We start from the raw sequence: 57671 nt of genomic DNA, 5'->3' as shown, positions 1-57671 counted from the left end.
AGAAATTTGTTCTGGGGTCACATCTTTAAAAATATCCTCCAATGTTCTAATGGCAACTCTAGCATCTCTTGAAACATCCCGTTTGCTATCTTTGATTCTATCAAGCTCTTCTAAAACAGTCATAGGTATGATTACATCATGTTCTTTAAAAGAAAAAATTGAATGTGGTTCATGCAATAATATATTGGTATCTAAAATAAAAACTTTATTTTTTACATCACCCATATATACTCACCTCTTTTGTTATCTAATAGAAAACTTATACTTTTATTATATACTCATATTTATTAAACTTTTATTGTGATACATGTTGTATTGTCTTGTAAAAGATAAAAAAATTACACAAGGGCTATTAAAATAATGGAAATAGGTCAACGTTGGGTTAGTGATCATGAACCAGAGCTTGGTTTAGGTATAATTGATAAAATAACAATGAAAATAGTTCGAGTCTACTTTCCTGCAACAGATTCATCTCGTCAATATTCAAAAGTTAATTCGACTATCTCCAGATTCGCTTTTAGTATTGGGGATACTATTAAAAGTACCAGCAATAAAAAAATAAAAATTGAAAAAATTCATGGTAACGAGTCTTCAGTTTTAACCTATTTAGGTTCAAATAGCCATGGAATTGTTGAGAAGATTGTTGAAACGGAAATTAATCCTATTATTTTTTTCAACAATTTGCAGAGCAAAAAAAAATTATCAATTATTGAACAAAAAAATAATTTATATCTCAAATTAATAATTTTAAATGAAGTCCGCAAACAAAGATGCAACCCTTTGATGGGCCTTACAGGTTCCAGAACAGCATTAATTCCACATCAACTATTTATTACAAATGAGGTCTGCTCCAGAGAATCAGTAAATATTTTATTATCTGATGAAGTCGGTTTAGGCAAAACCATCGAAGCAGGGTTAATTCTTAAAAAAAACTTACAGATAACTTAATTGATAGAGTACTAATTATTGTTCCAGAATCTCTTCAATTTCAATGGATAATAGAGTTACTTAGAAAATTTGATTTACAATTCTCACTCTTTGATAAAGAAAGATATATTGAGGAGCTAAAAAATAATAAAAATCCATTTGATGGAAGTCAACTAATAATATCATCCATAGAACTTCTAAAATCAAATAGTAATTATCAAATTGATATTGAACAAGCCAATTTTGATATGATCATTATTGATGAGGCTCATCATATTACTTTTGAGCAGAACAAAATTACACCAGATTTTGCATTTATAAAAAGGTTATGTGAAAAAATAAAAAACAAAATACTAATTACTGCTACACCATATCAGTTTGGTTCTGAAAGTCACTTTGGTAGATTATCTCTTTTAGATCCTAAAAAATTTAATAGCTATGAAAAATTTCAAACAGAAGAGTCTAATTATAAAAAAATCATCCCTATAATCAAAAAATACATCTTAATCAAAAGATATCGGAAAAAGATCTTAATTCATTTTCCATAAACTTTTGTGATGGAGAACAACTCAAATTACTGACATCTTTATCTAACACTGACAACAACTCCCAGAAATATAATAATATCAAACGCACATTAATAAATAACTTGATTGATAGACATGGAACAAGCAGGTTAATTTTCAGAAATACTCGTAGCTTAATTAAAGGTTTCCCTACTAGAAAAACATATTTTAAAAAATTAAAACTACCTAAAACATATAAAGATGTATACGATAATATTAAAAATATACCTAGTTTTAAATATGAGTCTATTATTTCTCCGGAACTACTTATTAGTTCCCAAAATGGGTGGTGTAAAGTTGATCCTAGAATTACTTGGATAGAGGAGCTACTTTCCCAAGATAAAAGGCGCAAATTTCTACTCATTTGTTCTAATGCTTTAACTGCACAAAATATTGGGTTACATCTTAAAAGAGAAACATCTTTGAAAATTTCATTATTTGTTGAATCATTATCTATCATTGAGAGGGATAGAGCTGCAGCTTATTTTGCTGAACCTAATGGTTCACAGTTATTAATATGCTCCGAAATTGGTTCAGAAGGCAGAAACTTTCAGTTTACTAACAACCTTATTTTATTCGACTTACCAGTTAATCCAGACCTTTTGGAGCAACGGATTGGTAGACTTGATAGAATAGGTCAAAAAAGCAACCAACTTAATATTTTCATTCCCTACTTCACTTGCTCCCCACAAGAAAGACTACTGAACTGGTATGTTAAAGCCTTAAATGCATTTAATGACTATGTATCTTCAAGCTTTAAAGTATTTAAACATTTCGAAAAAGATTTGTTTTTTTCTCTAGTTAATTATAAAGAGGTAGAGTTATCTAATATTCTCATAAAAAAAACTAAAGTCTACAGAGAAAGGTTGATAAAAGAGATTGAAAAAAGTAGAGATTATTTGATAGAAATTAATTCTTCGGGGCAAGGCTACGGTATCGAGTTAAAAGAGAGTATTATTGAAGAAGAAAAACATAACTTAATTAAATATTATGCTGAGCAAGTTTTTGATAAGATTGGTATTTTACTAGAAGAAATAGATGAAACTATTTATAAGGTATCCCTTTCTGAAAGTAGATTATTTGAGAGCTTTCCGGGAATACCAGATAAAGGAAAGTTTGTAACTTTTAACAGAAAAACAGCTATCGAAAACGAATATTTAACATTCTTAACTTGGTCTTCCAATATAATTCAAAATGCGATATTTACATATCTCTCAGCAAATTCTTATAATATTTCAGTTTTATCTACAAAAAACAGTAACTATAAGCACGGTAACTTTTTTATTGAGTTTTTATTCATATCTAATCCTCAAGTTTCAAAAAAATCAAATATTAATTCGTATTTTCCAACTATGCCAATTAGAGTATTAATAAATGAAGACATGCATGACATTTCAAATAATTTGTCTGCTAAAGATATTTCAGAAAATAGCAAACTTCTAGACAAAAAATTAAGTTTGAAAATTTTTCAATTTATATCAAAACACCTTTCTAAAATGGAAGATTTTGCTCAAAAAACTGCCGATAAAATCCATCAAAAAGAAAAAAATATTTCCATTAATAGAATGCATAATATTCATGAGATAAAAAGAAATCGTCTATTATATTTAATGAGCATCAACCCTAATATATCTGAAGGAGAATTACTGTCATTAGATAAAGAGTTTCAGGAAAATAAAAAATTAATTTTGCAAACAGACATCTATTTAGATACTATGCACATCATTGTTAATGATATTAATTAAAAAAGTGTACGATAATTTTATATACTCACCTCCAAAAACCAGTTTAAATACAGTTTATCAAGATAATGACCTTATTGTTGTGGAAAAACCATCTGGTTTATTATCAACTCCAGGTCGACTACCTGAGCACAGAGATAGTGTTTTGACGCGTTGCCAAGAAGAGTTCTCTCATATACAACTTGTTCACAGGCTAGATATGGCTACATCTGGCCTTTTAATCTTAGCTATGAACAAAGCCGCAGAAAGATCCCTTAAAACTCAATTTAGCAATAGGACTGTAAAAAAAGTGTATTTTGCAGAAGTCAATGGTGTGATGCAAAACAATTTTGGTCAAATTAATGAGCCATTAATTTGTGATTGGCCAAACCGTCCAAAACAAAAAATTTGTTATAAATACGGCAAGCCTTCTATAACCAATTTTGAAGTGATAAAAAGGTTTGATAAAACTTCCTTAGTTAAGCTGACTCCAATAACAGGAAGATCTCATCAACTTAGAGTTCATATGATGTCAATTGGTCATCCTATTTTAGGTGATCGTTTTTACTCTCAAGACCAAAATGCACAAGATATGCATTTACATGCTTTTTCTTTAGATTTCTGTCATCCATTAACTCAAAAAAAAATAAAAGTCGTTTCTTCTTGTCCATTTCACAAAAACTTTTGCATCAATGATTGAGTTATATTTTTCTAATTTTCTTTAATGTTTCGTAAGCCGACTGAATTTCTTGTGTTTTCTGTTTAGCTAATTCAATCATTTCAGGCGGCAAACCCTTCGCTGATAATTTATCAGGATGATGCTCAATCATCAGCTTCTTATAGGCTTTTTTTATTTCACTATTTGAAGCAGAAGAATCAATACCTAAAATTCTAAAAGCATCTGTTTCTTTTGATTTACTGCTATATGTATTCTGAGAAAATGATGAGTTATCATATTGATAGTTCTGGCTTTGGAAACGTATTGCAGCCTCTTGCATTTTAAGCCATTGCTCTAATATCTTTTGTGAAAATCCCAATAGTTCAGCTAATTTAAATAATAAACTTCGTTCTTCATTATGAAGTGTTCCATCAGCAAAGGCCGCTTGAATTTGAATCTCCATAAAAAATTTCAACAAACTTATTCGACCTTGACATAGTTGTTTAACCTGAAGAACACTTTCACGAAATGCAAATCCATTCATTGTCCCTTCTTTAAATGCCTTTTGTGCTTTAAGTGTAGAAGTATTATCAAGAGCCATTTGTTTCATAATATATGAAGCCACTCTTATTTCATCACTTGTAACTCTGCCTTTAGCCTTAGCAACATGTCCCATAATTGAAAATGAAAGCTGAAAAAACTGTTCTTGCCGTTCTTTATTAACTCGACTATTTCTGGAGAAGGTACCAAAAGGATTTTTTGAATTATTAACAGCTCGGTCAAAAGCAAGTCCTAATAAAAACCCTATAAGTAATCCAAAAAAATTTAATAGGAAAAATCCAAATATAGCACCTAAAACTCTACCCCAGATTTGCATTATTATCTCCAATTATTATTTTATTTCAAAATTTATTTACAGAAATAGTGTTATATTCATAAAATTAGATTATCATACCATAATAAATATAAAAATATTACAAAAGCATTTAAAGGGATTCAAATTTATAATGCGTAAACCCAAAGCAAAAATAAAACTTTTAACTCTCTCTATATCTTCAATTTTATACTCCTTCTATAGTTATGGTGAAGCTTCGAATGTCATATTCAATGATATAAATCAACATCAACAAAATAACCCTGATTTTTTCTTACAAAAAAAAGAAACAAATAATGAAAATATTAGCGATAACCAATGTTTAATAAATAATAATGTACCAGATAATGGATACAAAATTTCAGCAAAACAGGCAAATATTACGCAACTAAACAATCAAAAGAAACAAGGCTCTTTAGTAACGTATAAAGGCGATGTAGTTGTTAAAAGTAATACCATGATTATAAAGGGTGATAAAGCAAGATATAATAGCCTAACACAAAATGCTATTGTTAAAGGTAATGTAAAAGCTAGCGATTCTGAAGTTAACGTCATTGCTAAACAAATTTCTGCTAATCTTAAAAGCAAAACATATCAATCAGATCAGAACGAATATACTGGCAGGTGCGTTCCAATGAGAGGAGACGCACAAAAAATTATTAAAAGCAATGTTAAAGGTACCGAGTTTTACAAAATGAGAAATGGTACGTTAACGACTTGTCCTAGTGATGATGATAGTTGGAAACTTGTTGCTACAAAAATAACCAGAGAAAATGACACACCATTTGCTGATTTATATAACACCACATTTCGAGTACATAATGTTCCTATTTTCTATTTACCCTGGATGAGAATTCCTGTGACTAATCAGAGAGTTTCTGGTTTTTTGATGCCTAGCGTTTCAATTGGTTCAAATGGATTTGGATGGACGACTCCTTTCTATTTTAATCTGGCCCCGAATTACGATTTTATATTGACTCCAACCATATACTCATATAGAGGGGCTTTCTTTCAAGGCTACTTTAGTTATTTAACCGATGGATGGGGCTCTGGTAAGTTGTATTTAGAATATATGCCACAGGATAAATTATATAAAGATAAAAAAAATCTATTTGGATATAAACTTAACCACAATTACTTATCAGCTGACAACCACTGGAGTTTTAGTGCAAACTATTCCAAAGTAAATAAAGGTGATTATTTTATAAATAACAACTTATCTTTACTAGGTTCAGATGGTACTTATTATTTGACACAAACTGCAACAAGTAAATACTCAGATACAAACTGGAATTTATCTGCAACAATTACAAAATATCAGTCCATACAAAACAGTGATATCAATCAACTACCAATTAACAACTATAGTTTACTTCCTCAAATAGAATTTAATTTTTATGATCCAAACTACTTACCTAACCAACTTAATTATAAACTGCACGCTGATGCGACTAATTTTAAAAGTGAATTTTCGAATGCCCCAAGTGCAATAAGATTAAATTTTAATCCAACTATTTATTTACCTTTAAGTACAGCACCTTGGTGGAAATTAAATCTTTCAACGACGGCATATTCATCCTATTATCAACAAGATATTAAAAATTTTTCTCCAACTGATCCAGAGCCTGGTGAACAAAACCTAGAAAAAAATGCTTCTAGGGTAGTGCCATCTTTTAATATAAGTGGTTCACTTTATTTAGATTCTAATAGTGCGCCAATACAAGGATACTCTCAATCTTTTGAGCCAAGGTTCCAATATCTCTATACTATGAATGTAGATCAAAGTTCTATTTGGAACAGCTATAATTACACTAAATACGGCGGATATGACTCTGTTAAAAAAAGTTTAGGTTACTATGATTTATTTTCAGATCGCTCTTATGCAGGTTCTGACTACTATGCACCTGAGAATAGATTATCGTTAGGTGGAACATACCGACTTTTTAATCCTCTTCAAGATGAAGTGTTTAACTTTTCTTTAGGACAGATATTTTATAATAGTTCACAAACACTTTATACAATACCTGAAAATGCTACTTGTCAACGTCCAGGCTGTTCTGATCCAACATCGTATCAAACAAAGTTTTCTACAACAGCACTACAAACCAATGTTAAAATAACAGACAACCTTAAATTTGACAACTCAACACAATATTCATTTAAACTACATCAACTAGAATCGTTTAATTCAACACTTAGATATTCATTTGATGATGACTTATATTTTGTGGCACCAAGTTACACCTATATATCAAGAGATTTTCTTTATAATACGAACCCAAACAACTACAATTTAGGGTTATATAGTAAAGATCCAAATTCTAAAACTAATTATGGTATTTCTCAAACCGGGATAACAATTGGAGGTCAATTATCAAACTCGATCAATCTAAACGCGACTTATTTTTATGATTTGAATTACAATCTTCTTGCTCAGACATCTCTGAATTTAAATTATAGTTCATCTTGTTACACCCTGGGTTTTACACTTTTAAGAAGATTAAATGATTCATGGTGGATGACCGATACAGATGAAACAATTAGCCAAGCAGATGACGAAAGATATGAAAATGTATACATGATAAACTTTACTATATTGTCTCTTCCTGGGATGAAAAATCCAACTATTGGTACTACCTCATCTGAAACACCATTATACAATTACGTTGACCCATTTAATTTGAGTTAAAATATGATAAACTGTAAACTGAAACCATTTTATTTGACTTTGGAATAATTTAATGAAAAAAAAAATCTCCCTTCTTATTGGTATTATTATATGTGCCATCATTGCTCCAGTTGGATATACCAAGTCAATCAATAGCATTATTGCAGTCGTAAATAACGATGTTATTTTGCAAAGTGAAGCTAACACGCTTAAAAAGTTAATGACCTTTGGGCGACCAAATAATTTATCAAAAAAAGAATTGAATAAGTTAGTGATTAATCAACTAATTATGCAAAAATTAATGTTAGAACAAGCAAAAAGATTTAACATAAATATTCCTGATGAAGCAATAAACCAGAGGATAAATCAAATTGCTTCAAGCCAAAACCTTACACTTAACCAATTTAAAACTCTTCTAGCAAAGCAAGGGTTAAACTATGATAGCTTTAAAGATTTTCAAAAAAATCAAATGTTATCAGCTGAAGTTAGAAATGCATCTCTACAGCAAATGGTCATTATTAACCCTAATGAATTAAAGCCTCTTGAAAAAAGTGCCAAAGCTACTCTAAATAATGAAATTTATAAAAACTCATCCTACCAAATTCAATATATTCAGTTAAGAGCTGATTCAAACGATGACAGTCAAACACAAAATCAAGCAGAAAAGCAAAAAGCATATAAAATATTAAATGACATCAAAAATAAAAAAATTACATTTTCTCAAGCTGCAAAGAAATACTCAACTGGACCTTATGCACAATCAGGTGGGAACTGGGATTGGATGAAGTTAGATGAAATGCCAACAATTTTTGCACAAAACATTTCGAGTCCTTATGTTGGTAAAATAATTGGACCTTTCTGGGGTGCTGGTGCATACAATATTATTAAAATCAAACAATTGAAAACACCTCCAAGCCCTAAAGCTCAGGAAATTAATTCTGAACATATACTAATAAAAACTTCCATAGTATTAGATGACAATGCAGCACGTACAAAGTTAGAAGAAATTAGAAAAAACATACTTTCAAAAAAGGAATCATTTTCAGATGCAGCAAAACTTTACAGTCAAGATACACAGTCTGCAATTAGAGGTGGTACTTTAGGATGGCAAAAACCAGAAATATTTGCACCAGCTTTTAAAGATACTATTGAAAAATTAAAAGTGGGTGAAATAAGTCAACCTTTTAAAACTACTTTTGGGTGGCATATTGTAAAAGTGTTAGGCAAAAGAGATTTATCTTCAAAACAAGCCTATGTAGAAAAAGTAGCTTATGCTAAGTTATACGATAAAAAAGCGTCTGAACAATATACAATGTGGGCTAGAAAAATAAAGGCTGGTGCTTACATCAAAATAATAAATAAAGATTATGAATAAACCGATTATAATATCCTCTGGAGAACCATCAGGAGTTGGTCCCGATATTGTTATATCAAGTCTATCAAAGAGCTACTCAACGCCAATTTTAGTCTTTGGAAATATAGATTTGATTCAACAAAGAGCACATCAATTAGGCTACCATATAAAAATTAAAGATTATGACTTATTTCCAGAGGTTGGTTACCATGAAGCTAACACGATGTGGATTAAAAACTTTCCTCTTCGTGAAAATGTTAAACCAGGTATACTAAACAAAGAAAACGCTAGTTACGTTTTATCTATCTTAAAAGAAGCAAATAATTTTTGTCTAACCGATAGGGCTTCGGCACTTGTAACCGCTCCTGTTCACAAGGGAATAATTAATGAAGCCGGTATTCCATTTACTGGTCATACAGAATATTTGGCTAATGTATCTGATACTCAAGATGTTGTCATGATGTTAGCCAGCCCAAATTTAAGAGTAGCTTTAGTTACAACCCATATCCCACTTAAGGATGTTCCTGCAGCAATTAATAAAGATAAATTTAGTAAGGTAACGACAATTTTAAATGATGAACTAAAAAGTAAGTTCGGTATCTTGAAGCCCAAAATATTTATCTGCGGGTTAAACCCTCATGCTGGAGAAAATGGTCATTTAGGTCTTGAAGAAAAAAATGTGCTTATCCCTGAAATCCAGCGTTTACAAGTTGAAGGGATTCATGCAATAGGACCATTACCAGCAGATACAATTTTCCAACCCAAAATCATTAAGGAAGCAGATGCATTTTTAGCAATGTATCATGATCAAGGACTTCCAGTTTTGAAATTTGACGGATTTGGAAATGCAGTAAATATTACACTTGGATTACCTTACATCAGAACTTCAGTTGATCATGGAACAGCAATCGAAATTGCTGGTAAGGGCGTTGCTTCAGATCAAAGTCTAAAATCAGCAATTTCATACGCAATTAATATGGTGAATAAAAAATGAGCTTCGTTCACAATGAGCACAAAGCAAGAAAACGCTTTGGTCAAAACTTTTTAAATGATGAGTTTATTATAAACTCTATAGTTGACTTAATTAATCCATCAAACGAGGATGTTTTAATTGAAATCGGACCTGGATTAGGAGCTCTAACAAGACCTACCTTAGATAAGGTCAGTCACCTTAATGTTATTGAATTAGATAGAGATTTAGTAACCCGGCTAAAAGATGACATAAAATTATCGCATAAACTTTCTATCTTTGAGGCAGATGCACTAACATTCGATTTTAGTCAATTTTACGAAAAAAATAAAAAAGTTAGAGTTTTTGGAAATTTACCTTATAATATTTCTACACCACTTATATTTCATTTGCTCACATTTCACAGCCTTTTTCTAGATATGCATTTCATGCTACAAAAAGAGGTAGTTAATAGAATGTGTGCTCAACCGAATTCAAAAGCATACGGTCGTTTATCTGTTATGACACAGTATTTCTGTAATGTAACACCTGTTTTGGAAGTTCCTCCTTCATCTTTCACTCCACAACCAAAAGTTGACTCGGCTATTATTAGATTACTCCCCTTTGATAAAATAGCTCAACCGACAAAGTCAATTAAGTTATTAGAAAAATTAACTAAGATTGCTTTTAGTCAACGAAGGAAAACCATAAGAAATAGCCTTAAAAGTTTATTTGAGCCTGATGAATTAATATCATATGGTTTCGATTTAAAGTTAAGACCAGAAAATCTGAGTGTAGAAAACTATATCTATTTATCAAATAAACTTTTTGAGAAACAGAAGATATAAAATGGCCACTTATATTGTTGGAGATCTACATGGATGCTTTGACCAGCTTATTGATTTATTGGAGTCAGTAAACTTTTGCGAAAGAAAAGATCAATTATTATTAACAGGTGATATAGTCGCTAGAGGTCCAAAATCCCTCGAATCCTTACTTTTTTAAAATCTATGAAAGATAGCGTAGATTTTGTTTTAGGCAATCACGATTTACATCTTATTGCCGTCGCAAAGGGTATTAGACAACCAAATAAAAGTGATAAACTAGAAAAAGTTCTTAAATATAAAGATTTAGATATATTAATAAAATGGCTCCAATCAAAAAAATTTTAATGCAACACCCTACCCACAATTTTTATATTGTTCATGCTGGCATTCCTCCAGGATTTAATTTAAATGAGCTCGTAAATATATCAAAAAAAATTGAAGAAAAAATTTCTTCTAAAAACTCATACTTTTTCTTAAAGGATGCCTTTACTAAAACAGCTAATGTTTGGTCACCCTCTATGAAACAAACTCATAAAGAACTGTTCATGTTGAACGCATTTACGCGAATAAGATACGTAAACTTCAAAAAAACGAAATTGATTATAGTATAAAATGTCATCCTCTCGATAATGATAACCCAAATATAAAACCATGGTATAAGCTTATTAATACTCCAGATTTAAATGGAAAAAAGATTATTTTTGGTCATTGGTCGTCACTCATGGGGATCGTAAACAAAAATGTTTTAGGTCTTGATACAGGTAGTGTCTGGGGAAATTATTTGACTATGATAAGGTGGGAAGACCAAAAGATATTTAAGTCTTCACTTAACTCTATTTAAAATAAAAAGTCTAAATCATATTGATTGCTATCATTTGCTTTGAATGTTTTGGTAAATTCCGTTCTCCATTTATCTTTATCAACTTCCGGAAAAAAAGCATCGCCATCTAAATAAGCATTTACTTTTGTCAAATAAAGCGTATCAACTTTATCAATATGCTCTTCATAAACTTTAGCACCCCCAATAATCATAATTTCAGACGCATTTTTATACGCATCAATAGCATTATCGAAAGAGTTAAAGGCCTCTACCCCAATATGAAAAAAGTCTTTACTATTAGTTAAAACCAAATTTTGACGATTAGGTAAAGGTTTGCCTATGGATAGAAAAGTATTTTTCCCCATCAATACTGGCTTACCTAAAGTATGCTTTCTAAACCACTTAAAATCTTCAGGCAAATGCCACGGCATTTTATTTTCAAGGCCAATTACATTATTACTGCTCATCGCAGCTATCATACTTAACTTCATGTATCCTACAAAATTTATGGTTTATAAAAGACTTTGACATCGTAATCATCTTCATTCCAATCATCGAAATCATCTTCGTTATTTTTTTCATCAAGAATATTTTCATGATAATCATCCCATTTAAAAGACTTATCATCTTCCTGAACTTCCCTGAGTTCAATTTTGGGGATGTTCTTCAATGTTTCAATTAAAAAGTAATTTAAATCTTTGATACCCTCTTTAGTAACTGCTGAAATTTTAAAAAACTTACCGTCATAGTCAAGTTTATTGATTACACTTTTAATTATTGAATCAGTTTCTTCTGCTGATAATAGATCTATTTTATTAAATACTAAAATTCTAGGTTTTTCATATAGTGCCTCGCTATATTGCCTAATTTCATTAAGAATTATTTCTGCATTTTCTACTGGATCAGTTTGATCAAAAGGATACAGATCAATAAAGTGTAATAAAACTCTACACCTTTCAAGATGTTTTAAAAACTGCATACCTAATCCCAAACCTTTTGAAGCACCATTAATTAGCCCAGGTATATCAGCGATAACGTAACTAGAATTTGTATCAACTTTCACTACACCTAATTTAGGGACCAAGGTTGTAAAGGGGTAATCTGCAATTTTTGGTTTAGCGGCTGAAACTGAGTCAATAAAAGTTGATTTACCAGCATTAGGCAAACCCAATACACCAACGTCAGCCAATAATAATAACTCAAGCTCTAGATTTCTAACTTCACCTTCCGTTCCCATAGATCTCTGACGAGGTGCTCTATTAACTGAAGATTTAAATCTCGTATTACCTAGTCCGTGAAAACCACCCTTGGCCACCATTTTCTTCGTGCCATGATTGGTTAAATCAGCTATAATTTCTCCTGTATCTTCGTCTCTCGCTCGAGTTCCAACAGGTACTTTTAATATAACATCTTCACCACGCTTTCCTGTACAATTACCTCCACGACCATTTTCTCCACGCTGAGCAGAATAAAATCGCTCATATCTGAAATCAATTAATGTGTTCAGATTTTCATCAGCAACCATATAAACGTCACCACCATCGCCACCATCTCCACCATCAGGTCCGCCTTTGGGGATGTATTTTTCTCGCCTAAAGCTAACGACTCCATTGCCGCCATCTCCAGCACTCACTTTTATTTTAGCTTCATCAACAAATTTCATTATATGAAACTCCTTCGAGAAATATTTTTAATTAAGATGAATGATAGCATAATTAACAAGATTATTCAGAAATATAAATGTTATAAATTATAGATTTTAGGTTTACTTTGATTGGAAGATTTTTACGATGGAATACCACCAACTAATTAAAGTTGGTGGGTAAGAATTTATTCAGCTTCTATTGAGATGAACTTTCTGTTTTTTGGACCTTTAACTTCAAATTTAACTCGTCCATTTGATAGGGCAAAAAGAGTGTGATCTTTACCACAACCAACATTTAAACCTGGATGAAATTTAGTTCCTCTTTGACGAACTAAAATATTACCAGCTAATACAGACTCACCACCAAATTTTTTAACACCAAGTCTTTTACTCTCTGAATCGCGTCCATTACGAGTAGAACCACCAGCTTTTTTATGTGCCATTTAACTTCTCCTCAAATTCTATTAATTGATACTTGTGATTTTAACTTCTGTAAACCACTGACGATGTCCCATCTGCTTACGCGAATGTTTACGTCTTCTAAATTTTACAATTTTAATCTTATCAGCTCTACCATGAGAAATAATTTCAGCTTTAATCTTACTTCCTGAAACTGTTGGTTCACCAACTTTTACATTTTCTCCATCAGCAACAAGTAAAACTTCATCAAATTCTATATTAGAACCAGTTTCAGCATCAATCTTTTCTAGTCTCAAAGTTTGACCTTCTGTCACTCTGTGCTGTTTACCACCACTTTTAAAAACCGCGTACATTTTTTACTCCGCTTTACGCAAGATCGCTTATAATTGCTTGCGTTTTATATTACTACATAGGATGCGAATTTTACTCTAATTTTACTAAATGATCAAGCAAGTATGATATAAAATAAAAAAAAAATTTTTGTTATATCTATTTTAAAGTGATAAAATTAAATCTAATTATCTGCCCTTCAACCCAAAAATTTATGACTTTATCAGAAATCTATGACTTGATTAAGAATGAATTATCATTAGTTGATAAAAAAATACTTGAACAATTTACATCTAAAGTATTATTGGTCAATCAAGTTGGACATTATATTGTTAATAATGGTGGAAAAAAAATCAGACCCGTTATTGCGCTTTTATGCTCCAAAGCTATTGGACTTAATACATTTAAAGCCCTAGATGTTGCTGTATTTATAGAATTAATTCATACTGCAACATTATTACATGATGACGTCGTTGATGAATCAGTATTAAGAAGAGGAGAACAAACAGCCCATAAAACTTTTGGCAATGCAGCAAGCATTCTTGTTGGTGACTATATTTATACTAGATCCTTCCAAATAATGGCTAATTTAGACTCTCTTCCAATAATAAAAATCATGAGTGATGCTACAAATATAATTGCTGAGGGTGAAGTGCTTCAGCTTATGAATTGTAATAATCCTGAAATTACAGAAAGTGAATATATTGACGTTATTTATTTTAAAACAGCCAGGTTATTCGAAGCTACTACAAGCTCTATTGGTATTCTTAATAAATCTAATAATATCGAACTTGAAGCTCTACGAGACTATGGTAAATACATAGGGACTACTTTTCAAATAATTGATGATTATTTGGATTATGTCGCTTCAGATGAACGTATTGGGAAAAGAATTGGTGATGACTTAAATGAAGGAAAAACAACATTACCAGTTATTCATGCTAGATCTCATGCCAGTCCAGAAGAAAAGGAGTTCATTGATCAAGCAATTCTTAAACCATCTTCGAACACAAACCTAACCAAAATGATACAAATATTTGAAAAGTATAATTCTTTAGAATATGTCAAAGAAAGAGCAAAAAATGAATCTCAAAAGGCCATTCAAGCTATTTCAATTATACAAGACTCTGTTTACAAAGATGCACTTATTAATCTAGCAAAGCTAGCTTCAAGTAGGGAATACTAATTGAAGCTATGTTATTATTGTCCTAGGTGTTTGAATTTATAAAAGAAACACCTTTATCAATATCGTTATTCAGTGTTTCTTTCATGTTATCAAGCATATCACTTTCGTAAGGACTCAAATCTCCAAGAGGTAAATGCGACTCTATCCCATTGACACTTAGTAATACCGGTCTTGCAAAAAATGGAATATTGTCAGAATCAGAAGTATCAACATAGGCATAATCAATTACTTCTTTCTTTCCATTCAAGGCATCAATCAATGACATTGTAAATCGGTATGCCGCATAACCCATTGATAAGGTAGCAGAACCCCCGCCAGCTTTTGCTTCTACAACTTCTGTTCCTGCATTTTGTATTCTAAAAGTAAGATTTTTAACTTCTTCTTCCGTAAAAGTTATGTCTTTCACTTGAGAAAGTAGTGGCAAAATAGTTATACCTGAATGGCCTCCGATAACTGGGACAGCTATATCTTTATTATTATAACCTTTCAATTCTGATACAAAAGTTTCAGCTCTTATAACATCAAGGGTAGTTATTCCGAATAATTTTCTAGAATCATAGACTCCTTTTTGTTTTAATACTTCAGCCGCAATTGGAACAGTTGTGTTCACTGGGTTGGTTATAATGCCTATAAATGCGTTGGGATTAGCTATCGCAATTTTTTCTGTCAAACTTTTTATTATACCAGCATTTATATTAAATAAGTCAGATCTATCCATCCCTGGTTTTCTAGCAACACCCGCTGAAATTAAAATAATATTTGAATCTTTAATTGCATCAGAGGGATCTTCTCCACAAAAACCCTCAACCTTAACTTTATTTGGTATATGAGATAAATCTTTAGCAACACCAGGAGTTACACTAGCAATATCATACAATGACAAAGTAGAGTAATCTGGAAGATTATTTTTTAATAATAAGGCAAGAGCTTGTCCAATCCCACCTGCAGCACCTAATACAGAAACTTTCATACTTAACTCCATATATTCTTAATTAATAAGAAATACTATATTGTTTTATATATTTGAAATAAAGACTATATTTGAAATGTTATTTTTTAATTTACACAACATGATCTTTATCAAGCTTTAATTAAGACATCTCTAGCTTATTAAACAAATAAAGAATAGAATGATTTTTTGTTTAAATTTTCATATGATATTATATAAAATATCATTATTAAATTGGAGAATTTTTGATGACAAATAAACAAGAAGAATTAATAAAAGCTTTTAAAGTCATTTTAAAAAAAGAACTAATGAGCTCTCAAAGTGAAATAGTCGATTCTTTAAGAAAACAGGGTTTTGATGGCATAAACCAATCAAAAGTTTCAAGAATGCTCACAAAGTTTGGAGCAGTAAGAACCCGAAATGCAAAAAAAGAAATGGTATATTGCTTACCAACTGAATTGGGTGTTCCTACGATTAGCAGTTCATTGAAAGAACTTGTCATGGAAATCGGATATAACTCAGCAATGGTTGTTATTCATACTGGTCCTGGTGCTGCACAACTAATCGCCAGATTACTTGACTCTCTTGGAAGACCATCTGGCATCCTTGGAGTTGTTGCTGGCGATGATACGATTTTTGTAACCCCCACAAAAGATGTTGAAACTGAAATACTCCATTTATCTGTGTGTAAACTATTTGAATATCAAATCTAGCTAAGCATTAGAAAACTTTTCATTTAGTTTCTTTTTTAAATTATTTGCTAAATTATTAAACCCCCCATTGCTCATCATTATAATAATTGATTTTTCTTTTATTCTTGTGAGACAAAACTCTTCTAGATCTTTTATTTCTTTAAACCTCTTAAAGTCAAACTGCCGTGATTTTTCTTCTGATTCTTTTCTTAACTGCGGCAGGTTAACGCTATCAAACATATAAACCTCATTAGCTCCTTTAAAAGAGTCTAGTAGGGTTTCGTTATGAACTCCCATTTTCATGGTTGCAGAACGGGGCTCAAAAATAGCTATAATCTGATAGCTGTCATCAAACTTATTTTTTAAAGCTTGAATAGTTTCTTTGATTGCCGTAGGGTGATGTGCAAAGTCGTCATAAAGGTAAATATTGTCATGGTTATATAAAAGCTCTAGTCTTCGCTTTGGGCTCAAAAATGTCTTTAATGAATTAGCACTTAAATCAATGGCAATTCCTATGTGCTTAGCTGCAGCAATAGCCATGACAGCATTTTTTGCATTATGCTCGCCTATTAAATTCCAATCAACAATAGTTGAATGCTTATTATCACCATCATCAATGATAGAAAATTGACTATAATCTTTGTTATGTTCGGAAATACACAAACCTTCAGAGCCAAAATTTTTTTGAAGTTGACTCCAAAAACCCATATCGATTAATTGATTTATATTTTTAGAACTATCTGGTATAAAACATTTTGCGAATGAAGGCATTTTTCTAAACATTTGATTAAATTGATTTTGAATTTCAAGTAAGTTAGCAAATATGTCAGCATGATCAAATTCCAAATTATTAATAATTAATGTCTTTGGTCCATAATGAATAAACTTAGATCGTTTATCAAAAAAAGATGTATCATACTCATCAGCCTCAATTACAAAAAAATCACTCTTACCCAGACGAGCAGAGCAGCCAAAATTACTTAAAATTCCGCCTACTAAAAAACCAGGCTCATAACCATTGTCTTCAAGAATCCATGTTAACATACTCGAAGTTGAAGTTTTTCCATGTGTTCCAGATACAGCTAAAACCCACTTCTCTTTTAAAACATTTTGATATAACCATTCAGGTCCAGAAACATATTCAATCCCCTTATCCAAAACATATTCTACAGACTGATTTCCTCTAGATAACGCGTTACCAATAATTACTAAATCAGGACTTGTTTCTTCGAGAAAAGAAGCATCATAGCTTTGAATTAACTTAATATTTAAGCTTTCTAAATAAGTGCTCATTGGAGGATAAATATTTTGATCACTACCGCTTACTTCGTGACCTAATTGCTTTGCAATTGTGGCTATTCCAGCCATAAAAGTACCACAAACACCTAAAATATGGATTTTCATTTAATACCCTTAACTAAAAAATATAAAAGCACTATATCATTTTATAAAAAAAATGTTGATAAGTTATATTCATTAAAGTGTTATCTTTTGAAAACAATCATGATATAAATCAAAAAAAACAAGTTAATATATTTTTAATTATAAAAATTTAAGATTAAATAAATGATAATAAGATATTAAAAATATAAAGGACATATATATGAAAAAAATAAAAACTTTAGGAGAATTTATAATTGATAACCAGCAGGAAATATCTTATGCAACAGGTGAACTCACTTCATTACTTAGTTCCATTAAATTAGCAGCAAAAATAGTTCATAGAGAAATTAATAAGGCTGGATTATTAGACTTGTCATCGATAAATCACAACCAGAATATACATGGAGAAATTCAAAATAATTTAGATATATTTGCTAACGAGACTTTCAAAGATACTCTAAAAGCAAGAAATCAAGTTTGTGGTATTGTTAGTGAAGAAGAAGATAATGTTGTTACGTTTGATAAACAGCTCAATGTAGAATCGAAATATGTTGTTCTTATGGATCCTCTCGATGGTTCTTCTAACATAGATGTAAATGTTTCAGTTGGTAGTATATTTTCTATTTTTAAGAGAAAAACACCTGTCGGTCGTCCAGTTGAAATCGAAGATTTTTTACAGCCTGGGACTAAACAAGTTGCAGCTGGTTATATTATTTATGGTTCTTCAACAATGTTGGTATATACGACCGGCAATGGTGTTCATGGCTTTACATATGATCCATCGTTGGGTGTTTTCGCTTTGTCCCATGAAAATATCAAAATACCGACAAAAGGTAAAATATATTCCATAAATGAAGGAAACTATACAAAATTTCCTCAAGGAATTAAATCTTATATCAAATATTGTCAAGAAATTGATAAGCAAACATCTAGACCTTTTACATCAAGATACATTGGTTCTTTAGTAGCTGATTTTCATAGAAATCTTTTAAAAGGAGGAATATTCTTATATCCAAGTACTGCAACATATCCTAATGGAAAACTAAGACTATTATATGAATGTAATCCAATTGCATTTATTGCAGAGCAAGCAGGAGGACTTGCAATAAGTAATAATAAAAATATTCTTGAGATAGCTCCTGAAGAAATACATCAAAGAGTTCCATTTTTTGTTGGTTCTAAAGATATGATTTCTCATTTAAAAAAATATATTTTTGACTAGTCTTAATCAAAATTAAATGAGCGTACTATCTCTACGGAGTTACTAATATTTTGTATTAATGCTATATAAATATTATTGTTAATATGGTACTTAATTTGCCATTCAGGTTCTTGAGTATCAATATTCATTCCATATGTTAGTTGTACTTTTTTGAAAATATATCCACTTAAAGCCAATTGTGAACTATTTCCCTGACTGTTTGATGTTAGAGCTAATTGTTTTATTCCTAATTGTTTCCCTAAACTTTTTATAGTTCCATTTGAGTTTGATATCAACAAACCTAGTCCTGCTAAGTTTGCATTCTTTTTATTATCACTATTATTTGATAAACCATGACCATATACCAGATACGATATTTGTTCTGGTTTTGGTTTTGAAGGGATCGAGTACAATGAGATTTGAGGTCTATTTAATGATCCTGTTACTTTAACTCCAACTTTCTGAATGTCACTACTGGTAATCTCAGGGTTACGATATGCTTTTATGAATAAAGAAGGGTTATCTAAAACACCATTAAATATTACTTTACTATCTTTTTCGAGGATAAGGTTTTGGCTAAATTGATTATATTTGCCATTAGTTATTAACTGCCCAAATAAGGCTAAGTTATTATTTTTATATTGTAATTTCAAATTCCCAAAAATATTACCTTTAAACCCCAAACCCTTAATTTTAAATTTGTTACCTATATTTATTTGGATTAAGCCATTTACTTTTTTTGTCGTTGATAATAAATTTTTGCGAAGAGGTTTATACTTAGAGTCGACCAGAATAACATCTTTTGATGTGGTAATAGCTTCTTCAGGAAAACTTTGAATTTTTAGTTTACCACTTGGAATATTAATATTACCTGATATATCAAAACTATCTTTTGAAATGACTCCATTAATATTTGAACTAATCAATCCATTTCCATATTGAGGAATATTTAGATTAAAATTATTTGTTTTAACTATAAATTTTAAAAGAGCATTTTCGGTAAAGTAATCTTTCAGGTCTGATTGAATTGATAAAAAGCCGGAATTAGTTTGAACATGAGTGTTAATGTTTATCAATTTTTTATTCAATTTTATGTCAATCTTTCCATTTTTAATATTAAATGGAAAAATTGTAGTTTTAACTCTGTTAATCTTGATATTTGATTGACCTTCAAAGTGAGGTGTTTTTAAGTCACCACTAATCTTAATATCTGAATTAGCTATTGCACCTAAATTAGTTATTTCTCTAGACAGGTGGCTAAGTGACTCTAAAGGTATATTATTTAATTTCAAATAACCATCTAATATTTTTTTTTGATAAATGTCTTTTATGTTTAATTGTAATTTAAGGAGTCCTATTTTATTAAGTTTAGAGTTGATACTTAAATTTACTTGATTATTGACTAAACCTCCTTTCAAATTAAACTTTTTCCAAGTAAAAATTTTTCTAAAAACACCTGATTTTTTTAAAGAAAATGAGCCTTCACTCTTAATGTATAAAGAGTTTTTATATTTGTTCCCCTGAATACCCACATTTAATTTTCCTGTTAACTTTATGTTAGAGGGTAAAAAATTATCGATAGCTTTAACATCAAGATTTTGAAGATTTAATTTGTATACCAAATTATTGTTTAATAGATTTTTAATATAAACATCAATTTTTGAAGCCTTACTCCTCAAAGAAATTGTACCAATATCTATTTTATGAAAGTCGTAATTAACAATGAAAGGTTTTATTAAATGAAAATAATTTTTTCTATAAGTTAAATTTAATGTTTGGAAATTAAAAAATATTTGTTTTTTTGATAATTTTGTTGAAAAAAAGGATTCAATTTTTGTATCACCTTTTAGTAGCTCAAAATGAAAAGAATCACTTTTAGCATTCATAGAAGAAATTAAACTCACACTGCCAAAACCTATCTTTTTATAAAAAGCTTTCTTTAAGGTTAAATGAACTACTGGTTTCAAATATCCATTTACGAAATTTGTATCCATAAACAAACTAGCTGAATAAAATGAAATTGTGTCAAAAATATTTACACCTTTGCCTTTGAGCCTAATTTTTGCCCTCGGGTTATTAACCGTCCCACTTAATAATGCCTCACCTTCTATCTTACCTTTTGATTGAGGTAAGAAATATTTTAGATTTTCACAATCAAGTTTTGCTATTAAATTTAAATGATTTGTAGTTAGTTTTCCTTTTACAAAAAATATTTTTTTATTTTTATTTTTATTTTTGACTGATAAGAATATATTTGAAACATTAATAATTTTATTATCTGAGATATTAAAATTATTAATGTCTGTATTTAAAATTAAATTTTGTTTTTTATTATAAAGATGCAATTTAGTATTTAAATTTACGCTAGTGCTATGTTCCTTTAATAGACCATCAAGATTTAATCGTCCTGTTATATTAATAAAATTAGAGTCGCTGAAATATACTGGTAGAGATTTTAGTACAAGAGCAACCTTATATTTTATGGTTTTTTCAAAAAGTAAAGTTCCCAACAAATTTATTCTGTTATTATTATCTAATAAATTAAACTGGAACTTTTTATTGTTACCCTTACCTTTACCTAAAACAATTGATTTCTTATTTGAGTCACTAATAATATAAGATTTTGAAAAAATACTAAATGAAGACAATATGGAACCATTCAAAATAAAATTTCCATTAATGCTTTTTAATTGGTTAGCCTTCAAAAATTCTTTGTTATCAATTTGATAATTTACATTCAATTTTACCAAATAGTTAGAATCCTTCATGTCCAAATTCCCGTTTATGCCAAAAACTATATCATTATAATTTAGTGAAGCCTCCTCAAGCTTTAATTTGGTTTTATTTAAAAAACCTTTAAACTTTAAACTATTTAAAGTATGTACTTTAGACTTTGTGATATATTTTACTTGATTAAATAAAACTTTATTAAAATTGATATTTGGAAGAAGCTTTGTATAAAAATCACTATCTGTATCCTTACTATCTTCACTTTTTGAGTTTTTTTTATTCTGAACAACTGTATTTATAACGTGCAATCTTTTAATTGAAAGAGTATACGTATGTATATTAAACCCTAGCTTTGCTTCAATATTTGATAATTTTGTTTGTACATTTTTATTGTTAAAACTAATACTGTTAAAATTAATGCCATCAAAAATATTTCCCTTGATATATTCTATGTGTAAGGTATCACTAAAGTCATTAACTATACTAAAAACCAATTTATTACCTGCAGATGACACCAATAAACAATAAGTCAAGGTAGTTAAAAATAATAGTAAAAATATCGTAGTTATTATTAATCTTTTAAGCATTACAGTGAAACTCCTAATGAGAAATAGAAGTGAATTTCATTAGTGCCCAAACCATGTCCGATATATAATGAAAAATCTCCAAACCTTGTATTTCTTATAATTACTGGACCAATACCTCTATACCACCTTAAATTTTTTTTTGAACTCCAGGATGACCCATAATCATAAAATATACCTCCCCACCACTTATTAAATATTTTATGCTGATATTCTGTTCTAGTATAAAACTGATACTTTCCTCCAACCTGTTTACCATTAATAGCCTGTGGAGAGATACTTTGATAATCAAAACCTCTTATAGAATTGCCACCTCCTAGAAAAAATGAAAATGATGGAGGAACCCTATTGATATTATCTGTTATAATATAGCCGCCATTAATACTTAAAATTAATCTTTGTGCTTTATTTAACTTTTGAACAAATGTATTTGTAGAAGTAATACGAGTAAAGCTTGGAATATTACCAATCGAAGGATTTGTGTATTCAACTGTAATTTGTTCAGAATTTCCTGAGTCTAACCTAAATTTATTTCCTTTTGTACTTCTTGTTAATGTAATTGAGGGTACAAAAAATTTCGCTATATCAGAATATATCGAAGCTTGTTTATAATTTTCATAATAAAAATTAATGCCGTAGGCTATATTATAAAATGTTGATAATTTTTGATATCTATTGAATCCGAAACTTGCATTTTTACTTATTGTATCATGTGTACCCACATAACTCAGTGAAGTACTAAATTCATTATAGATATTTAGAGGATTTCCTTTACTTGGCATTCGATAGGATGCACTTACCTCTGGTTCATTTGTATTGATATAAGTATTTAAATTAAAGCTGTCGCCGTCTGCATTTAACCATGGCTTAAACCAATTAATCTTGGCGTACAAACCAGAATCTGAATCATAGCCTATACCTGTCGTCAAGAAATTTTTAGTTGCTGGAGAGAGTAAAATAGTAATTGGAACCACACCATTTTTATCAGACTTTGTTAATTTACGTTCAATCTCTACAGAACTAAACCAATTTGTTAAGCTTAAATTATTGGTCGTATTATTCAAACTTTTTATTGTTAGTGGCGAGTTTTGTTTATAATCTAATAAGTTTTTAAGAATGCTTTCATTTATCTGACTGCCTTTAAAATCAGTTAAACCGAATTTATAAAGTTTACCTAGAGAGAGTTTTAGTTTAACAATTGCTTCATTTAATGATGGTGAAATATATAGCTTATGGATAATAAACTTTGCATCAAAGTATCCCTTACTAATAGATTTTTCAATAATTTTTTCTTTCAATTTTTCATAAAACTTCTGATTAAGAATAACACCTCGTTCTAACTTACTTCTTTTTATAATATTGTTTATAAAATTTGGTGTTTTTTTATTTGAAAGAAGAGAGAAATCTAATTGTTGCAAAATAATTGGTTTCCCAAGCTCAATTTCCACATCAATTTGATTTCTTATGATATTGACTTTTATATTTGAATTATAATAACCCACTGCATTCAACGCATTCTTAACGTTAACTTTTATAGTTTCTATTGAAAATGATTTATTTCCAACATTCATTAAATGATCTTTGTTAAGATATAACTCTACATTTTTTTTAATATTTCCTTCAACACCTGTAATTTTGATATTTTCGTTTGCTGAAACCACTGACGACAAAAATAATAAAAAAAATAAAAGCTTTCTCATATCCCTGATTAACTTTAATAAAAAATGTTATTTATTATACATCAAGTTATCTTGACAGATCTATCAATAAAAAATGATTAGATTCATAAAATATTTGAGTATTAATATGATTGAATTATATACTTTGAAATATGAAATTATGTAAGATGATCTGGTAATGTCCTACTCTCACATGGGGAATCCCCACACTACCATCGGCGCTGTTACTTTTCACTTCTGAGTTCGGTATGGAATCAGGTGGTTCAATAACGCTATTATTACCAGATAAAAATGGGACTTGGCGATGACCTACTCTCACATGGGGAATCCCCACACTACCATTGGCGCAATTACGTTTCACTTCTGAGTTCGGCATGGGATCAGGTGGTGCCATAATGCTATGGTCGCCAAGCAAAATTTGTTTACAATTCGAAAAGCTGACTTTGCAATACACATCAAGATCTTTATATCTTTAAAATCCTGCAAAACCCCTTGGGTGTTGTATGGTTAAGTCTCACGGGCAATTAGTACAAGTTAGCTCAACGCCTCACAACGCTTACACACCTTGCCTATCTACGTCGTAGTCTCCAACAACCCTTTAGGATACTTATAGTATCAGGGATGACTCATCTCAGGGCTCGCTTCCCGCTTAGATGCTTTCAGCGGTTATCGATTCCGAACTTAGCTACCGGGCAATGCTACTGGCGTAACAACCCGAACACCAGAGGTTCGTCCACTCCGGTCCTCTCGTACTAGGAGCAGCCCCCTTCAATCATCCAACGCCCACGGCAGATAGGGACCGAACTGTCTCACGACGTTCTAAACCCAGCTCGCGTACCACTTTAAATGGCGAACAGCCATACCCTTGGGACCGACTTCAGCCCCAGGATGTGATGAGCCGACATCGAGGTGCCAAACACCGCCGTCGATATGAACTCTTGGGCGGTATCAGCCTGTTATCCCCGGAGTACCTTTTATCCGTTGAGCGATGGCCCTTCCATTCAGAACCACCGGATCACTATGACCTGCTTTCGCACCTGCTCGAACCGTCATTCTCGCAGTCAAGCGGGCTTATGCCATTGCACTAACCTCACGATGTCCGACCGTGATTAGCCCACCTTCGTACTCCTCCGTTACTCTTTGGGAGGAGACCGCCCCAGTCAAACTACCCACCAGGCACTGTCCTCACCCCAGATTATGGGGCTAAGTTAGAACATCAAACATACAAGGGTGGTATTTCAAGGTTGGCTCCACGATAACTGGCGTCACCGTTTCAAAGCCTCCCACCTATCCTACACATGTAGGCTCAATGTTCAGTGCCAAGCTGTAGTAAAGGTTCACGGGGTCTTTCCGTCTAGCCGCGGGTACACAGCATCTTCACTGCGATTTCAATTTCACTGAGTCTCGGGTGGAGACAGCGTGGCCATCATTACGCCATTCGTGCAGGTCGGAACTTACCCGACAAGGAATTTCGCTACCTTAGGACCGTTATAGTTACGGCCGCCGTTTACCGGGGCTTCGATCAAGAGCTTCGTCCGAAAACTAACCCCATCAATTAACCTTCCGGCACCGGGCAGGCGTCACACCGTATACGTCATCTTTCGATTTTGCACAGTGCTGTGTTTTTAATAAACAGTTGCAGCCACCTGGTATCTGCGACTCTCAACAGCTCCAAGAGCAAGTCTCTTCACCGTCAAGAGCGTACCTTCTCCCGAAGTTACGGTACCATTTTGCCTAGTTCCTTCACCCGAGTTCTCTCAAGCGCCTTGGTATTCTCTACCCGACCACCTGTGTCGGTTTGGGGTACGATTTCTTATAATCTGAAGCTTAGAGGCTTTTCCTGGAAGTATGGCATCAATAACTTCACTGCCGTAGCAGCTCGACATCAAGTCTCAGCCTAACAATGACCCGGATTTACCTAAGTCATTAGCCTACACTCTTGAACCTGGACAACCGTCGCCAGGCCTACCTAGCCTTCTCCGTCCCCCATCGCAATTATAAAAAGTACGGGAATATTAACCCGTTTCCCATCGACTACGCCTTTCGGCCTCGCCTTAGGGGTCGACTTACCCTGCCCCGATTAACGTTGGACAGGAACCCTTGGTCTTCCGGCGAGGAAGTTTTTCACTCCCTTTATCGTTACTCATGTCAACATTCGCACTTCTGATACCTCCAGCAGACTTTACAATCCACCTTCAACGGCTTACAGAACGCTCCCCTACCCAGCAATGCTAATGCATGCTGCCGCAGCTTCGGTGTATAGCTTAGCCCCGTTAAATCTTCCGCGCAGGCCGACTCGACCAGTGAGCTATTACGCTTTCTTTAAATGATGGCTGCTTCTAAGCCAACATCCTGGCTGTCTAAGCCTTCCCACATCGTTTCCCACTTAGCTATAACTTTGGGACCTTAGCTGGCGGTCTGGGTTGTTTCCCTCTCCACGACGGACGTTAGCACCCGCCGTGTGTCTCCCGGATAGTACTTACTGGTATTCGGAGTTTGCAAAGGGTTGGTAAGTCGGGATGACCCCCTAGCCTTAACAGTGCTCTACCCCCAGTAGTATTCGTCCGAGGCGCTACCTAAATAGCTTTCGGGGAGAACCAGCTATCTCCAGGTTTGATTGGCCTTTCACCCCTAGCCACAAGTCATCCGCTAATTTTTCAACATTAGTCGGTTCGGTCCTCCAGTAAGTGTTACCTCACCTTCAACCTGCCCATGGCTAGATCACCTGGTTTCGGGTCTAATCCTAGCAACTATTCGCCCAGTTAAGACTCGGTTTCCCTACGGCTCCCCTATTCGGTTAACCTTGCTACTAAAATTAAGTCGTTGACCCATTATACAAAAGGTACGCAGTCACCCCACGAAGGGGCTCCCACTGCTTGTACGTACACGGTTTCAGGTTCTATTTCACTCCCCTCACAGGGGTTCTTTTCGCCTTTCCCTCACGGTACTGGTTCACTATCGGTCAGTCAGGAGTATTTAGCCTTGGAGGATGGTCCCCCCATATTCAGACAAGATGTCACGTGTCCCGTCCTACTCGATTTCATTATCATTGCGCCTTCAGCTACGGGGCTATCACCCTGTACCGCAGAATTTTCCAAAACTTTCGCCTAGCACAATGAAAACTTAAGGGCTGGTCCGGTTTCGCTCGCCGCTACTACCGGAATCTCGGTTGATTTCTTTTCCTCGGGGTACTTAGATGTTTCAGTTCCCCCGGTTCGCCTCCTAAACCTATGTATTCAGTTTAGGATAACTGCTTATGCAGTTGGGTTTCCCCATTCGGAAATCGTAGACTCAAGTGGCTCTTACTGCCTTATCTACGCTTATCGCAAGTTAGTACGTCCTTCATCGCCTCTGACTGCCAAGGCATCCACCGTGTACGCTTAGTCACTTAACCATACAACCCCAAAGGGTCTCACGTATGTCTAAACAACCAAGGTTCTTTGTTTCGCCGGATCTTAAAAATACAAGACACTTGATGTGTTTTGCTTTTTGAGAACTCTTCTAACTTTCGTTAGAATTATTTTACTAGTCAGCTTTCCAAATTGTTAAAGAGCTATGGTTTTCAAAAAAAACCAATTCCTAAAATGTCTCTATCAAACATCTTAGGAATTGGCGTCCCGTAGGGGAGTCGAACCCCTGTTACCGCCGTGAAAGGGCGGTGTCCTAGGCCTCTAGACGAACGGGACTTGGGTTTCAAGATTAACTATCTTGAAAATCTCTTTAATATTTAACTAAATAATCTGTGTGGACACTACATCAATATAGCCTTTAAGGTAAGGAGGTGATCCAGCCCCAGGTTCCCCTAGGGCTACCTTGTTACGACTTCACCCCAGTCATGAACCACACCGTGGTAAACGCCCTCCCGAAGGTTAAGCTATCTACTTCTGGTGCAGCCCACTCCCATGGTGTGACGGGCGGTGTGTACAAGGCCCGGGAACGTATTCACCGTGGCATTCTGATCCACGATTACTAGCGATTCCGACTTCATGGAGTCGAGTTGCAGACTCCAATCCGGACTACGACATACTTTATGGGATTCGCTCACTCTCGCGAGTTGGCAGCCCTCTGTATATGCCATTGTAGCACGTGTGTAGCCCTACTCGTAAGGGCCATGATGACTTGACGTCGTCCCCACCTTCCTCCGGTTTATCACCGGCAGTCTCCCTGGAGTTCCCACCCGAAGTGCTGGCAAACAAGGATAAGGGTTGCGCTCGTTGCGGGACTTAACCCAACATTTCACAACACGAGCTGACGACAGCCATGCAGCACCTGTCTCAGAGTTCCCGAAGGCACCCTTCTATCTCTAAAAGGTTCTCTGGATGTCAAGAGTAGGTAAGGTTCTTCGCGTTGCATCGAATTAAACCACATGCTCCACCGCTTGTGCGGGCCCCCGTCAATTCATTTGAGTTTTAATCTTGCGACCGTACTCCCCAGGCGGTCTACTTAACGCGTTAGCTCCGAAAGCCACGATTCAAGATCACAACCTTCAAGTAGACATCGTTTACGGCGTGGACTACCAGGGTATCTAATCCTGTTTGCTCCCCACGCTTTCGCATCTGAGCGTCAGTCTTTGTCCAGGGGGCCGCCTTCGCCACCGGTATTCCTTCAGATCTCTACGCATTTCACCGCTACACCTGAAATTCTACCCCCCTCTACAAGACTCTAGTTTACCAGTTCCAAATGCAATTCCCAGGTTAAGCCCGGGGCTTTCACATCTGGCTTAATAAACCGCCTGCATGCGCTTTACGCCCAGTAATTCCGATTAACGCTCGCACCCTCCGTATTACCGCGGCTGCTGGCACGGAGTTAGCCGGTGCTTCTTCTGTTGCTAACGTCAAATGATAACGCTATTAACGTTACCACCTTCCTCACAACTGAAAGTACTTTACAACCCGAAGGCCTTCTTCATACACGCGGCATGGCTGCATCAGGGTTTCCCCCATTGTGCAATATTCCCCACTGCTGCCTCCCGTAGGAGTCTGGACCGTGTCTCAGTTCCAGTGTGGCTGATCATCCTCTCAAACCAGCTAGGGATCGTCGCCTTGGTGAGCCCTTACCTCACCAACTAGCTAATCCCACCTGGGCTAATCCTAATGCGAGAGGCCCGAAGGTCCCCCCCTTTGCTCCGTAGAGATTATGCGGTATTAGCCATCGTTTCCAATGGTTATCCCCCACATTAGGGCATATTCCCAGGCATTACTCACCCGTCCGCCGCTCGTCAGCAAGAGAGCAAGCTCTCCCCTGTTACCGCTCGACTTGCATGTGTTAGGCCTGCCGCCAGCGTTCAATCTGAGCCATGATCAAACTCTTCAATTAAAGTTTTGGCTCAATGAATTCTGATTAATAAATTGACTGTGATGAATATCTCTATTCATTCGGTCACTCAGCTCATTGATAATTCTTTTTTAATGACTATCATTCACGAGTGCCCACACAGATTATCTAGTTATATTTTTAAAGAACTTCAGCAAGTTACTGCTGTTTAGGACTGCGAATTCTACGCATGTTTTATAGATACGTCAACACTTTTTTTAAAAAAAATTAGTTTTTTTTATTTGGCACGTTAATTCCATCAAGTGGTACTATTTTTTCTCTAATTTTTGATGATAATTTTTCTTCAGCAGAATTATTTATATTATTAGTATCTTGTTGAGGTAAATTAAGAATGATCACTTCTTCATTGGCTTTATTTCTGACAGAGTTCTTATCTGTATTCCAAAAAAGTAGGCAAAAGATCAAAACAGTGAAAAATCCAATTATGCATTTTTTTTTCAAAGTTAAGTTTACCCAAATAAATTTAAATCTATTAGCAATAATAGAAAACTTAAACATTAGATTTCCTTTTTTAAATATTTCTTACTAAATGTATCATAAACTGTTATTCTAGTATGTCATTTTATAGCAAAACAAAAAAGATAAAATTATGTCAGATAACCAACTTAAAACAAATGAATCAATTGCAAGTTATGGCATTGGTTTACAAATGGGACAGCAGCTTGTTCAAAGTGGCTTTGAAAACTTAGATACTAATGCAATTTCAAAAGGTATAGAAGACTCGCTGAAAAATATTCAGCCTGAAATATCTGTTGAAAAAATTAATGAAGCTTTACAAGAACTTCATAGTAAGACACAAGAAAAAAAATCAATGCAAGCTAAAGAAGCTGCCAAAAAGGGTCAAGAGTTTTTAGAAAAGAACAAGACAGAAAATCCAAATATTTCTGTAACATCTTCTGGGTTACAATATGAAATAATAACTGAAGGCCAAGGTGAAACACCAAAATCATCAGATAAAGTCAGGGTTCATTATCATGGACAATTAATTGATGGTACTGTTTTTGATAGTTCAGTTACTAGAGGACAGCCAGCCGAATTCCCAGTGAATGGAGTTATCAAAGGTTGGGTCGAGGCTCTTCAAATGATGCCTGTTGGATCTAAATGGAAGCTATATATTCCTCATGAGCTTGCTTATGGTGAAAATGGTGCTGGTGCTGCAATACCACCATCCTCAGCTTTAATTTTTGAAGTAGAATTATTAGATATAATATAATTTGTAATCACGTACTAAACGTTTACTTCCGTAAGCGTTAGTGCGTTTTCCAAAACTTTTAAATCAGCATCTTTTTTATAACTATTTTCACTTAAAAATCTTCTCCACTTCTTACCACCAGGTACTCCATGAAACAGTCCTAACATATGTCGAGTAATATGATTTAATTTTGCTCCATTAGATAATTCATCTTCAATATAATTCATCATTGACACAACAACTTCTTTTCTAGTTGGCGAATTATTCGATTTATAAAATTCACGCTCGATTTCTGTTAAAATATATGGATTTTGATAAACTTCACGACCAATCATAACACCATCTAATTTTTTTAGATGATCTATTGAATCATTAATATTCTTAATTCCTCCATTAATTATAATATTTTTATCATGAAAATCTTCTTTTATTTTATAAACTCTATCATATTTTAAAGGAGGTATTTCTCTATTCTCTTTTGGGCTTAATCCTGACAAAATTGCTTTTCTAGCATGGATTACAAATGTGTCACAGATACTTTTTTTATCAATGGTGTCAATAAAATTATAGAGAAATTCATAATTGTCTTCATTATCAATACCAATTCTAGTTTTGACTGTTATGGGCAAATTAGTTTCTCGATGAATTACATTAACGCACTCAGCAACCAAATCAGGTTCTGTCATCAAGCATGCCCCAAAACTTCCTTTCTGTACTCTAGCAGAAGGACAGCCGATATTTAAATTGATTTCTGTAAAACCTCTATCTTTTATGTATTCCCCTGCCAATTTAAATTGTTTTGGATCGGAACCACCCAGTTGAAGTGATAAGGGCTTTTCTTTAAGATTAAACTTTAAATAATCAAACTTGCCATAAATAATTGCACCAAGAGTCACCATCTCTGTATAAAGCATTACATTAGGACTCATTAATCTATAAAAGTAGCGACAGTGTCTATCTGTCCAATCTAGCATAGGTGCAACTGAAAACTTATATTTATAATTTTGCATATTTTTAATCATAATTTAGGCGGTTAATTTGTTCAACCGCCAGTATTTTAACTTAACTCCATTTTTTGTAAACTGATATTAATTCATTTGTTGAATTGTCATATGAATCAACCTGCGTAGAGCCCGATAAATCATCTAAAATTTTATTTGCCAACTCTTTACCCAGTTCAACACCCCACTGGTCGAAGCTTAAGATATTCCAAATAATACCCTGAACAAAAATTTTATGTTCGTATAAAGCGATCAAACTTCCTAGGGTTTTTGGCGTTAGTTTCTTTATTAAAATAGAATTTGTTGGCTTGTTTCCATCAAAAATTTTAAATGGTGTTATTAAATTTATCTCTTTTTCTGATAATCCTTTCTCAGACAGTTCTGTCCTAACTTCTTCTTGGCTTTTACCAAAAGCAAGTGCCTGTGTCTGGGCAAAAAAGTTGGACATTAATTTATCATGATGATCTCCAATAGGATTAAGGCTTTGAGCAAATCCTATAAAATCACAAGGAATCATTTTCGTACCTTGATGAATTAACTGATAGAATGCGTGTTGTCCATTAGTACCTGGTTCGCCCCAAATAATTGGTCCTGTTTGATAGTCTACTTTATGACCATTTCTATCAACTGATTTTCCATTTGATTCCATATTACCCTGCTGAAAATATGCAGAAAATCTATGCAAATACTGATCATACGGAAGTATTGCTTCAGTTTCACAATTATAAAAATTATTATACCAAATACCAATTAGGGCCAGTATAACCGGCATATTCTCAGAAAAATCAGATTTCCTAAAATGACAATCCATTTCATATGCACCCGTTAGGAGCTCTTGAAAATTATCAAAACCAATTGAAAGTGATATAGATAACCCAATTGCAGAACATAAAGAATATCTGCCTCCAACCCAATTCCAAAAAGGAAACATATTGTTTATATCAATACCAAATTCTTCGACTTTTTGTTTATTTGTTGACAAAGCCACAAAATGTTTTTTAACAAAACTCTCATCCTTGGCACTTGATAGAAACCACGAACGAGCTGTAAATGCATTAGTCATAGTCTCTTGAGTTGTAAATGTTTTGGATGCAACAAGAAATAAAGTTGTTTCAGGATCTAGGTCTTTTAAAACTTCCGAAATATGCGTTCCATCAATATTCGATACATAATACATGTTTAATCGATTTTTGTAATTTTTGAGAGCTTCAGTAACCATATAAGGACCAAGATCTGAACCACCAATACCGATATTAACTATGTTAGATATTGCTTTTCCTGTAAAGCCCGTCCAATCACCGTTAACCACGTCATTTGAAAAGATTTTCATTTTTTCAAGTACGTTTTTGACATCAGGCATTACATCATGACCATCTACAATAATTGACTCATCAGACATATTTCTTAATGCTGTGTGAAGTACAGATCTATTTTCAGTAGTATTTATTCGCTCACCCTTGAACATTTGTTCAATAGCACTTTTTAAGCCAGTTTCATTTGCTAAATTTACAAGCTCTTTTAAGATCTCTTCATTAAGAAGATTTTTGGAGTAATCTAAGAACATATCATTTTGAAAGTTTAAAGACATCTCTTTAACTCTTTTTTCATTCAAAAATAATTCTTTCAGTTGAGTCCCTTCAAATTGTTGAAATAATTTATTTAGATTTTTCCAAGATTTTGTTTTAGTCGGGTTAATATTTTGTAACATAAGTTTATCCATATTAGTTTTTAAAAATTAATTTTGGTCTGGTCGTCAGTTTGGTAACCAATTCATAATTTATTGTATTCATTGATTTAGCAACGATCTCAATAGGTAACTGAGGTCCCCACAGAATCACCTTGTCTCCGATTTTATCTAGTAATTTAGGACCTAAATTAACAGTAGTCATATCCATAGAGACTCTTCCAGCGATATAAACTAATCTATTATTTATAAAAACTGGTGTATTTGAGTTTGCTTCTCGTGGATAGCCATCACCATAACCGATCGATATAACTCCTAAGTAAGTATCCTCAGGAGTTTTCCAAGTTGCACCATAGCCTACTGGTTGGTCTTTCTTAACTTTTTTTATCGATATGAGGGTTGCTGATAATTCCATTGCTGGCTCTAATTTATAAAATTTGGGAAGAGAATTTTCTTGAGGTGATAAGCCATATTGAATAATCCCAGGTCTAATCCAATCCAGTTGACTTTCAGGATAAAATAAAATTCCTGCTGAATTTGCTATTGATCTTTGACATTTATCCAGTGTTAATTGCTTCATAAATCTAGATAACTGTCTTTGTGTAAAATGTCTATCTTCATGATCAGCACAAGAAAAATGGCTCATCAAAACAATAGGCTTTATGATGTCATCTCTATGATTCAAGACTTCAAAGAATTGCTCAACTTCACATTCATTGATACCTAACCTATTCATTCCAGTATCAACTTTAATCCATACTTGTGGTTTATGATAAATAAATCTAAATTTACTTAACAACTCCAATTGTTCCAAATTGTGAACTACAAATGATAATTGCTCTTTATCGATGATATACAATTCAGATTTCTCTAAAAAACCCTCCAACAAAAGAATTCGCTTTTTAATTCCCGAAGCTCTGAGCAATAAAGCCTCTTCGATCCTAGCTACGCCAAAAGCATCTATCAAATATTCAATAGAACTAGTTACATTTTCTAGCCCATGTCCATAAGCATTTGACTTTACGACACTTAAAATTTTAGAATTAGGTGCGAGTACTTTTATACGCTTTATATTTTGAGCAATAGCTTTTAAATCTATAGTTATTTCTGTTCTATTATTCATCAATTTATATTTAGTTCTCAAAGTCTGGATGAGCATAATTATCGAATCTAGAAAATTGTCCTTGAAATGTTAACTTTGTTGAACCAATAGGTCCATTACGCTGTTTACCAATAATAATTTCAGCAATTCCTTTTTGAGTGGTTTCTTCATTATATACTTCGTCTCTGTAAATAAACATGATTAAATCAGCATCTTGTTCAATAGCTCCTGATTCTCTTAAATCTGAATTTACAGGTCTTTTATCTGCTCTTTGTTCAAGAGAACGATTTAACTGCGACAAAGCAACAACAGGCACATTCAATTCTTTAGCCAATGCTTTTAATGAACGAGAGATCTCAGCTATTTCTTGAGTTCTATTTTCAGTCATACCTGGAACTCTCATGAGTTGTAAATAATCAACCATTATCAAACTTAGTCCATTATTTTCTCTAGCCACTCTTCTAGCTCTTGATCTTAATTCAGTGGGAGTTAAGGCAGAACTATCATCTATAAACATATTTTTTTTCTCCATCATAAGCCCCATAGTAGATGAAATTCTCGCCCAATCATCGTCATCGAGTTGGCCCGTTCTTATTTTAGTTTGATCAACTCGAGCAAGTGATGCAAGCATTCTCATCATAATTTGTTCGGAAGGCATCTCTAGAGAAAAAATTAAAACTGGTTTATCACTTTCCATAGCTGCTGTTTCGCATAAGTTCATTGCAAAAGTGGTTTTTCCCATTGAAGGTCTTGCCGCCACGATAATAAGATCAGAGCGTTGTAACCCTGCGGTTTTCTTATTTAAATCAACAAAACCAGTGGATATGCCCGTAATGCCATCATGGGGTGACTGATACAATTCTTCTATTCTTTCTAGAGTCTTTTCTAAGACGCTATCTATTGTCTGTGGACCATCAGATTTACCCTGTCTTTGCTCATTTATAGAAAAAACTTTTGTTTCTGCTATGTCAAGTAAATCAGCACTCGTTCTTCCTTTCGGATCATACCCTGAATCTGCAATTTCATTTGCAACAGTAATCATTTCTCTAACTAGTGCCCTTTCCCTAACAATTTTAGCGTATGCTAATATATTTGAAGCACTTGGGGTATTTTTTGATATTTCAGCTAAATATGAAAATCCACCAATATTATCAAGTTGATTAGCGCTTTCTAGTTTTTCTGATAGTGTAATTAAATCCGCAGGTTCATTATTTTCTAGTAAAGCATGAATATGTTTAAAAATCTCTTTATGAGATTTAGAGTAAAAGTCAGATTCAGATACTTTTCCAGCAATACTATCCCATCGACCATTATCTAGTAATAATCCACCAATAACCGATTGCTCTGCCTCAAGAGAATGAGGGGCTACTTTTAAATCTTCTACTTCATTATTATTTTTATTACTTTTTTGAAAGTTGTTCATAATTTTAATTAAAATAAGCTTTAATATTGTTTATAATACTACAATTGTGTTTAATAGTAATTATGAATATAAAATTAGTTCTTATTAAAAAATAACATATTATTGACATCTATTGTGTTGAACATCAAAATTAATAATTTACACTATCATTTTATTATTTAAAAAATGGGAATATATTGTGCTTCGTAAAAAGTTTTTTCTTATCAATCTATCATTATTTCCTTGCTTAATGGTACATGCATCAAATAATCAAGTTACAGAAAATGATGAAAAAGTTTTACAAGAAGCAGAGCAAAATATAACTGAATCAGGCTTAAATAAACAAAAAGTTAAAGCGATTCAAAAACAACAACTTAAAAAAAGTATCAAAAAAGACTCTTCAGGTGTATGGAAGAACAAAGTTTTACTTGGATTTAATAGTGCTTCAGGTAACTCATTTAAACAGTCTATCTCCTCTAATTTACAATTTCAGTATACTCAGAAAAGAGTACAAACTAATTTTGGTTGGGCTTATGGCTATGGTAAAGATGAAGACGGCAATGTTAATGAAAGAAACTCCTCATATAATGTAAGTTTAAAGTATCTTATAAATCAAAAGTGGTTTGTAAATAATGAAGCTAGCTACGTGTCTGATTCATTTGATTCTTATTACAGAACGGCACAAATTTTGATTGGCCCGGGCTATAGAGCTATTGATGATGGTGAATTTTACTTGGATTTCATAGTTGGTCCAGGTTGGCGTTATCAAAAACCTAACCTTAATGAAGATGGGCTGGACAGTGGTGTAAGGAGAGAGAATACTAATGAGCCTGTGGCTTTCCAACAATTAAATTTTAAGTGGCAAATTTTAAAGAAAACAAGTATAAATTTCAAATTATTAGCAGTTGAAGGCTCTTCTAATAATGCCTACACTGCAAATATAGGTTTGACTAATGCTATTACAGATAATCTTGCCTTAAGTATATCTAATGATTACACTTACAATACAAACATACTTCCAACTTACTCACATTACGACAACAAAGTGAACGTGCAAATTCAATATCTGTTCTAAAAAAAAATGCATGACTATGCATGCATTTTCATATGATTAAATAAAAAACGATTAGTCTTCAGCAATTACTTTTAAAGTAATATTCTCTGAAACTTCTGAATGTAATTGTAAAGTGATATCATAATCACCTGTACTTCTAATTACTCCTTCTGGAAGCTTCACTTCGCTTTTTACAATTTCAACACCTGCAAGTGTTACAGCATCCGCGATATCTTTTGTACCGATAGAACCGAACAACTTACCTTCATCTCCAGCTTTAGATTTAATAGTAACAACTTCTAGTGCTGAGATTTGTTGAGCTTTTTCCGTTGCTGAAGCAAGAACTGCTTGTACTTTCGCTTCAAGTTCAGCTTTCTTAGCATCGAACATTTTAACATTTTCTTTTGTAGCCATTACAGCTTTTCCTTTAGGAATAAGAAAATTTCGTGCATAACCTGATTTAACAGTAACTTGATCACCTAAGTTTCCTAGGTTACCAATTTTATCTAAAAGAATAACTTGCATTGTTATAACCCTTCTTATTAATTTACTAAATTCACTTTAACCTTATTGATGCTTATCAGTATAAGGTAAAAGAGCTAGGTAACGAGAACGTTTAATTGCTCTAGCAAGTTGACGCTGATATTTTGCTCTTGTCCCAGTAATTCTACTTGGTACTATTTTACCAGCTTCAGTGATATAGCTTTTCAAAGTAGATATATCTTTATAATCAATTTCATTTACGCCTTCTGCTGTAAAACGGCAGAACTTACGACGACGAAAAAAGCGACTCATACGCTATCTCCCAATTTAAATAATTTCAATATTTTCGGCATGTAAAACCAATCTGCTACTTCCATTAACTAATGATTTATTAGTTAGAAACCCACAAACCTTGACTTTCACACCTTCAACTAAATTTTTAACCTTTTGATTAATATCTTTTCCACTAGCAACAACATTTATTAAACAATACGCTTTTCTATTCAAGCTATTTTCCTGTCTAATAGAATGATGTTCAACAAAAAAGACTGAATGAATAACTCCACTTGGACTCGTTGAAAACTTTATATCAAATTTAATAAAACCCTCAATCTCCATGAAGTTTTGCATTACTAACCTTCTGGTTGCTCAGACTGATTTAACTCTTTATCATCAATTAAATCATCAACATTTTCATTAACTGACTGAGACTCTTCACGCTTTGAAAAGCGTTCTTCTTTAGCTTTCATCATTGGAGAAGCTTCAGTAACCGCATTTTTTGTACGCATAATCATATTTCTAATAACTATGTCGTTAAAACGGAAATTAGACTCTAATTCATCAATTACTTTTTGCTCTGCTTCAACGTTCATTAAAACATAATGAGCTTTGTGTAACTTGTTAATTGGATATGCCAGTTGACGACGTCCCCAATCTTCTAATCTATGGATTTTACCATTAGATTCGTTAATTAATGTTGTATAGCGCTCAATCATGCCAGCTACTTGCTCGCTTTGATCTGGGTGCACCATAAAAACAATTTCATAATGACGCATATATGCTCCTTACGGATTATTCAGCTTTCATAAATGACTCCGGTATGTCTTGAAAGCAAGGAACTAAATTAAACCGGTTTTTCGAATGTAGAATAATAAATGATCGAAAAATAAAATCAAGTTTTATTTTGTCTCACAACTTCATATAAAGCAATTCCTGTAGCAACGGAAACGTTTAAGCTTGAAACAGAGCCCAACATTGGGATTTTAAGTAAAAAATCACAATTTTTCTTCGTGGAATTACGCAACCCTGCTCCTTCTGCTCCCATAACTAATACATTTAAGGAATCAAACTTGTGTTCGTAAAGATTTTTCGTTCCATCTCCATCAAATCCTGAAATCCAGAAATTTTTTTCTTTCAATTGATTTAATACTCTACTTAAGTTCACAACTTTAATTACAGGAATAATCTCTGCAGCTCCACTGGCAATTTTAGAAACTGTATGATTTAAGCTAACAGATCTATCTTTCGGTATAATTATTGCCGAAACCTTTGCTGCATCTGCATTTCTCAAACACGCACCAAGATTATGAGGATCGGTTACTCCATCTAGAGCTAATAATGTACATCGATTGGGATTATTTGCTATAATATCATCCAAATCTTTTTCATTTAATTCTCTTTTAGGCTTTACCTCTGCTGCTATTCCTTGATGTGATACATTAGAAAATTTTTGATCAAAAAACCTATGAGTAACGCTCTGAACTGAAATACCATAGTTCTTTAATTTATTGCTAATTTCCTTATATTTATCATCTTTTTTTCTTTCAATATAAATATTGTTTTAATTCTTTCCGGTTCGTGAGTTACCACTGAGTTTATTGAGTGTAAACCACAAATATAATTATTCATTAACTTCTCTTTTTATTTTTTTTTACTAACTTTTTGTTTGGAATAAGTCCATCTTTTAGCTTTTCTCTTATAGATTTTTTTTTAGGGATTACTGTGCTTTTTTCCAAATCATCATGAGCCAAACAAAAATCTATATTTCGACTATCTATATTTACATCTAAAACTTTTATACGTATATCTTCTCCCAAAGAGTATGTTTTACTTGATTTTTCTCCAACAAGTTTCTGCTGTACGTCATTATAATGAAAGTACTCAGCTTTAAGAGAAGTTACATGCACTAACCCATCAATATGAAAATCTTTGATTCTAACAAAAAAACCAAACGGCAGGACGTTAGAAATAATACCCTCAAATGTTTCTCCGATGTGCCGTGATATAAACTCACATTTCAAATATTCTGCAACGTCTTTTGTAGCTTCATCTGCCTTTCTCTCAGTAGTTGAACAATGTTCTGAAATATAGTCAATTTCGTCTGGTGAATACTTTAATTTCTCATCGTTATAAATTATAGATTTTATTAATCTGTGAACTATTAAATCAGGATACCTTCTAATAGGCGAAGTAAAATGAGTATATTCATTTAAGGATAAACCAAAATGTCCAATATTATCAGTTTGATAGTTTGCTTGTTTCAATGAACGTAACAGCATAGTCTGAATTATTTCTTTATCTGTTCTAGACGATAAAATTGAATTCAAGTTAGAGTAATCGCTTGGTTTTGGTTCTTTGTGATTTGCAAGAGATAGTCCTCTTTCTAATAAAAATTGATTAAACGCACTCAGCTTTTCATCGCTTGGTTTATCATGAACGCGATATATGCCAGATATGCTGCTGTTTTTTAATAAAAATTTTGCAGAAGCAACATTAGCTAAAATCATACACTCTTCAATTATTTTATGTGCATCATTTCTTTTTATTGTTTCAATGGACTCTATTTTTTTGTGCTCGTTAAAAACAAATTTCGGTTCATTGGTATCAAATTCTAGAGCGCCTCTTATTTCTTTTTGTTTTTTTAACTCTGTATATAAGCTATGTAAATGATAAATATTAGGTAAATTATTTGCATATCGCTCTAAAAGTTTGTAATCATTATCAAGTATAAGACTTACTTTATTGTAAGTTAATCTAGCTGATGACTTAATTAAACCTTCGTAGAATTTATAGCCTGACAATTTTCCTTTCTTAGAAATGGTCATTTCACAAACTAAAGATAAACGATTGACATTCGGATTTAATGAGCATACACCATTAGAGAGTAATTCGGGTAACATAGGAACAACTTTTTGGGGAAAATAAACTGAATTTCCTCTTTTTAAAGCTTCTTTGTCAAGTTCAGAATATTTCTTGATATAGTGACTTACATCAGCAATTGCGACCCACAACCTCCAACCACCTGAGGGTTTTGATTCACAATAAACTGCATCATCAAAATCTCTTGCGTCTTCACCATCTATCGTTATAAAAGGCTTATTTCTTAAATCAATTCGATTTGAATTACTTCCATTTTCAGTGTCTTTATCAATAGAGTCAAGTTCTTTTAAGAGAGGTTTTGGCCACTGATAGGGAATATCAAATTTTCTTAAAGCGATATCTATTTCTATTCCAGGATCTTGTTCATTTCCAAGAACCTCAATAACTTTCCCCTCTGCAACTTGATTTTTTGTTGCCCTTTTTGTAATCTCAAGGACAACTACATTTCCCAAGCTTAGTTCGTTATGTAAACTATCTATAACTGTAAACTCTCCATGTACTCTGCTATCATCAGAAACAACATATTTTTTATTGTGCTCAATAAAAAATCTACCAACTACAGGTTTATTAGAAAATTTAACTACCTCAATTAAATCGCAACTGATCATCCCTCTAGTTGTTACTGCTTTAATTTGAACTTTAACTATATCACCATGTAGCAGGCCTACCATCTGTTTTTGTGAGATAAGAACATCTTGGTCATTATAGGCTTTTTTTAAAATACCAATACCATCTTTATGTCCTTGAATTGTGCCTTCAATAATTTTGTTTTCAATTGGTAGACAGTACTTCTTTCCTGGATAATAAACTAACTGGCCATCTCTTTCCATAGCTTTTAATCTTCGGCGAAATGCTTCTTTTTCTTCATCACTCTTGATTGAAAATAAATTTAAAAGTAGATTTTTAGAAACAGGTTGATTACAATTTGAAATCGTTTCAACTATAAACTCTCTACTGGGTACAGGGTTTGAATAATTTTTTGCTTCTCTTTCCTTGAAGGGATCTGTTTTTTTTTGAATTTTATTTTGTTTTCTCATTTTATATAAAAAAAAGGATATATCAGTTATAATATATCCTTTTAATAATATTTACTATTTAATTATTTTAGTTTTTGTACGGATGTCTTTTTATAATAGTTTCATTTCTTTCCGGGCCAGTTGAAATAATATCAATTGAACAGTCCAGAAGGTTTTCTAATCTATTAATATAAGAAATTGCTTCTTTCGGAAGTTCCGATAAGGTTTTCACTTTATAAGTACTCTCGTTCCAGCCAGGTAAAGTTTCATACACTGGTTTAACAAAACTGATTGCATCTGCATTCATTGCAATACTATCCACAACTTCACCACTTGGAAGTTCATACCCTATACAAATTTTTATTTCATCTAAACCATCTAGAACATCTAATTTAGTTAAACATATACCGGATAATGAGTTCAATATAATTGCTCTTTTCATCGCAACAGCATCAAACCAACCACATCTTCTTTTTCTACCTGTAGTAGCTCCAAACTCATTACCTTTGGTGCCTAGATGCATACCTACGTCATCGTTAAGTTCTGTTGGAAAAGGCCCAGAGCCCACACGAGTACAATAAGCTTTTGTAATGCCTAAAATATAACCCAAATCTTTTGGTCCAAAGCCAGTACCTGAGGCAACACCACCCGCAGTAGTATTTGAAGATGTAACATATGGATAGGTACCTTGATCTATGTCAAGTAAAGTACCCTGTGCTCCTTCAAACATAATTTGTTCACCAGACTTATTAGCTTCATATAACATCTGAGTTACATCTGAAATCATTGGAGCCAATATTTTAGCCTGCTCTTTTAATTCATTAAAAACATCATCAAAAGATAATGGCGTTACTTTGTAATAGTTCTCTAATTGAAAGTTATGATATTCCATAATAGATTTAAGTTTTTCTTTCAAACTATCAAAATCTAAAATGTCACTCAATCTTAAGCCTCTTCTAGATACTTTATCTTCATAAGCCGGACCAATTCCTCTTCCCGTAGTACCAATAGCTTTATCACCTCTATGCTTTTCCCTAGCTAAATCAAGTGAGACATGATATGGAAGAATTAATGGACATTCTGCTGATAATATAAGTCTATCTTTAACGTTAATATTTTCTTTTTCTAATTGAGTTATTTCTTTTATTAGTGCTGATGGAGATAGGACGACTCCGTTACCTATAACGCATTTTGTATCTTCACGTAAGATACCAGAAGGAATAAGGTGAAGTACTGTTTTCTTATTACCTATAACAAGAGTATGGCCGGCATTATGACCACCTTGGTAACGAACAACATACTTAGCATCTTCCGTTAGTAGATCAACTATTTTACCTTTTCCTTCGTCTCCCCACTGTGTCCCTAATACAACAACATTATTACTCATATTCTTTACATTTATTCTGTTATTAAAAATAGATACTATCATTTTTTTAAGCATAAAAAAAGCCACTGTTTCGAACAGTGGCTTTTTTAATAAGGTTTTTTTATTGTTTAGTAGGCGCTTTCATAAATTTAAAGAAATCAGTATTTGGATTCAAAATCATAACATCTTGTTTTGAATCAAAACTTTGTTGATAAGCCTGAAGAGATCGAACAAAACTATAAAAATCTGGGTAATCCTTAAATGCATTTACATACATTTTTGCAACAGAAGCATCTGCTTTACCCTTAATAATTAAAGCTTTTTTGTTTGCATCTGCCAAAATTTTAGCAACAGTAAGATTAGCATCTGCTTTTATCCTTTCTGCTTGCTCTTTACCTTCAGAACGATATTGTGTAGCAATTGAATTTCTTTCAGCACGCATTCGAGCATAAATTGATTCGCTAATTTCATCCGGCAAATTGATTTTTTTGATTCTGGCATCAATTACATCAATTCCAAGACTCTGACCACTTTTTTGAACACTTTTGAGGACAGTTTGCATTGTTTGATCTCGTTTTTCAGACACAATATCAGAAATTGTTTGTTTACCAATTTCTCCTCTCAAAAGATCTACTACCCTTTTTTGTAGTAAGTTATTGGCATTTACTAAATTGCCACCACCAGTAGCAAGAAAGAATTTCCCAAAATCCTGAATTTTCCATTTTACATAGTAATCAATAATCACATCTTTCTTTTCTCTTGTAAAAAAACGATCTGATTTCTCATCCATCGTTTGTACTAACGCGGATAACATAGTTACCTTATCAAAAAGAGGTAGTTTAAAGTGAAGACCTGGCTTTATAATATCAGCTATTGAATTATTTGAGCTTTTGAGAATTTCTCCAAATCTTGTTACAATTGCTCTATTGCCCTCTTTTACAATAAACAATGAAGAATAAAGCAAAACAAAAATAACAATAATAATTGGCACTATTATTTTTTTCATATTAATTCCTTCCCTGTCTGTTTGTATTATTTCTTAGTGATGGAGGAGTCCCAATCTCTGAGTTTTTCTGATTATCACTTACAGGTTGTACAGCACTGTTGTCTGTTTTATTCTGCGCTTGATTCATAATTTTATCTATCGGCAAATATAGTAAATTATTACTACCTTTATTATCAACTAACACCTTACTAGTATTCTGATAAACTTTTTCCATAGCATCTAAGTATAACCTTTCTTTAGTCAATGCTGGGTCTGCTTGGAATTCAGGTAACAACTGCGTTAATTTATCCACTTCACCTTTAGCAATACTAACTTTTGTTTCAGCATAACCCTCAGCTTCTTTTTCAATTTTTGCGGCTTCACCTTTAGCTTTAGGAACCACATCATTTCTATATCGCTCAGCTTCTCTAGTATATCTGACTTTATCCTCTCTTGCAGATATAGCATCATCAAAAGCTTGCTTGACTTGCTCAGGAGGTCTTGCTTTTTGTAAGTTAACATCGACTACAGTTAGTCCCATGTTATAATTTTTAATGATTTTATTTAACTCGTCTTCAGTTTTAACACCTATCTCTTGTAGACCTGATGTAATAATATTTTCCATGCTCATATCACCAATTACAGATCTTAATGCAGCATCAGTAGCCTGTTCTAAACTAGTTTCTGGAGATGTAACATTATATAAATATTCTTCAGGATTACTGATTCTATATTGAACATTCAGTGAAACATCTACCATATTTTCATCTTTAGTCAGCATCTGTCCACTACTTCTCAAAGAACGTATTTGTTGGGTATTAACCTTTGTGACTGAATCGATAAATGTTGGTTTCCAATTCAAACCAGGGTTTACAATCTTATCAAACTTACCAAAACGAGTTACGACACCTTGTTCAGCTTCTTTAATTTGATAAAACCCACTTGCAAACCACAATAAAATTGCAATCACAATAACTGAAATAGTTACATATTTTATATTTCTGGAATTTTCTCCATTGCTCCCATTATTTTTTGACCCTCCAAAAAAACCCGAAACCTTTCTTAGCATTTCGTCTAAATCAGGTGGCCCTTGTGTGTTTTTTCGTTTTTTATTTGTGTTCCACGGATCTTGGTCATTTCCACCCGGCTCATTCCACGCCATGTTATATCTCCATCGAATTTTAATTTAAATTTAAATTTAATTGATTATAAAACTATCTAGAACGTTATGTTCTTTTTTCTGTAATTTATTCCAATTTATTTCACTCATTCTCACATCTATCAACAGACACCCATCGTCCTGATAGCTTTCATTGATAATCGATTCTAATAAAAACAACTTACTCCTCAAAGAACCACTATAATTGGGAGGAATCTTTAATTTAAATTCTACCATCTTTTTAGATAATAATTTTCGAAGTGCTTCAAAAATTAAATCTAAACCATCCCCAGTTAAAGACGATACCCAAACAGTGCATGGATTACCTTTCTGATCATAATCTATTTTAGCAAACTGTTCATTATTTAAATCAATCTTATTAAAAACAATTAATGTTGGAATTTCATGAGCATCAATTTCTTCTAAAACTTCATTAACTGACTTAATGTGTATGTCGACATTTTCATCATTCACGTCCACAACATGCAATAAAATAGATGCCTGCTGAGTTTCTTGAAGAGTAGCTTTAAATGCAGCAACTAAATCATGAGGTAGGTGTCTTATAAAACCAACAGTATCAGCTAAAATAACATCTCCTACTTCATTGACTTTAATCCTTCTTAATGTTGGATCTAAAGTCGCAAATAACTGATCTGCAGCATATATATTTGAAGTAGTTAAACTATTAAATAATGTCGATTTACCTGCATTGGTGTATCCCACTAATGCAACGGTCGGTATATCTGCTTTAGATCTTGCTTTTCTACCTTGCTGTCGTTGTTTTTCGACTTTACCAAGACGAGAAGTAATATTTTTAATTCTTCCTCTTAACAAACGTCTATCAGTCTCAAGCTGAGTTTCACCAGGACCTCTTAAACCTATACCTCCTTTTTGTCTCTCTAAATGAGTCCAACCTCTGATTAATCGTGTTGAAAGATGTTGTAATTGAGCCAATTCAACCTGTAGCTTTCCTTCATGTGTTCTCGCTCTTTGTGCAAAAATATCCAGAATTAGTCCTGTTCTATCTAATACTCTGCATTTAAAGTGTTTTTCGAGATTTCTTTCTTGTGCTGGGGATAAAGCATGATTAAAAATTATTAAATCAATATCTAACGTCGGAATAATATTTGTAATTTCATCGGCTTTACCTGAACCAATAAAGAGTTTACTATCTGGGGAGGTTCTACTGCTAGTTACAACTTCTAAAACCTTAGCACCAGCAGATTCAGAGAGCATTAAGCACTCATTAACATCTTCTTGCTCTTTTTCATATAAAAAATTAACATGAATTATGAGGGCTCTTTCCCCTCCTGTGTAACGTTCAAACAATAAAATTTAACCTCTCTCTATTTATCTTCTAATTCTTTATCATCCTTTTCAATCGATACACCATAAGGCACCGCTCTTGAAGGGACAACTGTTGAAATCGCATGCTTATAAACCATTTGATTCACAGTATTTCGAAGAAGTATTACAAACTGATCAAATGACTCAATCTGTCCCTGTAGCTTAATTCCATTAACTAAAAAAATTGAAACAGGAATTCTTTCCTTTCTCAATGCATTTAAATAAGGGTCCTGTAGTGATTGACCTTTAGCCATATTTAATCCTTTTTTTATTTTTTTAATACCATTAATTCATATTAACAATATAACAAAAAAATTATAGTTATAACTAGCTTTATTGAAATATTTTATGAATTTAAGTAATTATTCACCAATAAATTTACATCGTCATATTTATGTGGTTCAACAATACTAAGATTATTCCAACTTCTTAACCAGGTAATTTGTCTTTTAGCTAGCTGTCTAGTTGCACATATAGCTCTAAATATTGCTTCATCTAATAAATATTCCCCTTGCAAATACTTCCAAATTTGCCTATAGCCAACAGCCCTAATTGATGGCATATTTTCATTTAAATCCCCCCTAGAAAAAAGTGTTTTAACTTCTTCAACAAAACCTTTTTTTATCATATCATGAAATCGCTTTTCAATTTTATCATGTAAATGTTTTCTATCTTCCGGAAGTAATGCTAGCTGAAGAGGATGTAATTCAAAGTTTTGCTCTCTTTGTCTCAACAACTCGCTCATAGGTTTTTGGGAAACCCGACAAACTTCTATAGCTCTTAGAATTCTTTGAGAATCATTTGGATGCAATTTTAAGGCTGTTTCAATGTCTAATTCTTTAAGTTGTTCATATAAAAAACTAATACCTTTATTATTTAATTGATTCTCCAAACTTTGTCTAATTACAGGATTTGATTCTGGCAGGTTAGATAGTCCATCCACAAGCGATTTAAAATAAAGCATTGTTCCGCCAACTAGAATGGGTATTCTTCCTTTATCCCAGATCAATTTAATTTCTTTAAGGGCATCAATTCTAAAATTTGCAACCGAATATGTTTCTTTAGGATCTATTATATCAATAAGCTTATGGGGCGCTAATAACAACTCTTCTTCAGAAGGCTTAGCTGTCCCAATATTCATACCTTTATATATCAAGGCAGAATCTACACTAATAATATCTAATGGAAAATCTTTCATCAATTTAATAGCAAGATCAGTTTTTCCAGAAGCTGTTGGTCCCATTAAAAAGATGATTTTATTTTTCATAATAAATTTTGTCCTATTAGTTCTTCAAGGTTTAATTCAGTTGTTACTGTATCTAAAATAACTTGTGTTTCTTGCTCAAATTCACTTTCTAAACACGCAATCATATGGATTGCTTCAGATAAATTATTAATTTTGGGTGCTTGCTTAACAATAAAGTCAGTAAAGTTCTCAAATAAATCTGAGTTATTTTTAAAAATAAAGTTTTGCTCAAGGCAAAATATCCTTACAAATTCTTCTAAATATTGATCTAATTTTTTATCCTTAAGAATATTTGGAACATGGGTAAAGGTTAAATAATTCTCGAGTAATTTAAATTTGAAGCCCAACACCTCCATGTAATCCCTCTGTTTGTTTGATACTAATTCATTAAAATTCAGTTTATAAGGTATTAATAAGGGTTTAGACTCTAAACCGTGATTTTTAATCTTTTGTGCACATAAAGCTTTTGAAACTTTAAGTAGAGAAACAACTTTTAATCTATTTTCGCATGTTAACATTACACAATACCCATTTATTAAAGTAATAGGTTTACCGAGTATGTTATTGTCAATTCTATTTTCTGGGTTAACTCCAAAATTATTTGTTAATGAATTTTGGGTTTCATTTCTTTCATATGCATCAAAATAATGTATTCTGCTGGGCTCTAATTTTTTTCTTTTCGCATCTATTAAAGAAGGATATGAGTTTAAACTTTCTAATTTAATATTTTCTTGCTGGCCTATGCATCCTTTTTCATCTTCTTCTGTTTTATAATTCGTTGTAGTGTGTTCTTTAATTGAAGTACACTGATTATCATTACTTAAATCTAAAGATACTTCATTTTTTATTTTGTGATTCTTTATAAGCATGTTACTTAATGTACTCACTAAAAAATCATGCAAGATCCGGTTATTTGAAAACCTAACTTCATACTTTGATGGATGGACATTTATATCTACCTGATCTTTAGGTAAGTCAACAAAAATGATGTAATTTTGATTTATAATGTCATATCTTTTGTATGCTTGCTTAATAGCATGATTTACAACTTTATCTTTAATAACTCGACCATTAAGAAAAACAAACTGACATGAAGGTAAATTAATATCCGGATTAACAACCCATCCAGAAAGGACAATTTTTTCAAAAGTTGACTTAAAATAACTATTGTTATCAATAAAACGCTTACCAAGAATCAATGATAATCTTTTTTCAACGTCATTATTATCGGTGACCCTATTAAATTTTTTTAGAAGTTTACCATTATGGGATAAGGAAAATGAAACATGAGGATTAGATATAGCATAAGCTGTAATTAATTTTTCAACATTGATATATTCAGTTTTATCAGATTTTAGAAATTTTAGCCTAGCAGGGATATTATAAAACATATCACGAACTTCAATAAGAGTACCCTCTAAAATATTTGATAATTTGATGTTCGTGTCCATAGAATCAAATTCATTATAAATTTGCCAGCCTTGCTTTTCGCCATTTTTAATTGAAGATATCATAATACGAGATATTGAACATATACTTGATAAAGCTTCCCCCCTAAACCCCAAAGAACTCAGATATAAAAGATCATTAGATGTTGTTATTTTTGAAGTAGCATGTTTAACCAAAGATAATTTAAGATCATCTTTAAAAATGCCATCTCCATTATCCTTTATACTAATTAATGATTTACCTCCATTAACTAGCTTGATATCAATACTATCTGATCCTGCATCAAGACTATTTTCAACTAACTCCTTAATTATGGACACTGGTCTTTCAATGACTTCGCCTGCCGCAATTTGATTTGCAACAATAGTTGATAACTTCTTAATTCTCATTAGCAATCTTTTGCGTTAATGTTGAAAGTAGTTCTTTTGATTTACTAGTTATATACAATACCCTATTATCATTTTTAAAATTTATATCTATCACTAAATCAGGTTCATGCAAAATATTCATTGCAATTTCAGGCCATTCGATTAAACAAATAGAATCTTTGTGAAAGTAATCTCTAAATCCCATGAATTCAAGTTCTTCAAGATCTTTTACTCTGTATAGGTCAAAATGATAAATTATAAAATTATCAAAATTATAATTCTCTAAAATATTGTAAGTTGGGCTTTTAACTTTACCTTCGTGTCCTTTTCCATGAAGAACTCCTCTTGATAAAGTAGTTTTACCGGCACCCAAATCTCCTTTCAAGAAAACCGTCATATTCGGTAACAAATATTCTGAAAGCATTTTGCCAAAATCATAGAGTGAAGACTCACTTGTTGTTTCAATTTTTAAAACATTCATATTATAATCACATTAAACTTTTTGATAAAAAACACAAATAGATTGTTTAAATCTTAAAGATTAATTTTAACTTACTTCTAGCAAAATAAATATACTTTTTTAGCTTATGCATAAGAACAAAAAATATAATTGGAGCAAACTTAAACATCAGATCAATAACTGGTCTTTAGAATTAGGTTTTCAAGAAATGGGAGTTACAGACTTAGATCTAAACAATTACACTCCTCATTATCTTGACTGGTTAGAAAAAAAATTTCATGGTGAAATGTCTTGGATCGCTAAAAATATCGATAAAAGAACTTCTCCAGAAAAATTAGTTGATGATACGATCAGAATATTATCTTTTAGGATGGATTACTTACCTCCTGATGCTGGTTTTGCAAATAATTTAAAACAAAATAATATGGCTTATATTTCGCGTTATGCATCAGGTAGAGATTATCATAAGATCATGCGAAAAAGATTACAAAAATTAGCTGATAAAATTAATAATTCATTTGAAGATGATTTTAAGTTTCGTGCTTTTGTAGATTCAGCACCAGTATTAGAGAGACCAATTGCAGAAAAGGCCGGAATTGGTTGGCAAGGAAAAAACTCCTTAATTATTAATAAAAAAGCTGGTTCATGGTTTTTTTTAGGAGAACTATACGTAAATATACCTTTACCTATTGATAGCCCAGTAACGAATGATTGTGGTAAGTGTTCATCTTGTATCAAGATTTGCCCAACTAATGCAATTGTTGGGGATAAAGTAGTAGATGCAACAAAATGTATTTCTTATCTAACTATTGAATATGCTGGAGTAATTCCTATTGAATTAAGAAAAAAAATGGGGAATAGGATTTATGGATGCGATGATTGTCAGCTAGTTTGTCCATGGAATCGTTTTGCTTCAATCACTAATGAAAAGGATTTCTATTTTAAAGATATTACTAAAAATCAAAAACTTTTTGATTTATTGCGATGGGATGAAAGTCAATTTCTAAAAAAAACAGAAGGTTCTCCTATTAGAAGAATTGGTTATGTGAAGTGGATTAGAAATATAATTGTTGCTATGGGAAATTCTAATTTATCAGAAGAAGAAAAACTCTATATCAAATCACTTAGAGGCAAAAATAAGATCTGGGATGAGCATATAGATTGGTCATTGAATAATCAAATTAAATCTTTAAAATCAAACACACAAAAACTAATAAGAATTATTGAAAAAGGCCTCACAAGAGATGCATGATAGGCTGTGTATAAATTGAAATTTAAAAATATATAAAAAACATATCCACATAAAATGAAAAATGCATGAAAAAAAAATAACTCTATATTTCAATAAGTTAAGCGCATATTTTTTTTAAGATCTTTTTAGATCATAGTTATAAACAAACATATTAACAGAAGTTTTATTGAATAAGTTTGTATATAAAGTTATTAAATAATAAAGTTTATGTTGTTTTAGGGATTATGATATTAATGGAGCGACACACGAGGTTCGAACTCGTGACCTCAACCTTGGCAAGGTTGCGCTCTACCAGCTGAGCTAGTGTCGCTTGTGGTTGCGGGAGCTGGATTTGAACCAACGACCTTCGGGTTATGAGCCCGACGAGCTACCAAACTGCTCCATCCCGCGATAGATTCGAAGAGAATTTGGAGCGACACACGAGGTTCGAACTCGTGACCTCAACCTTGGCAAGGTTGCGCTCTACCAGCTGAGCTAGTGTCGCTTATGGTTGCGGGAGCTGGATTTGAACCAACGACCTTCGGGTTATGAGCCCGACGAGCTACCAAGCTGCTCCATCCCGCGACAGTTATTTTTCTCTTTGTGAGGGTGAATTATACGAGTATTTTTAATCGATGCAAGCATTAATTTTTAATTTCTTTAAAAAAAGTTTATTACGCACAATTAATAATCAAATTTTAAGAAAAAATCGACCATGACAAAAATATATGTAAAAATTAATATAATTAAAGCAAGTTTCAATCGTTAACAAAACTTATGGCAAAAAAAAAATTAACTAAAAACCAAAAAAATCGCATTTCTAAAAATCAAAGTAAAAAAATTGAAAGCTTTGCTTTAGATGATGGTATGTATGGTTCCCGTCAATTAGGAATAGTTATTTCAAGATTTGGCCAACATGCTGATATAAAAGCGAGTAATGGTGAAATTCATCGTTGTAATATCAGAAGAAATATCAACTCACTAGTAACTGGTGATAATGTTGTTTGGAGAAATAGCAATAATTCTAATAACATAGGGATAATAGAAGCGGTAAAAAAAAGAGATAATGAGTTATCTAGACCTGATAATTATAATCACTTGAAAATTATAGCAGCAAACATTGACCAAGTCTTCATAGTGGGGGCTATTGAACCAGAAATTTCTTTTGATCTAATTAATAAATACCTGGTTGCAATTGAACTTAAAGGATTAGTTCCACGTATTGTAATCAACAAATATGACTTAATAACAAAAAAGTTTGAGCAAGAAATTAAAGATATATCAAAGATATATAAAGCTATAGGTTATCAAGTAGATTTTGTAAGCATCTACAATAAAGACACAATAGACAAATTAAAAGATCAATTAAAAAATAAAAATAGTATTTTTGTGGGGCAATCCGGCGTCGGAAAGTCTAGTCTAATTAACGCAATTTTTTCAGAAGAAAGAACTTCCGTGGGGACGCTATCAGAAGTATCTGGTTTAGGCCAACATACAACATCAACTTCAACACTTTATTCTTTAGATAATAATGGTAATATTATTGACTCTCCAGGTGTAAGGGATTTTGCTCTGTGGTCTGATGACAAAGAAAATTTAGCTTGGGGATTTATAGAGTTTCGTCCTTTTATTGGGCTCTGCAAATATCGAGATTGTAAGCATGATCTTGATCCAGGTTGTAAAATAAGAGAGGCAGCAGAAAATGATGAAATATCATATAAAAGATACCAAAGTTTTTTAAGAATAAGTAAAAACTTAAAACACAAAAAGTTAAATAATTAAGGAAATAAATTAAATTGAATACACATATATTAATTCAAAAAATATTACCAAAACACTTCATAACTCGTTTTTTTGGTTATTTTGCTGAAAAAAAAATGGGATTTTTAACAACATTATTAATCAATATGTTCATCAAAAGATATAATGTCAATATGGCTGAATCCTCAATTCAAGATGTTAAAAAGTTTAAAACCTTCAATGAATTTTTTACGCGGAAATTAAAAAAAGATTCTCGAGAAATTTCATGTCTAGATGATTATTTTATTTCACCGTGTGATGGAACAATAAGTGAGTTTGGAACAATAAAAAGAAACAAATTACTACAGGCAAAGAATCACAATTATACAATTGAGTCTTTGATTGGTGAAAATGATGAGGAATACAACGATGGTAGTTATATTACAATTTATTTATCGCCATCAGATTACCATAGAGTTCATATGCCTCAGAAAGGCAAAATAGAAAGAATGATTTTTTTTCCAGGAAATCTATATTCAGTTAGCCCGTCAACTACACAACACATTCCTGAATTATTCGCCAGAAATGAAAGATTAGTGTGTTTTTTTAAAAATAAAGATTTTGTCCAAGTATTAGTTGGTGCTACTATTGTTGGAAGTATAGAAACTGTCTGGGAAAAAAACATATCTAATCAATATAGAAATAAATTTAACATTCATGACTACAAAAATGAGAACATTCAACTTAATAGAGGCGATGAAATGGGCCTTTTTAAATTGGGATCTACAGTTATTTTATTATTTCCAAAAGATAAAATTACATTTGAAGATAACATAAAAAATGGATGTAAAATAAAAATGGGCCAACCTATTGCTAAATTACGACAAGGAGATTAAAGATGTATGCACGCGCAATTGCTTTATTATTAACTTTAATTTTATCTGTTTCAAGCTTTACAGTAATTTGTAAAGAATTGAATAAATCACCGATTAATATCACTGCTAATAATGTTATCAGAGCAAACCTCAAAGCACTTGATATAAATCTGTCAGGAGCAGTAAGTAAAGTTAGTTTAGGTAAAGACGTAATGGTAGCTTATGCAAAAGGAAATAACTCTTTAATAGATGGAAGTCTATATAATTTATCTCAAATTGACTTTTTTAGTCCATCTCTTCATGAAGTATCTGGAAAAAAATTCCCATTAGAAGCTCAATTAATATTTGTTTCAAAAAATAATAAAGTAAAAATTGTATCGATCTTATATCAAACTGGAGTTTATAGTAATAACTTCTTATCAAAATTAATCAATTTTAAGAATAGTTCTGATAAAAATAACAACCTATCACTACCAATCAAGCAAATACTTCCTGAAGGAGGAGACTATATGACTTATAATGGTTCTTTAGTCACACCCCCATTTTCAAGTGGTATAAGGTGGTACATTATGAAAAGTTTATCTACAATTACAAAATCTCAATTAAACAAAATTAAAAGTTTAATAAGACCTAATAATAGAAAAATACAACCATTAAATGCTAGATTTATTTTAAGCAACTCTTAACATTTATCAAAGCTAAAAGAAATAACTTTATCAATGTTATTCTCTTTTAGCTCTAGCATTAAAAGTCTATCGATACCGATAGCGACCCCAGAACATTTAGGTAATCCAAACTTTAAAGATTCTATAAGATTAACATCTATTGGCACAACTTCTTTATTTTGATGTAACCTTTTAAAATTATCGTTATTAAATCTATTGTTTTGCTCAACATGATCTGATAGTTCATGAAACCCATTCGCTAGCTCTAAACCTTTGTAATATAGCTCAAAACGATCACTTATCCGTGAATCAAATTCATTTATTTTGGCTAAAGACGCTTGAGTAGCAGGGAAACTATGAACAAAAATTGGATAGTTTTCACCGAGATTTGGTTCTATTAATAGAGAGAATATTAATTGTAATAGTACATCTTTATTATTTTCTTGTTCTAATTCTTCCGATAATTCTAGACGTTTCAAACATTGTTGCCTTATTTCATTAACTGTTAGGTCCAGCGGAGAAAATTGCAGATATTTTTGGAAACATTCATCATAGGATATTATATCACATTTAGGAATGCCCATTACAAACTTTAAAAACCTTTCAATAACTTTAATTAATTCAAAATGATCAATACCAACTTGGTACCATTCAAGCATTGTGAATTCCGGGTTATGAACTTTACTAACATCTTCATTTCTAAAAGCTTTAGAAATTTGATAAATTGAACCAATTCCATCGCATAATAATCTTTTCATATGAAATTCTGGGCTTGTGCATAGGTAGTATTTTTTCTTATCAAAGTAAGTAGTGATAAACGAATCAATATTAATATCTGTAGTACCATAAGGGCTCAAAATTGGTGTGTCTACTTCTAAAATATTTTCATTAGAAAAAAAACTTCTTACCCTTTGGATGAACTGAGCCCTTAACTTTAAATTTTTAATTGATGCACTTGGCATATATGTTTGAGGGGAATTATTAGACATATTTTAGTCAAAGCGGCAAAATATATGCCGCCTTCCAGCTTATTTAACTCGGCTCACATACTCGCCGTTACGAGTATCAACTTTTATTATTTCACCAATTTGAATGAAAAGTGGCACTCGAACAACAGCACCGGTTGATAATGTTGCTGGTTTACCTCCTGTTCCTTGGGTATCGCCCTTTAATCCAGGATCAGTTTCCACAACTTCTAACTCAACAAAGTTTGGAGGTGTTACTGCAATGGGATTGCCGTTCCATAAAGTTAACATACAAGTATTGTTTTCAACCAACCACTTTGAGTTATCACCAACTGCATTATTATCAGCCGCCAATTGTTCAAAGGTTTCATTATTCATAAAATGATAAAACTCCCCATCGTTATATAAATAATCTAAATCTAAATCAACAATATCTGCGGCCTCAACTGTTTCACCTGACTTGAAAGTTTTTTCCAAAACCTTACCAGATAATAGTTTTCTAATTTTTACGCGATTAAACGCTTGTCCTTTCCCTGGTTTAACAAATTCATTTTCAATGATGACACAAGGCTCATTATCAAGCATAATCTTCATTCCACCTCGGAATTCATTGGTACTAAATGTTGCCATTATTTTCCTCTTAAATAATAGAGTTGTATAGTATGAACCATATGATAACCCAAAATGAGATAAGTGTTGAGCAAAATTGGCTATTTGAGTTAAAAAATTCTATCTCTAGCCCAAAAGCATTACTTGAAATATTACAAATTGACGAAAATCAAATTAATGATGACTTTTCAGCTAAAAAGCTATTTCCTATGAGAGTTCCTCTAAGTTTTGTTAACAGAATGAATAAACAAGATCCAAAAGATCCTCTTCTCATGCAAGTTCTTCCTGTTATGAAGGAATTTGAAGTTAATAAAAATTTTACTAAAGACCCTCTAAAAGAACAAAAAAATCAAATAACAGGATTATTACACAAATACAAAAATAGAGTTTTAATAATGTTTAAAACAGGTTGTGCTATTAATTGTAGATATTGTTTTAGAAGGCACTTTCCTTATCAAGAAAATAGTCTTAATAAAAATAAAATTAATGTAATTTTAGAATACATTAAGCAAAACTCATCAATTAATGAAGTTATATTATCTGGCGGCGATCCGTTAATGGCTAAAGACCATGAAATAAAATCCTTTTTAGAAAAATTATCATATATCAAAACAATTACAACCCTAAGAATTCATACTAGGCTTCCCGTGGTGATCCCTTCAAGAATAACTGATTCATTAGTCAAAATTTTATGCGATTCACCTTTGAAAATAGTAATTGTTACTCATATTAATCATCCAAATGAGATAAATGATGAATTTTCAAAACACATATCTAAATTAAAAAATATAACCATTTTAAATCAAAGTGTGTTCTTGAAAGGAATTAATAACGACTCAAGTATTTTAAAAAATCTGAGCGATAAATTATTTCATGCGGGTATACTTCCCTATTATATTCATGCAACTGATGCAGTAGAAGGAACTTCTCATTTTTTTGTGCCTGACTCAGAAACAAAAAAAATAATGAGAGAGCTTTTAACTTTAACTTCTGGATATTTAGTCCCAAAGTTAGTGAGAGAAAATGCTGGAGAGTTAAGCAAAACTCCAATTGATCTTTTCTAAATGAATACAGCAAAAAAGAAATATTAGTTGCTAGGTTTAAATGAAGATGACTAAAGAATGGTCGTTAGGTTCTTTATTTAATAGAAATATCTTACCATATATACTTTTAGAAACTTAAGATTGTATGAGTGACGTTACATACTACTAAGAACTAATACAAAGAAAAGCCCGAAAAACATAGCTTTACGGGCTTTTTTGAAACGTTGTGAACGTCTATGAAATGATCATAGGCCGGCTTACATCATGCCTGGCATACCACCCATACCACCCATACCGCCCATATCAGGCATTGCAGGTGCATCTTTTTGTGGTAGATCAGTTATCATTGCTTCTGTAGTGATCATCAAACCAGCTACTGATGCTGCAAATTGAATAGCAGAGCGAGTAACTTTAGTAGGATCTAAAATACCCATTTCTATCATGTCTCCATACTCAGATGTTGCAGCATTATATCCGTAACTACCAGAACCTGCTTTAACATTATTTGCAACAACTGAAGCTTCGTCACCAGCATTATTTGTGATTTGACGAAGTGGTGCTTCCATAGCTCGC

General features: G+C 32.4%; 51 protein-coding genes, 5 tRNA genes, 4 rRNA genes and 1 pseudogene (2 of these 61 running past the window's edge). 20 read left to right on the top strand and 41 right to left on the bottom strand.

What is annotated here, in order from left to right:
* A protein-coding gene (locus tag CF386_RS04325; protein WP_089073203.1) for a PhoH family protein crosses the window boundary here: on the bottom strand, positions 1–225 show its 5' portion. 1155 nt of this gene lie to the left of the window's left edge; only the first 225 of its 1380 coding nucleotides appear in the window; the start codon lies at positions 223–225; its stop codon lies off the left edge, out of view.
* Positions 226–360: 135 nt separating this feature from the next.
* On the opposite strand from CF386_RS04325, the gene CF386_RS04320 reads away from it, so the two are divergent.
* The 4 genes from CF386_RS04320 (at position 361) to CF386_RS04305 (ending at position 3914) form a co-directional block, all read left to right on the top strand.
* On the top strand, positions 361–948 hold the full coding sequence (locus CF386_RS04320) for a hypothetical protein (RefSeq protein ID WP_089073202.1): 588 nt from the start codon (positions 361–363) through the stop codon (positions 946–948).
* A complete protein-coding gene (locus tag CF386_RS04315) occupies positions 948–1475 on the top strand; it encodes an SNF2-related protein (protein ID WP_089073201.1) in 528 nt (175 codons plus the stop codon). The genes CF386_RS04320 and CF386_RS04315 overlap by 1 nt, the downstream gene beginning before the upstream one ends.
* Positions 1476–1576: 101 nt before the next feature.
* Positions 1577–3238, top strand: coding sequence for a helicase-related protein (locus CF386_RS04310; RefSeq protein ID WP_089073200.1), 1662 nt, complete (start codon positions 1577–1579; stop codon positions 3236–3238).
* Positions 3225–3914, top strand: a complete 690-nt coding sequence (locus CF386_RS04305; RefSeq protein ID WP_089073199.1) for an RluA family pseudouridine synthase — start codon at positions 3225–3227, stop codon at positions 3912–3914. Before CF386_RS04310 ends, CF386_RS04305 begins: the two co-directional genes overlap by 14 nt.
* A gap of 1 nt (position 3915) precedes the next feature.
* Here CF386_RS04305 and djlA read toward each other — a convergent pair whose 3' ends face one another.
* Entirely contained in the window at positions 3916–4749 is an 834-nt protein-coding gene (gene djlA, locus CF386_RS04300) for a co-chaperone DjlA (RefSeq protein ID WP_089073198.1), read from the bottom strand.
* Between the two features lie 130 nt (positions 4750–4879).
* Between djlA and lptD the strand changes: the two genes are divergently transcribed.
* From lptD to CF386_RS12765, 6 genes are all read left to right on the top strand, one after another.
* Positions 4880–7435 carry an LPS assembly protein LptD gene (gene lptD / locus CF386_RS04295; protein WP_089073197.1) on the top strand — a complete coding sequence of 852 codons (2556 nt, stop codon included), beginning with the start codon at positions 4880–4882 and terminating at the stop codon, positions 7433–7435.
* A 52-nt stretch (positions 7436–7487) separates the two neighbouring features.
* Positions 7488–8789, top strand: coding sequence for a peptidylprolyl isomerase (locus CF386_RS04290; RefSeq protein WP_089073196.1), 1302 nt, complete (start codon positions 7488–7490; stop codon positions 8787–8789).
* A complete protein-coding gene (gene pdxA, locus CF386_RS04285) occupies positions 8782–9762 on the top strand; it encodes a 4-hydroxythreonine-4-phosphate dehydrogenase PdxA (protein WP_225971684.1) in 981 nt (326 codons plus the stop codon). Before CF386_RS04290 ends, pdxA begins: the two co-directional genes overlap by 8 nt.
* A complete protein-coding gene (gene rsmA, locus CF386_RS04280) occupies positions 9759–10565 on the top strand; it encodes a 16S rRNA (adenine(1518)-N(6)/adenine(1519)-N(6))-dimethyltransferase RsmA (protein WP_089073194.1) in 807 nt (268 codons plus the stop codon). The genes pdxA and rsmA overlap by 4 nt, the downstream gene beginning before the upstream one ends.
* 1 nt (position 10566) lies before the next feature.
* Positions 10567–10722: a metallophosphoesterase gene (locus CF386_RS04275; RefSeq protein WP_089073193.1), complete on the top strand. Its 156-nt coding sequence runs from the start codon at positions 10567–10569 to the stop codon at positions 10720–10722.
* 142 nt (positions 10723–10864) lie between these two features.
* The gene (locus CF386_RS12765; RefSeq protein WP_089073192.1) at positions 10865–11155 is read left to right on the top strand and encodes a hypothetical protein; all 291 of its coding nucleotides are present in this window, start codon (positions 10865–10867) and stop codon (positions 11153–11155) included.
* A gap of 226 nt (positions 11156–11381) precedes the next feature.
* Here the strand turns inward: CF386_RS12765 and CF386_RS04265 are convergent, their stop codons facing one another.
* The 4 genes from CF386_RS04265 to rplU all read right to left on the bottom strand — a co-directional run bounded on the left by CF386_RS04265 (position 11382) and on the right by rplU (position 13782).
* Entirely contained in the window at positions 11382–11855 is a 474-nt protein-coding gene (locus CF386_RS04265) for a dihydrofolate reductase (protein ID WP_089073191.1), read from the bottom strand.
* A gap of 14 nt (positions 11856–11869) precedes the next feature.
* A complete protein-coding gene (cgtA, locus tag CF386_RS04260) occupies positions 11870–13027 on the bottom strand; it encodes an Obg family GTPase CgtA (protein WP_089073190.1) in 1158 nt (385 codons plus the stop codon).
* A gap of 167 nt (positions 13028–13194) precedes the next feature.
* Positions 13195–13452 (bottom strand): 50S ribosomal protein L27, encoded by a 258-nt coding sequence (gene rpmA, locus CF386_RS04255; protein ID WP_089073189.1) that lies wholly within the window; start codon positions 13450–13452, stop codon positions 13195–13197.
* A gap of 21 nt (positions 13453–13473) precedes the next feature.
* Positions 13474–13782 carry a 50S ribosomal protein L21 gene (gene rplU / locus CF386_RS04250; protein ID WP_089073188.1) on the bottom strand — a complete coding sequence of 103 codons (309 nt, stop codon included), beginning with the start codon at positions 13780–13782 and terminating at the stop codon, positions 13474–13476.
* Positions 13783–13973: 191 nt separating this feature from the next.
* On the opposite strand from rplU, the gene ispB reads away from it, so the two are divergent.
* Positions 13974–14945: an octaprenyl diphosphate synthase gene (gene ispB / locus CF386_RS04245; RefSeq protein WP_089073757.1), complete on the top strand. Its 972-nt coding sequence runs from the start codon at positions 13974–13976 to the stop codon at positions 14943–14945.
* A 22-nt stretch (positions 14946–14967) separates the two neighbouring features.
* On the opposite strand, the gene mdh is transcribed toward ispB, so the two are convergent.
* Positions 14968–15915 carry a malate dehydrogenase gene (mdh, locus tag CF386_RS04240; RefSeq protein WP_089073187.1) on the bottom strand — a complete coding sequence of 316 codons (948 nt, stop codon included), beginning with the start codon at positions 15913–15915 and terminating at the stop codon, positions 14968–14970.
* 227 nt (positions 15916–16142) lie between these two features.
* Here mdh and argR point away from each other — a divergent pair, with 227 nt between their 5' ends.
* Positions 16143–16607, top strand: a complete 465-nt coding sequence (argR, locus tag CF386_RS04235) for a transcriptional regulator ArgR (protein ID WP_089073186.1) — start codon at positions 16143–16145, stop codon at positions 16605–16607.
* Here the strand turns inward: argR and mpl are convergent, their stop codons facing one another.
* Entirely contained in the window at positions 16608–17990 is a 1383-nt protein-coding gene (mpl, locus tag CF386_RS04230) for a UDP-N-acetylmuramate:L-alanyl-gamma-D-glutamyl-meso-diaminopimelate ligase (RefSeq protein ID WP_089073185.1), read from the bottom strand. It abuts the gene before it with no gap.
* A gap of 199 nt (positions 17991–18189) precedes the next feature.
* Here mpl and fbp point away from each other — a divergent pair, with 199 nt between their 5' ends.
* A complete protein-coding gene (fbp, locus tag CF386_RS04225) occupies positions 18190–19191 on the top strand; it encodes a class 1 fructose-bisphosphatase (protein WP_089073184.1) in 1002 nt (333 codons plus the stop codon).
* Between the two features lie 2 nt (positions 19192–19193).
* On the opposite strand, the gene CF386_RS04220 is transcribed toward fbp, so the two are convergent.
* The 8 genes from CF386_RS04220 to CF386_RS04185 all read right to left on the bottom strand — a co-directional run bounded on the left by CF386_RS04220 (position 19194) and on the right by CF386_RS04185 (position 29995).
* Positions 19194–22487: a translocation/assembly module TamB domain-containing protein gene (locus CF386_RS04220; RefSeq protein WP_089073183.1), complete on the bottom strand. Its 3294-nt coding sequence runs from the start codon at positions 22485–22487 to the stop codon at positions 19194–19196.
* Positions 22487–24184 (bottom strand): autotransporter assembly complex protein TamA, encoded by a 1698-nt coding sequence (locus CF386_RS04215; protein WP_089073182.1) that lies wholly within the window; start codon positions 24182–24184, stop codon positions 22487–22489. Before CF386_RS04215 ends, CF386_RS04220 begins: the two co-directional genes overlap by 1 nt.
* Positions 24185–24333: 149 nt before the next feature.
* Positions 24334–24449: ribosomal RNA gene (gene rrf / locus CF386_RS04210) — 5S ribosomal RNA — on the bottom strand.
* A gap of 10 nt (positions 24450–24459) precedes the next feature.
* Positions 24460–24575 (bottom strand): 5S ribosomal RNA (gene rrf, locus CF386_RS04205).
* Positions 24576–24666: 91 nt separating this feature from the next.
* Positions 24667–27557: ribosomal RNA gene (locus CF386_RS04200) — 23S ribosomal RNA — on the bottom strand.
* Between the two features lie 216 nt (positions 27558–27773).
* A tRNA-Glu gene (locus tag CF386_RS04195) sits at positions 27774–27849 on the bottom strand.
* Between the two features lie 88 nt (positions 27850–27937).
* Positions 27938–29479, bottom strand: a 16S ribosomal RNA gene (locus tag CF386_RS04190).
* Together the 16S, 23S and 5S rRNA genes with 1 tRNA gene alongside form the textbook arrangement of a ribosomal RNA operon.
* 225 nt (positions 29480–29704) lie before the next feature.
* The gene (locus tag CF386_RS04185) at positions 29705–29995 is read right to left on the bottom strand and encodes a hypothetical protein (protein ID WP_089073181.1); all 291 of its coding nucleotides are present in this window, start codon (positions 29993–29995) and stop codon (positions 29705–29707) included.
* A 91-nt stretch (positions 29996–30086) separates the two neighbouring features.
* On the opposite strand from CF386_RS04185, the gene CF386_RS04180 reads away from it, so the two are divergent.
* Positions 30087–30710, top strand: coding sequence for an FKBP-type peptidyl-prolyl cis-trans isomerase (locus tag CF386_RS04180; RefSeq protein WP_089073180.1), 624 nt, complete (start codon positions 30087–30089; stop codon positions 30708–30710).
* Positions 30711–30724: 14 nt separating this feature from the next.
* Here the strand turns inward: CF386_RS04180 and dusA are convergent, their stop codons facing one another.
* From dusA to dnaB, 4 genes are read right to left on the bottom strand one after another with little or no spacing between them, the layout of a single operon-like run.
* Positions 30725–31699, bottom strand: coding sequence for a tRNA dihydrouridine(20/20a) synthase DusA (dusA, locus tag CF386_RS04175; protein ID WP_225971683.1), 975 nt, complete (start codon positions 31697–31699; stop codon positions 30725–30727).
* A 52-nt stretch (positions 31700–31751) separates the two neighbouring features.
* Entirely contained in the window at positions 31752–33398 is a 1647-nt protein-coding gene (pgi, locus tag CF386_RS04170) for a glucose-6-phosphate isomerase (RefSeq protein WP_089073178.1), read from the bottom strand.
* Positions 33399–33411: 13 nt separating this feature from the next.
* Positions 33412–34497 (bottom strand): alanine racemase, encoded by a 1086-nt coding sequence (gene alr, locus CF386_RS04165; protein ID WP_089073756.1) that lies wholly within the window; start codon positions 34495–34497, stop codon positions 33412–33414.
* 10 nt (positions 34498–34507) lie between these two features.
* Positions 34508–35899 carry a replicative DNA helicase gene (gene dnaB, locus CF386_RS04160; protein ID WP_158522295.1) on the bottom strand — a complete coding sequence of 464 codons (1392 nt, stop codon included), beginning with the start codon at positions 35897–35899 and terminating at the stop codon, positions 34508–34510.
* Positions 35900–36077: 178 nt separating this feature from the next.
* On the opposite strand from dnaB, the gene CF386_RS04155 reads away from it, so the two are divergent.
* Complete coding sequence (locus CF386_RS04155; protein ID WP_089073176.1) at positions 36078–36953, top strand: DUF481 domain-containing protein; 876 nt, start codon at positions 36078–36080, stop codon at positions 36951–36953.
* Positions 36954–37004: 51 nt separating this feature from the next.
* On the opposite strand, the gene rplI is transcribed toward CF386_RS04155, so the two are convergent.
* The 14 genes and pseudogenes from rplI to tsaE form a co-directional block, all read right to left on the bottom strand.
* Positions 37005–37457, bottom strand: coding sequence for a 50S ribosomal protein L9 (rplI, locus tag CF386_RS04150; RefSeq protein WP_089073175.1), 453 nt, complete (start codon positions 37455–37457; stop codon positions 37005–37007).
* A 42-nt stretch (positions 37458–37499) separates the two neighbouring features.
* Positions 37500–37727, bottom strand: coding sequence for a 30S ribosomal protein S18 (gene rpsR / locus CF386_RS04145; protein ID WP_089073174.1), 228 nt, complete (start codon positions 37725–37727; stop codon positions 37500–37502).
* A 15-nt stretch (positions 37728–37742) separates the two neighbouring features.
* Positions 37743–38045 (bottom strand): primosomal replication protein N, encoded by a 303-nt coding sequence (priB, locus tag CF386_RS04140; RefSeq protein ID WP_089073173.1) that lies wholly within the window; start codon positions 38043–38045, stop codon positions 37743–37745.
* 2 nt (positions 38046–38047) lie between these two features.
* A complete protein-coding gene (rpsF, locus tag CF386_RS04135) occupies positions 38048–38470 on the bottom strand; it encodes a 30S ribosomal protein S6 (protein WP_089073172.1) in 423 nt (140 codons plus the stop codon).
* A gap of 116 nt (positions 38471–38586) precedes the next feature.
* Positions 38587–39323: pseudogene (rlmB, locus tag CF386_RS04130) on the bottom strand (23S rRNA (guanosine(2251)-2'-O)-methyltransferase RlmB).
* Positions 39323–41611: a ribonuclease R gene (rnr, locus tag CF386_RS04125; RefSeq protein ID WP_089073171.1), complete on the bottom strand. Its 2289-nt coding sequence runs from the start codon at positions 41609–41611 to the stop codon at positions 39323–39325. The pseudogene rlmB and the gene rnr overlap by 1 nt, the downstream one beginning before the upstream one ends.
* Before the next feature lie 67 nt (positions 41612–41678).
* Positions 41679–42977: an adenylosuccinate synthase gene (locus CF386_RS04120; RefSeq protein ID WP_089073755.1), complete on the bottom strand. Its 1299-nt coding sequence runs from the start codon at positions 42975–42977 to the stop codon at positions 41679–41681.
* A gap of 100 nt (positions 42978–43077) precedes the next feature.
* Positions 43078–43962, bottom strand: a complete 885-nt coding sequence (hflC, locus tag CF386_RS04115; RefSeq protein ID WP_089073170.1) for a protease modulator HflC — start codon at positions 43960–43962, stop codon at positions 43078–43080.
* 1 nt (position 43963) lies between these two features.
* Positions 43964–45103: an FtsH protease activity modulator HflK gene (gene hflK, locus CF386_RS04110; protein WP_089073169.1), complete on the bottom strand. Its 1140-nt coding sequence runs from the start codon at positions 45101–45103 to the stop codon at positions 43964–43966.
* A gap of 36 nt (positions 45104–45139) precedes the next feature.
* On the bottom strand, positions 45140–46429 hold the full coding sequence (hflX, locus tag CF386_RS04105; protein WP_089073168.1) for a ribosome rescue GTPase HflX: 1290 nt from the start codon (positions 46427–46429) through the stop codon (positions 45140–45142).
* A 17-nt stretch (positions 46430–46446) separates the two neighbouring features.
* Positions 46447–46701 (bottom strand): RNA chaperone Hfq, encoded by a 255-nt coding sequence (gene hfq / locus CF386_RS04100; protein WP_089073167.1) that lies wholly within the window; start codon positions 46699–46701, stop codon positions 46447–46449.
* Between the two features lie 92 nt (positions 46702–46793).
* Entirely contained in the window at positions 46794–47714 is a 921-nt protein-coding gene (miaA, locus tag CF386_RS04095; RefSeq protein ID WP_089073166.1) for a tRNA (adenosine(37)-N6)-dimethylallyltransferase MiaA, read from the bottom strand.
* Complete coding sequence (gene mutL / locus CF386_RS04090) at positions 47711–49531, bottom strand: DNA mismatch repair endonuclease MutL (RefSeq protein WP_089073165.1); 1821 nt, start codon at positions 49529–49531, stop codon at positions 47711–47713. The genes miaA and mutL overlap by 4 nt, the downstream gene beginning before the upstream one ends.
* Entirely contained in the window at positions 49521–49991 is a 471-nt protein-coding gene (gene tsaE, locus CF386_RS04085) for a tRNA (adenosine(37)-N6)-threonylcarbamoyltransferase complex ATPase subunit type 1 TsaE (RefSeq protein ID WP_089073164.1), read from the bottom strand. Before tsaE ends, mutL begins: the two co-directional genes overlap by 11 nt.
* A 106-nt stretch (positions 49992–50097) precedes the next feature.
* On the opposite strand from tsaE, the gene queG reads away from it, so the two are divergent.
* Positions 50098–51222 carry a tRNA epoxyqueuosine(34) reductase QueG gene (queG, locus tag CF386_RS04080; protein ID WP_089073163.1) on the top strand — a complete coding sequence of 375 codons (1125 nt, stop codon included), beginning with the start codon at positions 50098–50100 and terminating at the stop codon, positions 51220–51222.
* Positions 51223–51456: 234 nt separating this feature from the next.
* Here queG and CF386_RS04075 read toward each other — a convergent pair.
* The 4 genes from CF386_RS04075 to CF386_RS04060 form a co-directional block, all read right to left on the bottom strand.
* Positions 51457–51532 (bottom strand) — tRNA-Gly (locus CF386_RS04075).
* Between the two features lie 3 nt (positions 51533–51535).
* A tRNA-Met gene (locus CF386_RS04070) sits at positions 51536–51612 on the bottom strand.
* Positions 51613–51630: 18 nt separating this feature from the next.
* Positions 51631–51706, bottom strand: a tRNA-Gly gene (locus tag CF386_RS04065).
* Between the two features lie 3 nt (positions 51707–51709).
* Positions 51710–51786 (bottom strand) — tRNA-Met (locus CF386_RS04060).
* Positions 51787–51978: 192 nt separating this feature from the next.
* Here CF386_RS04060 and rsgA point away from each other — a divergent pair.
* Genes rsgA through CF386_RS04045 form a run of 3 tightly spaced genes read left to right on the top strand, consistent with a single transcriptional unit; the run spans position 51979 to position 54502 of the window.
* Positions 51979–52983 (top strand): small ribosomal subunit biogenesis GTPase RsgA, encoded by a 1005-nt coding sequence (gene rsgA / locus CF386_RS04055; protein ID WP_089073162.1) that lies wholly within the window; start codon positions 51979–51981, stop codon positions 52981–52983.
* A gap of 14 nt (positions 52984–52997) precedes the next feature.
* The gene (asd, locus tag CF386_RS04050; RefSeq protein ID WP_225971682.1) at positions 52998–53837 is read left to right on the top strand and encodes an archaetidylserine decarboxylase; all 840 of its coding nucleotides are present in this window, start codon (positions 52998–53000) and stop codon (positions 53835–53837) included.
* Between the two features lie 2 nt (positions 53838–53839).
* On the top strand, positions 53840–54502 hold the full coding sequence (locus CF386_RS04045) for a carbonic anhydrase family protein (protein WP_089073161.1): 663 nt from the start codon (positions 53840–53842) through the stop codon (positions 54500–54502).
* Here CF386_RS04045 and epmA read toward each other — a convergent pair.
* A complete protein-coding gene (gene epmA / locus CF386_RS04040) occupies positions 54499–55470 on the bottom strand; it encodes an elongation factor P--(R)-beta-lysine ligase (protein WP_225971681.1) in 972 nt (323 codons plus the stop codon). The genes CF386_RS04045 and epmA overlap by 4 nt on opposite strands.
* A 39-nt stretch (positions 55471–55509) precedes the next feature.
* Positions 55510–56076: an elongation factor P gene (efp, locus tag CF386_RS04035; RefSeq protein WP_089073160.1), complete on the bottom strand. Its 567-nt coding sequence runs from the start codon at positions 56074–56076 to the stop codon at positions 55510–55512.
* Positions 56077–56108: 32 nt separating this feature from the next.
* Here efp and epmB point away from each other — a divergent pair, with 32 nt between their 5' ends.
* The gene (gene epmB, locus CF386_RS04030; RefSeq protein WP_089073159.1) at positions 56109–57119 is read left to right on the top strand and encodes an EF-P beta-lysylation protein EpmB; all 1011 of its coding nucleotides are present in this window, start codon (positions 56109–56111) and stop codon (positions 57117–57119) included.
* Positions 57120–57355: 236 nt separating this feature from the next.
* Here epmB and groL read toward each other — a convergent pair whose 3' ends face one another.
* A protein-coding gene (gene groL / locus CF386_RS04025) for a chaperonin GroEL (RefSeq protein ID WP_089073158.1) crosses the window boundary here: on the bottom strand, positions 57356–57671 show its 3' end. The gene runs 1331 nt beyond the window's last position; the window shows 316 of its 1647 coding nt (coding positions 1332–1647); its start codon lies off the right edge, out of view; it ends in the stop codon at positions 57356–57358.

Source organism: Paraphotobacterium marinum (assembly GCF_002216855.1).
Lineage (GTDB): Bacteria > Pseudomonadota > Gammaproteobacteria > Enterobacterales > Vibrionaceae > Paraphotobacterium > Paraphotobacterium marinum.
This window is presented reverse-complemented; position numbering and strand designations above follow the sequence as displayed.

Excerpts from the sequence above, each read along its gene's own strand:
- CF386_RS04320 (WP_089073202.1), top strand. The coding sequence starts at position 361 with ATGGAAATAGGTCAACGTTGGGTTAGTGATCATGAACCAGAGCTTGGT.
- CF386_RS04305 (WP_089073199.1), top strand. The coding sequence starts at position 3,225 with ATGATATTAATTAAAAAAGTGTACGATAATTTTATATACTCACCTCCA.
- djlA (WP_089073198.1), bottom strand. The coding sequence starts at position 4,749 with ATGCAAATCTGGGGTAGAGTTTTAGGTGCTATATTTGGATTTTTCCTA.
- lptD (WP_089073197.1), top strand. The coding sequence starts at position 4,880 with ATGCGTAAACCCAAAGCAAAAATAAAACTTTTAACTCTCTCTATATCT.
- CF386_RS04290 (WP_089073196.1), top strand. The coding sequence starts at position 7,488 with ATGAAAAAAAAAATCTCCCTTCTTATTGGTATTATTATATGTGCCATC.
- pdxA (WP_225971684.1), top strand. The coding sequence starts at position 8,782 with ATGAATAAACCGATTATAATATCCTCTGGAGAACCATCAGGAGTTGGT.
- rsmA (WP_089073194.1), top strand. The coding sequence starts at position 9,759 with ATGAGCTTCGTTCACAATGAGCACAAAGCAAGAAAACGCTTTGGTCAA.
- CF386_RS04275 (WP_089073193.1), top strand. The coding sequence starts at position 10,567 with ATGGCCACTTATATTGTTGGAGATCTACATGGATGCTTTGACCAGCTT.
- CF386_RS12765 (WP_089073192.1), top strand. The coding sequence starts at position 10,865 with ATGGCTCCAATCAAAAAAATTTTAATGCAACACCCTACCCACAATTTT.
- CF386_RS04265 (WP_089073191.1), bottom strand. The coding sequence starts at position 11,855 with ATGAAGTTAAGTATGATAGCTGCGATGAGCAGTAATAATGTAATTGGC.
- cgtA (WP_089073190.1), bottom strand. The coding sequence starts at position 13,027 with ATGAAATTTGTTGATGAAGCTAAAATAAAAGTGAGTGCTGGAGATGGC.
- rpmA (WP_089073189.1), bottom strand. The coding sequence starts at position 13,452 with ATGGCACATAAAAAAGCTGGTGGTTCTACTCGTAATGGACGCGATTCA.
- rplU (WP_089073188.1), bottom strand. The coding sequence starts at position 13,782 with ATGTACGCGGTTTTTAAAAGTGGTGGTAAACAGCACAGAGTGACAGAA.
- ispB (WP_089073757.1), top strand. The coding sequence starts at position 13,974 with ATGACTTTATCAGAAATCTATGACTTGATTAAGAATGAATTATCATTA.
- mdh (WP_089073187.1), bottom strand. The coding sequence starts at position 15,915 with ATGAAAGTTTCTGTATTAGGTGCTGCAGGTGGGATTGGACAAGCTCTT.
- argR (WP_089073186.1), top strand. The coding sequence starts at position 16,143 with ATGACAAATAAACAAGAAGAATTAATAAAAGCTTTTAAAGTCATTTTA.
- mpl (WP_089073185.1), bottom strand. The coding sequence starts at position 17,990 with ATGAAAATCCATATTTTAGGTGTTTGTGGTACTTTTATGGCTGGAATA.
- fbp (WP_089073184.1), top strand. The coding sequence starts at position 18,190 with ATGAAAAAAATAAAAACTTTAGGAGAATTTATAATTGATAACCAGCAG.
- CF386_RS04220 (WP_089073183.1), bottom strand. The coding sequence starts at position 22,487 with ATGCTTAAAAGATTAATAATAACTACGATATTTTTACTATTATTTTTA.
- CF386_RS04215 (WP_089073182.1), bottom strand. The coding sequence starts at position 24,184 with ATGAGAAAGCTTTTATTTTTTTTATTATTTTTGTCGTCAGTGGTTTCA.
- CF386_RS04185 (WP_089073181.1), bottom strand. The coding sequence starts at position 29,995 with ATGTTTAAGTTTTCTATTATTGCTAATAGATTTAAATTTATTTGGGTA.
- CF386_RS04180 (WP_089073180.1), top strand. The coding sequence starts at position 30,087 with ATGTCAGATAACCAACTTAAAACAAATGAATCAATTGCAAGTTATGGC.
- dusA (WP_225971683.1), bottom strand. The coding sequence starts at position 31,699 with ATGCAAAATTATAAATATAAGTTTTCAGTTGCACCTATGCTAGATTGG.
- pgi (WP_089073178.1), bottom strand. The coding sequence starts at position 33,398 with ATGTTACAAAATATTAACCCGACTAAAACAAAATCTTGGAAAAATCTA.
- alr (WP_089073756.1), bottom strand. The coding sequence starts at position 34,497 with ATGAATAATAGAACAGAAATAACTATAGATTTAAAAGCTATTGCTCAA.
- dnaB (WP_158522295.1), bottom strand. The coding sequence starts at position 35,899 with ATGAACAACTTTCAAAAAAGTAATAAAAATAATAATGAAGTAGAAGAT.
- rplI (WP_089073175.1), bottom strand. The coding sequence starts at position 37,457 with ATGCAAGTTATTCTTTTAGATAAAATTGGTAACCTAGGAAACTTAGGT.
- rpsR (WP_089073174.1), bottom strand. The coding sequence starts at position 37,727 with ATGAGTCGCTTTTTTCGTCGTCGTAAGTTCTGCCGTTTTACAGCAGAA.
- priB (WP_089073173.1), bottom strand. The coding sequence starts at position 38,045 with ATGCAAAACTTCATGGAGATTGAGGGTTTTATTAAATTTGATATAAAG.
- rpsF (WP_089073172.1), bottom strand. The coding sequence starts at position 38,470 with ATGCGTCATTATGAAATTGTTTTTATGGTGCACCCAGATCAAAGCGAG.
- rnr (WP_089073171.1), bottom strand. The coding sequence starts at position 41,611 with ATGAGAAAACAAAATAAAATTCAAAAAAAAACAGATCCCTTCAAGGAA.
- CF386_RS04120 (WP_089073755.1), bottom strand. The coding sequence starts at position 42,977 with ATGAGTAATAATGTTGTTGTATTAGGGACACAGTGGGGAGACGAAGGA.
- hflC (WP_089073170.1), bottom strand. The coding sequence starts at position 43,962 with ATGAAAAAAATAATAGTGCCAATTATTATTGTTATTTTTGTTTTGCTT.
- hflK (WP_089073169.1), bottom strand. The coding sequence starts at position 45,103 with ATGGCGTGGAATGAGCCGGGTGGAAATGACCAAGATCCGTGGAACACA.
- hfq (WP_089073167.1), bottom strand. The coding sequence starts at position 46,701 with ATGGCTAAAGGTCAATCACTACAGGACCCTTATTTAAATGCATTGAGA.
- miaA (WP_089073166.1), bottom strand. The coding sequence starts at position 47,714 with ATGAAAAATAAAATCATCTTTTTAATGGGACCAACAGCTTCTGGAAAA.
- mutL (WP_089073165.1), bottom strand. The coding sequence starts at position 49,531 with ATGAGAATTAAGAAGTTATCAACTATTGTTGCAAATCAAATTGCGGCA.
- tsaE (WP_089073164.1), bottom strand. The coding sequence starts at position 49,991 with ATGAATGTTTTAAAAATTGAAACAACAAGTGAGTCTTCACTCTATGAT.
- queG (WP_089073163.1), top strand. The coding sequence starts at position 50,098 with ATGCATAAGAACAAAAAATATAATTGGAGCAAACTTAAACATCAGATC.
- rsgA (WP_089073162.1), top strand. The coding sequence starts at position 51,979 with ATGGCAAAAAAAAAATTAACTAAAAACCAAAAAAATCGCATTTCTAAA.
- CF386_RS04045 (WP_089073161.1), top strand. The coding sequence starts at position 53,840 with ATGTATGCACGCGCAATTGCTTTATTATTAACTTTAATTTTATCTGTT.
- epmA (WP_225971681.1), bottom strand. The coding sequence starts at position 55,470 with ATGTCTAATAATTCCCCTCAAACATATATGCCAAGTGCATCAATTAAA.
- efp (WP_089073160.1), bottom strand. The coding sequence starts at position 56,076 with ATGGCAACATTTAGTACCAATGAATTCCGAGGTGGAATGAAGATTATG.
- epmB (WP_089073159.1), top strand. The coding sequence starts at position 56,109 with ATGAACCATATGATAACCCAAAATGAGATAAGTGTTGAGCAAAATTGG.